Origin of the sequence: Enterococcus pallens ATCC BAA-351 (assembly GCF_000407485.1) — a bacterium.
Lineage (GTDB): Bacteria > Bacillota > Bacilli > Lactobacillales > Enterococcaceae > Enterococcus_A > Enterococcus_A pallens.
The window spans coordinates 230687-288357 of the sequence record NZ_ASWD01000007.1 but is presented as its reverse complement, the minus strand read 5'-3'; the positions used below and the strand labels follow the sequence as shown (position 1 = coordinate 288357).

Here is a 57671-nt window from a genome sequence, read left to right as displayed (position 1 = left end):
CCAATTAAGGAAGAATCAGGCGAGCCATTTTCGTCAGTGAATGACAATATGCACGCCTGCGGCCATGATTTTCACACGACGATGCTCTATGGTGCAGCAAAGCTGTTAAAGCAGCACGAAGCTGAGTTGAAGGGAACAGTTAAGCTGATGTTTCAACCTGGGGAGGAATTGCTAAAAGGGGCTAAGGCTATGGTAAAGGACGGTGTTCTCAAGAACCCTAAGGTTGATGCGGCAGCCATGCTGCATGTTTTTCCGGGATTGCCGGTTAAAAGTGGAACGGTATTAGTACCTGAAGCTGGGCCTTTCGCCTCTACTTCAGATTGGTTTGAGATAAATATTCAAGGCAAGGGCGGTCATGCCGCAACACCAGAACTGTCAATTAATCCGCTGACGGTAATGAGTCATATCCATCTTGCTTTGCATGCGTTAGAGGCTCGCGAAATTTCAATGTATGACAGCGCGGTTATCTCTACCACAATTATGAAAGGTGGAGTAGTAGATAATGCGATTCCTGACACTGCCTATATGCGTGGCTCTATTCGGACCTTTGATCAAACCGTCCGTCAGTTTATTTTCAAACGTATTCCAGAGATTGCTGAAGGTGTAGCTCAAACTTTTGGAGCATCTGTCGATGTACAGATGATCGAAGGCTGTCCGACTGTAGAGGTGGATCATAAGGTGACTGAGACGATTCGTGCCAGTTTATCTGCGGCCTTTCCTGATGAGGTTACTTCACCGAAAGATGCAGGAATGCACAAGCTAGGCGGTTCTGAGGATTTTTCTTATGTGACACAGGAAGTCCCATCAAGTATGCTGCTGTTAACTTCAGGGCATTCGGATGACTATCCTTATTTTGTGCATCACCCTAAAGTAATTTTTGATGAGGCTGTCTTAAGCAAAGGAGCCGCTGTCTATACCATTATGGCGATGGATTGGCTGGCTAAAAACAACTAGTAGGAGGAGTAAAATGGAATTCTTAAAAGTAGCAAACGGATTGCCAATGCTGATAATATGCGCATTAATTGTTATTATCGTTATTGCGCAGCCGATTATAATGAGTCTGATGGCTCGCAAGCGTGCACTGCAAATTGGGATGACCAACGGAGATGTAAAAAAAGTAATCAAGAGTACTGCACTGTTTTCTATCATTCCTTCAGTGCCAATTTTAGCTAGCTATTTAATTTTAGTTCCGGCCTTAGGCAAGTATTTTCCTTGGATGCGCCTGAGTGTAGTAGGCTCAGTGACCTACGAAACAATGGTTGCCAACATGGCAGCAGAATCTTTTGATTATGCGAATATCTATAACACAGACTTCCCAGTCGGGGTCTTTTTATCGATTTTACTGATTTTGACTTTAGGGATTTTAGGCGGCAATATTTTCAATCTAATCTTCTTGAAGAGCTATGAAAAAGGTGTTCGTAAATTGATGGAGCGCAATGCGGTTTTGATTCCAGTAATCACCAGCGCTGTTTTTGTGGCTTTGTATGGGACTTTATCGGCACCGACTTTAACCAATATCGGCAATCCGGTGGCGATTTTGACCTTTTTGGTAGCTGGAGGAGTAGCTGTTTTAGTCAATCATATTGCTAAAACACATCCAAAAATGAAGGAGCATGCGTTCACCATCAGTTTATTGGCGGGCATGATTTTTGCTTGTCTCATCAATCCATTATTCTAAAAAGGTAGGAGGGAATCATGTATGAATAAAGCTAGTTTTAATAATCGTATCCATTTAGTTGGCCGCTTAACAGTGTTTATCTGTTTATTATCATTTATCTCATTACCGATCATTCTATCTGGTATTTACAATGCTCATATTGATTATGCTTTAGTATTTCAAAATGCTTTACCGCTGCTGGCAACTTTTACGGTGGCAGGAGTTAGTGAAAATTTATCTTATGCACCTATTATTGGAGCAGGGGCTCTTTATACCTCTTGTGTCACAGGAGATTTATCTAATATGAAGGTACCAGCTTCCAAAAACGCGATGGATTTGCTTGGAGTAGAGGCTGGGACCGAAAAAGGTGACTTAGTTTCTATTTTTGCGGCTTCCACGTGTACCCTTGTGACAACGACGATTGCTTTGGCAGGTATGCTGTTTTTAGCACCGATCATTGAACCAATTTATAACAATCCGGTGATTAATCCAGCCTTTGCTAATTTACTGCCAGCCTTGTTTGGTGCGTTAATTGTGCCAACGATTATCAGCAATTTAAAAATCAATATTCCGATTTTCGTCATTCCGAGTATTGTTTTGTTAGTCTTTGGGGCAGATTTTTTCCAAAGCAATCAAGGATTCATTTTACTGTTTACAGCATTATTGGCAGTTGCGTATACTTATTTTATGTCTAAAAAACTTATTCAAGCAGCAAAGGAAGATGTTCTTCCAGAAGAATAAGCGAAAATGGGGGAATGACGTGTTTACGTCATTCCCCCTAAAAAATAAGTCGACTGTTACAAACTCGTTTTTCATTCTTTGTTAAATTCTTTAGGCAATTATCGTTTCATCAACTTCAATAAAACTGCACAAACCCCTGCTGTAGCGATTCCAGCTACAATTGCTTCGACTAATCCGCTGCCGAAAATAATGCCTAAAATTACTCCATAAACCGCGTTTGCTGCCACTTGTAAAACGTTGGCATAGCTGTCTCTGAAAAAGATGAAAATTAAGTTCATTACCAAAATTGTATTGGTCATTGAACCAGCTAAGCCAGCAATAAACAGACTTACTGGACGTGCTTTCGTTTTTAGTAGACGATTAATTCCAATGTAGACAAAATAAGGAACGACGCCAATCAAGATTCGCGGAATAATTGCTACAATAAGTGCTCGCCAGTCGCCTTGCCCGGTCAACGGATTGGCAATAAAGGGCGAGAAAACAAAGGACATTGGCGTAATAATTATCGTTGAACGCACGAGGCTGAGAATACCGAAAATTCCACCAAGTCCTGCTCCAATTTTGGGTCCTAAAATAATTGACGCAATAATAACTGGAATGTGCATAGTCGTGGCATTGATCGGCCCGATAGGTATGAAACCTAACGGGGTAATCGCCAAAATAATCATAATCGCTAAAAACATAGCGGTTAACGTAAAGCTTTTGATATTTGTGTTTTTCACAGTGTTACTCCTTCAATAAGTTCATCGTTCGTTCAACGATTTCTGAAACATTCGCTAAAGCACCACGACCGTAGTCACCACAGGCTAGTAATGCTTCCCGCGGTTGAATTTCTTCATAGCCGACTTCTTGCAAGGTAGCTAAATTTCTTTGAACGATTGGATTTTGATACATATAGGTATTCATTGCCGGAGCAATCAGTTTCTTTGTTTCTGGCAGCAAAGCTAAAGCTACGGTAGATAAAAGATCATCAGCAATACCGTTGGCCATTTTGCCAATGATATTCGCAGAAGCTGGAGCGACTAAGAATAAATCAGCCCGTTTTGCTAATTCAATGTGGTTGATTTTGGCAGGCTCAGGTTCGTCCATTACATCTGTATGCACCAAACGATGAGACAACGATTGGATCGCTAATGGTGTAATGAATTCCTGACTGCTTTTCGTCATAACAACATCGACTTGATACCCCAGCTTTGTCAGTTGGTTGGTTAGGTCAGCTGCTTTGTAGGCGGAGATACTGCCGCTGACTCCTAATAAGATAGTTTTCATTAGGCATTTTTCCTTTCTAAAACAGCTTCTTTAATTAGTTGAGCAATTTCCGATTTGGTATGAGCCTCTTTTACTTTATGTTGTCGATTAATTAAATAACCATGATGCGTCTCGCCACTAATTTCAGTCAAATCATTGGCTAAAATAAAATCAGCCTGATTTTTCTCTAAGCTCTTTTTTGCTACGTCCAACAGCTGAATCATAGGGACATCCACTAACAGTTTAAAGCCAACTAAAGTCGTTTCCGGTTGGAGCTCTTTAATTTGTTGAATGACCTTAGGATTCTTTTTCAAAATAATTACTAAATGGTCAGTATCAGAAGAAATCTTTTTCTCTGTACGTTCTTGATCTTTCGCTTTTAATGCGGCAGCTAAATCAACAGGATTTGTGGAAACGGTTTGCTGCAGATCTTCCAAAGTGATAGAGCTCTCGGGCGTGAAATCACTAACAGCCATACTGTGAATGACGGCAGTATACTTATTAGCTGTCATCAATTCTTTCAATTTAGCGGCTAAACCAGCAGTAGATTCTATCAAGTGCAAAGAAATCCGCGAATCATCAGGCTTTACGGCCGGTTTGATTGTAATGTAGTCAATTGTAGCATCCTCTGATAAAAAAGCTTCAGCGATGGCTTTGCCTAAGCGACCACTAGAATGGTTTGTAATGGCCCGGACGTCATCAATTTTCTCGGTAGTTCCACCAGCAGTGATTAAAATTCTCATGATTTTAATCCCCCAGGACGAACCAAGGTACGACCAACATGTTTCCCAGCTAGAATTGCTTCAGCAGTTTCTGGAACTTGTTCCAAGGAGATTTCTTGTACTTGAATTCCGTCAGTCACTAACCATTCGTTGGCCATTTTGTGCCAGATCGCGGCTCGTTTTTCCATCGGTGTTTCTACTGAATCGATCCCTAGCAGGTTAACACCTCGTAAAATAAATGGCAGGACGGTCATGTTCAGCTTAATCCCACCAGCATTTCCGCACAGCGCCATGCTGCCGCCATAGCTGATAAAAGGGATTAATTTGCCTAATTGCTCGCCGCCAACTGTATCCACTACAAAATCAATCACTTGCTTATTCAATGGTTTATTTTTTTCAGGGAAGAATTCATCAGGTGTGACCACCTTAGTAGCACCTAACTGAGCCAAGTATTCTTGCTGCTCGGCTTTTCTAGACAACGCGATAATTTCTTTACAGCCAATTTTTTGCAAAAATTGCAATGCGAAGCCCCCTACACCACCGGTTGCACCAGTCACTAAAACGCGGCTATCGGCAGTTAAGCCATGCTTAACCAAGGCATCAACTGCTAAAGCTGCAGTAAACCCAGCAGTTCCATAGGTCATAGCTTGTTTTTCATTCATTCCTTTTGGCAGCTTAACCACCCAATCACCAGGAACGGCTTGTACTTCACTCAATCCACCATTTTGACTGACACCAATTCCATAACTGGTTGCTAAAACAGTCTCACCAACGGCGAAACGTGCATCGTTAGTTGCTGCAATAGTTCCCGCCATGTCGATTCCAGGAGTTAAGGGATAACTTCTTAATACTCCAGTGTTTGGCTGTGTAGCAAGAGCATCTTTGTAATTCATACCTGAATAACTGACAGCAATTAGTACCTCGCCAGCTTGTAATTCAGGAGTGTCGAACTGCTCAATTTCAGTCGTAACAGTTTCTTCATTTATTACTCGTAAACGTCGATAAGTGGTCATATGCTTACTCCTTTACATAAGAAAAGTTTGTTACTTCCATCTTAGCGGAAACCACGGAAAAAGCAACTTTCTGTGATCTATTTTCGACAAATTTTTCAGGTTAAAGAATGCTAAGAAAACCGTGCGCTTATCTTGCAATTTATCAAAAAGTTCGTATACTATAATGGTGCTATTAAACAGGAAGTTTACTTTTACCAAACAAGGGGGCGAGGCTTAATGGAAATTGGCGAGAAGCTGAAAAATTTACGCATTCAAAAAAATCTAACGCAAGAAGAGCTGGGGGAACGGACAGATTTGTCCAAGGGGTATATTTCCCAGCTGGAGCGAGACTTAAGCTCGCCCTCAATGGAAACCTTTTTCGATATTTTAGAAGTTTTAGGCGTAACACCGGAGCAATTTTTTAGTCAAAAAACCGGTGAGCAAAAAATCCTTTATAAAGAAGAGGATACCACTTCATACAGTGACGAAACCAACGGGTATCACATCAAATGGCTGATCCCGGAGTCCAATGAAAAAGAAATGGAACCTATCCTGCTAACATTAGAGAAAAAGGGACAATACAAACAATTTTCTCCTTCCTTGTCAGAAACCTTCATTTACGTTCTAGAAGGAACCCTCGGACTGCAGTTTGGAGATGACTATTTTGTCGCGCGCGCTGGGGAAAGTATTTACTATGAGGCCAGTAAACCTCATCGGCTGCAGAACCACGGCAGTAAGCCAGCCAAGGTGTTAGTCGTGGCGACAGAGTCTTACTTATAAAATAAAGAACGAACAGTCTTCTGAAATAAGAATCGTTCGTCGATGTGAAGGAGCGAATCATGGCAAACACAATTATTTCTTTTAACAATGTCATAAAAGAGTACGATGATGAACCAGTATTAAAAAATGTTAGTTTTGATATAGAAGAAGGACGTTTCTACACTTTATTAGGGCCGTCTGGCTGTGGGAAAACCACCATTTTGCGGATTATTGCTGGGTTCACAGATGCAAGTGCAGGCGACATTTATTTAGAAGGCAAACGAATGAATGATGTCCCAGCTAATAAACGTCAAGTAAATACTGTGTTTCAAGATTACGCATTGTTTCCTCATATGAATGTTTTTGATAATGTCGCTTTTGGCTTGAAAATCAAAAAGCTGCCAAAGAGCGAAATCGAAAAAAAGGTGAAGGATGCATTGCGTGTTGTACAGCTGCCAGGCTATGAAAATCGAGAGATCACAGAAATGTCTGGTGGTCAGCGTCAACGAGTGGCGATTGCCCGAGCAATTGTCAACGAACCGAAAATTCTTTTACTAGATGAGCCTTTGTCTGCCCTAGATTTAAAGCTGCGTACGGATATGCAATATGAATTGCGGGAGCTGCAAAAACGACTAGGCATTACCTTTATTTTCGTTACCCATGATCAGGAAGAAGCTTTGGCTATGAGTGATGAAATCTTTGTTATGAACAAGGGTGAAATTGTTCAAAGTGGGACGCCGGTGGATATCTATGATGAGCCTATCAATCACTTTGTTGCTGATTTCGTAGGTGAAAGCAATATTGTCTCAGGTGAAATGATCGAAGACAACTTGGTAAAATTTGTTGGTAAGGAATTTGAGTGTGTCGATAGTGGGATGCGTCCAAATGAACCTGTGGAGGTGGTGTTGCGTCCAGAAGATTTGACGATCACTTCACCAGAAAAAGGTAAACTGGTAGTTACAGTTAATACCCAGTTGTTCCGCGGTGTTCACTACGAAATTGTCGGTATTGACCAGGATGGCAACGAATGGATGGTGCATTCAACTCGTAAGGCCAAAGAAGGTACTAAGGTTGGTTTAGCCTTTGAACCTGAGGATATTCATGTCATGCGTTTCAACGAGACTGAAGAAGAATTTGATGCTCGTTTAGAAAGCTACGAAGAGTAGGGGGGATTTGTGATGAGAAGTATGCGACGAATTTATTCGATCCCGTACTATTTTTGGCTGCTGTTCTTTGTAATTGCGCCGGTGATTTTAATCATCTATCAATCCTTTTTTGATATGAACGGCAACTTTACCTTGAACAACTATCATACGTATTTAACTTCAAAGACCTATCTAGGTATGACTTTGAATTCTGTTTTATTTGCCTTTTTAATTACTTTAATGACCTTGCTTATCAGCTACCCAACTGCTTATTTTCTTTCGAAGCTGAAGCATCGGCAGTTATTATTGTTGCTGGTGGTTTTGCCGACATGGATTAATTTGCTGCTGAAGGCCTATGCATTTATTGGTATTTTCAGCACTAATGGATCAATCAATGAGTTTCTCTCCTTTATTGGTATTGGACCAAAGCAGCTGCTGTTTACGGATTTCAGCTTTATGTTTGTGGCTGCTTATATTGAGCTGCCTTTTATGATTATGCCGATTTTTAATGCGCTAGAGGAAATCAACCCTTCATTAATTAGTGCTAGTCGTGACCTAGGAGCCAACAGCTTCGATACGTTTCGTCGGGTTATTTTACCGTTGTCGATGAATGGAGTAAAAAGTGGTGTACAAGCGGTTTTTATTCCGTCACTTTCTCTATTCATGCTAACTCGTTTAATAGGTGGAAACCGGGTAATTACGTTAGGGACCGCTATCGAGGAGCATTTTCTGGTTACTCAAAACTGGGGCATGGGTTCGACAATTGGGGTTATCCTGATTTTCGCCATGTTTATTGTCATGATGCTAACTGGCGAGCGTAGAAAAGGAGGGCGGGTTTAATGAAAAAAAGACGCTTTTCATGGTCGAATCTTTATTTGATTCTCGTGTTTGTTCTGCTATACGTGCCGATTTTCTATTTGATTTTCTATTCTTTTAATGCGGGTGGAACGATGACCAGCTTTACGGGATTTACTTGGGAGCATTACGAAACCTTGTTTTCTGATACCCGTTTGATTAGTATTGTGCTGCAAACTTTTGTTTTAGCCTTTCTCTCAGCGCTGATTGCCACGGCGATTGGAACCTTTGGCGCAATGTCGATTTACTATACGCGTAAGCGGGGTTCCCGCAATGCATTATTAGGTTTAAATAATATTCTGATGGTTTCGCCAGATGTTATTATTGGTGCCAGCTTTTTGATTTTATTTACAATGCTAGGCGGTTATCTGCGCAGTTTCCAATTAGGATTTGTTAGTGTGCTGCTGTCTCACGTAGCTTTTAGTATTCCGATTGTTGTGTTGATGGTCCTGCCTAAGCTGCAGGAGATGAACGATTCGATGATTGATGCGGCTCGTGACTTAGGTGCAAATAATCTTCAGGTATTGAGTAATATCGTGCTGCCTTTTTTGACACCAGGGATTATTGCTGGTTACTTTATGGCCTTTACTTATTCACTGGATGACTTTGCGGTTACCTTTTTCGTTACTGGGAATGGATTTTCTACTTTATCTGTTGAAATTTATTCAAGAGCACGACAAGGCATTAGTCTAGAAATTAATGCGCTATCGACCTTAGTCTTTATCTTCTCGTTAATTTTGGTGATCGGTTACTACTTTATCAGCCGTGACAATACTAAAAAGGCCAAAAAACGTAAACGAGAATTTGAGGAGGTGGCAGTCTTAAAATGAGAAAGCTGCAATCACTTTTCATTGGCGTTATTGCCATCATTTTGCTGCTGACCTTTTTCGATTTTCGTTTAAATCAAGCCAGCAATGCCAGTTCCAATGTGCTGAATATTTACAATTGGGGCGATTATATTGATCCCGATTTGATCAAACAGTTTGAGAAGGAATATGGCTACAAAGTAAATTATGAAACCTTTGACTCCAATGAAGCAATGGAAGCCAAGATTAAGCAGGGCGGAACCTCTTATGACATCACGATTCCTAGTGAATACATGATTCAAAAGATGAAAAAAGAAAATCTTTTACTACCATTAGACCATAGCAAAATCAAAGGATTAGAAAATATTGATCCGCGCTTTTTGGATTTGGATTTTGACAAGAACAATCAATATTCGATTCCTTATTTCTGGGGAACCTTGGGGATTGTTTATAATGATAAGTTTATTGATGGGGACAAAATCAAGCATTGGGAAGATTTGTGGCGACCTGAGCTGCAAAACAATATCATGTTAATTGATGGAGCGCGGGAAGTAATGGGGTTGTCTTTGACTACCTTTGGTCATTCAATTAACAGTAAAAATATGGAGCAATTACGGCAGGCAACTAATAAGCTAAACGAATTGACTCCCAATGTGAAGGCAATTGTTGCCGATGAAATCAAAATGTATATGGCTAACGAAGAAAGTGCTGTTGCGGTAACCTTTTCTGGTGAAGCAGCAGATATGATGGGGCAAAATGAGCACCTGCACTATGTAATTCCCCCTGAAGGCTCGAATTTATGGTTTGATAATATTGTCATTCCTAAGACATCGAAGAATCAACAGGGAGCTTATGATTTCATTAACTTCATGCTGCGTCCTGAAAATGCTAAAATCAATGCGGAATATATTGGTTACTCCACACCCAATAAAGTAGCAATGGCTATGCTGCCTAAAGAAATTTCTGAAGACAAGCAATTCTATCCTGATGATGAAACCATCAGCCACCTAGAGGTCTATAAAGACTTAGGACCAGAATACTTGCAGATTTATAATGATTTGTATTTGGAATTTAAGATGTACCGAAAGTAGTGGCAATAGTAGTTATTGAAGTAAGCCACAACCAATTAAACTATAGAATGCCAACTAGTGAGCGGTAATGCTTTATCCATACTGTTTATGCATGTTTAAGGGCCTGTGATTTTTTGTCACAGGCCCTTCTAAGTGGTTATTGAATTTTATCTAAAATCAATTTTGCACAGTCAATTTGGTTAGGAATGTTGCCATTCTCATCTTTAACACGCCAAATATCAGGGGTAATTTCATCAACGACATACATTTTCCCTTGATCATCGTAACCAATTTCAATTTTGAAATCAATCAATGTCAAGTTCATGTCGGCTAAAGTATTTCGAAGAACTGCACCAACTTTTGTCAAAATATCGAGACCTTCATCGAATTGGCCAGGTTTTAAAATGCCTTTCATTTGGCACAAACGATCTGTAATCAGGGGATCTCCTTGATCGTCATCTTTTAATGTAACCTCTAAATAAGGAGGATCGAAAGGTAAGCCTTCTGGCAAGGTGAAACGGCGACACATACTTCCAGCTGTGAAATAGCGTAAAACAAATTCTAAATTCGGTACAGTTAACTGACGAACCTTCATTAAACCTTTTTCAATATCTGCACCAAGGTAATGAGTCGGAATCCCATTTTTTTCCATTAATTCAAAAAAGTATTGGGAAATAGCTAAGCCAATTTTCCCTTTACCAGCAACACTGCCGCCAACCGTGTTAGAGCCTGGATCAAAGACGCCATCCTCGCCAGTTGCACTATCCTTAAACAGTAAGTGAACTTCTTTGTTTTCCTCATCAAGTAAAACTGTCTTTGTTTTGCCATCGTACAATTCCTTCATATTTTTCCCGCCTTCTCTAAAATATCACGTATCTTCACAAATAATAACACCCAATATTTTTACTGTCGATGATTTTTCGGTTTTTAGCTAAAATAATCTAGGTAAAGTTCGGATTTAACACATGGTGAGTGCAAAAACCGTTTTAAATATATTTCAATTATGTATTTCGTTCGTATTTTGTTTTGACGTAACGAACTTTTATTTCAGGAGGATTTCAATTAACTAGGCAACCTGAAAGTCAGATAATGAAATATCAGAGACTAACAGTTGAGATAGATTGTGAGCATCAATAATGGATCAGCACCTGATTATTTTGCCATATCGATAAACTCTATTTTAATAAGCGAAGCTCCAAACCAATTTCTTTAGACGCTAAAACAAATATAGAATCTGTGAAAAAAAGCTGCTAAGTCTTTAATAAGACAAAACAGCTCTCTTTCTATTTTTCATTAGTTATTGAATCAGACTTTCGACTAGTTCCTTGCGTGGATTTGGCAAGACCACTTTATTAATCATTAGTGCCTTTTCTTTAGCACCATTAGCGCCAGCTTTAGCATATCTCCATTTTTAAAATTTTCAATTTGCTGAGTATTCAAGGTTTTACGGGCCTCATAACGAGCGGCTTCATCCCATTGCATCAAGGTATCCCTGAGCATTCACACGAGTCATATCGTACATAGTTGAAGTGATAGTTGCTTTAGTTCACGGATCAACAGCTGCGGCATTTAGAGCCATTTCTCCCCAGCCACAGAATTCTCAGAATAGCTCCTAAACCTAGCTTTAGGGCAAGGGCTAAAATAGGAAAAATTAGCAAAAAAGATTTCGCCCCCATCTTTTCTACTAAAAGCAGTCTAAGCAGGCAGCTTTTTCATGCTATAATGGCGGGGATACGATACTGGTAACTAATTGGCGCAGAGGGAGGAATTTTTTTGGCTAAGAAATACTTTTTTTTCGATATTGATGGAACATTAACTGACCGCAAGACTCATCAGGCAGTTCCTAGTGCTGTGGAAGCATTGATGCAGCTGCAAGAAAACGGGCATTTTGTCGCAATAGCAACGGGCCGTGCTCATTACAAAGCCATTTCATTTATGGAAGAAATTGGCTTAAAGAACATGGTGTGTGCTGGAGGAGGGGCGTTAGTTTACAATAACGAGCTGCTGCACAATCGACCATTGGATACAGAAAAAGCTCGGGCAATTATTAATCAGGCAGATGAGTTAGGCTATGGCGTATTGGTTATGCTGGATGATTCAATTAAGGTATGGGCAAAGGACAATCGGTTTGTAGAGCAGGTTGGCGAGCGCCAGGAGCCGACTGAATATGTGATAGACCCGGAACTGGATTTCAGCAGCTTAGATACGATTTATAAAATTTATCTTTCGATTTCCAAAGAAGAGGAAGAGAAGCTGACCTTGAAGGATACGTTAGGTAATTTGCGCTTTGTTCCAGAATACCTGATGTTTCAGTATGACGATAAATATGCGGGTATTGTCGATATGATGGAGAAGTTAAACGGTGATTTAGCGGATGTGGTCGTGTTTGGCGATGATACGAATGACTTAGTAATGTTTCATCCGCAGTGGACCAATATTGCGATGGGTAACGCCACGGAGGAGTTAAAAGCAAAGGCTGATTATGTAACCGAGGCGAATGTAGACGATGGGATTTTTAATGCCTGCAAGAAGTTTGGTTGGATATAATCGCCAAAGTGTGACTTTAGAATAAAACAGGAAACCAGATGAGGGTAAAAACTTATCTGGTTTTTTAATGGTTACAAGCATTAAATACACATAATTACTTATAAATACATATAAAATAGCGTAAATGCTTAAGGTGTGGTAAGCTATAAGAGAGGTGAAGGCTATGTATCAGGAAGAGCGATTACGTGAACTCCAACAGCTGTTAAAAGCAAAGGAAGCTTTATCTGCTAAGGAAATGATGGATTATTTTGACGTATCAAGAGATACCATTCGCAGAGATTTTAGTATTTTGGCAAGTGAAGGGAAGGCATTGCGGACCCATGGCGGTATTATTGCGATCGCTGAAGAGAATGAGGTGCTTTCGTTAAGTACCAGACTGAAGGAATCAGAACTTGAGAAGAGGGAAATTGCTCAAAAAGCTGCAGCACTGATCCAAACAGGGGGGACGTATTTTTTAGACGTATCCAGTATTACTTTGATGCTGGCCCAACTCATTGAGAAAGAAACAACGATTTATACCCATTCGTTAGATGTTGCAAACAGTTTAAGCAGTAAATCTAAGGTAACCTATTATCTTTTAGGTGGAAAATTTTTCCCAAAGAATCGCTTCTTCTATTCTTTAGCTGAAACGGAAGCCTTAGCTGATGTCCATTTTGATGCAGTATTTTTGGGAGCAGCAGGTTTGAAGGATGGCTACGTTCGTTTTGAAAATGAAGAGGATGCTTTGGTAAAACGACAAATAATGCATATTGCTGAAAAAAAAGTCCTTTTGGCTGAGCGGGCAAAGTTTAGAAAAATCTCTACTTATGCCATTGGTAAAATTACAGATTTTGACTATTTTGTTACTGACAAAATGCCCGACGAGAACCAGTTAGCAGCATTTAAAAATGAAGTGGAAATAATTATCTAGGGTAGGAGGAAAGTACGATGAGCTACAAGGAAATAAAGTTAGTAATCAGCGATATTGACGGAACCATTCTGGATGATACTCATCAACTAGATAGTGAATTAAGTAGTCAGATTAAGGGATTGAAAAACAGAGAAACTCCCTTTGTACTGGCGTCTGCGCGATCACCCAAAGGAATCATTCCTTTGGCAGAGCAAGTAGGAATAACCCGAGATCCAATTGCCAGCTATAATGGAGCTTTAGTGCTGAAAAATGATCCCGAAAAAGGCTATGTTCCCATCTTTAGTCATAGCTTAGACAAAAATGAAGTGGAAGTATTGCTAGAAGCAATCCAGCAGCATTTTCCACAAATATCAATTAACCTGTATTCTAATCAGAACTGGTATGTCGAGAAATTAGATAAATGGTCGGAAAGTGAAGCAGCAATCACTAATGAGGAGCCGATTTTAGAAAATTTTAGTTCGTTGGTTCGTGACAAGAAGACACCAGTACACAAGTTTTTATTAATGGGAGAAACAACTGAAGTTCAACAGTTGCAGCAATTTTGCCAAGGGCTAGGTTTAAAAAATAGTGCCTTTTACTTATCAAAAGAAAATTATCTAGAGGTCACTCATCAAGCAGTTTCAAAGGAACGAGCATTGATCGAGATAGCTGAATATTTCAACATTTCTTTAGACAATACCATGGCGATCGGCGACAACTATAACGACATGCCAATGCTGACATTAGCTGGTTTGGGTGTGGCAATGGGAAATGCGCCGCAGGAAGTTAAACGCAGTGCAACTATCGTAACGGCTGCGAATAATCAAAATGGTGCGTCAAAGGCTATCGCGCAATACATTTTTCAAGAAACAACGGAAAGTTTCAGCTAAAAGGACGTACTGTTTGTAGAATGCGAACAGGGTGCTTGTACTTGTGACTTTAGACGTGAGGAAGTACTCACCGAAACAATAATATTCAAAATATTTATCAAAAACAAATAGAGAATAAAATTAGACTTAGCAGCTGCTAGGTCTTTTACATATAGGAAAAAGAACCCAAGGATTTTCCTTAGGTCCGTGTACGATAATTAAATTGGATTTTATAGTCTCCGATTCTGAGTAAACAATTGCTCAGGATCATATCTTCTGTTCAGAGCTCTTAACCGATCAGCAGCTTCACTATTCCAAACGTGACTGGTTTCTATTGTGCTTGCATCACTAGAATAAGCACCGTATACGCCATCGCCATATTCAAGGAAAGGTTGGAATAGTCTATTGGCTTCTTCTACATAGTCCTTATTTACCCAGTAAGCAATCATAACCTCTTCTTGACGATAAGGCCAGGCGTTAAAAGAGGAGGTGGGTTGATTAACAGCACCACCAAGAGAACGAAGCTCTACGCCATAACCAAATGGTTTATCAAGTAAATACTGAATTTCCTTAGCAATAGTTTCCGAGATGTGCGCAACTAAAACATTTTTTCCATAGGCAGTATTTTTCCCTTCGAGTGGGGTATGCTGAGCCTTGACAAAATCTGAGTATTCCATAGATTGCTGATTTTCTTTCAGCACTTTACCTAGATTATTGGCTTTTTCGAAGACCTCTCTGGATTGTGCGGAGTCATCTCCATACCAAAAATTTCTTCCCTGCACAACAATGGTGTCATCATCACCAGCGTTTAGCAGTAAAATACTAGTTAGTTTTGTTGATGAAGAATCAAACCATTGATGCCAGGCTTCAATGAACGCTGGTAAATGCTTGATCGAGTAATCAACCGTTTGCACGACGATCGGAACTGAGAAACCTGATATTGTTGGAACCGCTTTATCTGCTTGGAACAAAAATTCGGTGACTACTCCGAATTGGCCGCCACCACCCCGAATACCCCAAAAAAGTTCAGGTTCGTTTTCGTGATCTACCCAATGTTTTTTTCCATCGGCCGTAATAATTGTGGCACCAACAACTTTATCAATCGTGAGTCCATAGGAACGCAAAAGGATGCCCATTCCGCCAGATACAGCTAATCCGCCCACACCAGTATCGCCGTGGTCACCACTAGAAATGGCTAAATGGTGAGGATTAAGCTGTTGAGCTACCTCTCCCCAGAGAGCCCCTGCCTGTATTTTAACTAATCCCTTTTCTTCATCGACAATAGTAATCTGATTCAGGCGCGAGAGATCTAAAATCATTCCATCGTCGTTCACTGAGGTTGCGGACAATCCATGACCACCACTTTTTATCGAAAGGGGAAACTTTATTTGCTGTTCTTGATTCATTCTAGCGGCAAAGTTTATTGCTTCAGATACGTGTTCTTCCGTTTCTGCCAAGATCACCATTTTTGGATGACCAACCTTATAATCATTTGCCCGTACTTTGTCATAACGATTGTCTTCAGGGAACACTGCAACATTTTTCAGAGAAGCTGGTAGTTCTGGAATTGCTTTTTCCATGTTAAACCCTCCATCTCGATGTATTTGTTGCTTAATTAGAGAATTATCTCATGGATGGTTGAAATTGTAAAAAATAATCGCTTTCCTTGTAAGCAGAGTGGAATGGGTCGTTTTGCGATGAAGAGTAAGTCAGAATATTTCTCTTTCTTTCTATAGGTCATCGTTAAAATCCTAACTTTTTCATCATATCATCGTAAGAAATAGCTTCAGCTTTTTCATTGTGCTGAGCTAACAAAGTTTGGTAAGTAGTGAAATCTAGCAGTGCTTCAGTTCTGAAAAATATATGCCAGATAGCTTAAAATTAGTATCTCTACTGAGGTCTAAATAATCGAATCCACAGGAGTAAGCAGCTCCTTTGATCAATTAAAAAGAAGAAATAAAACCAGTTGACACATGAATAATCATTCATGTATAATGTAATCAACATATGAGTAACCGTTCATGTAAACGCATGTCAGAAGGGGTGTTAAAAAATGGAGAAACTAACAATGAATCACCGCAAACACGAAACAGATCATGACCATAACCACGAACATGACCACAGTCATGGTGGGAAATTTACTATCATTATGTTTTTTGTTGGGGTAGCAGCATTTATCGGAGGATTTCTTTTAGAAGGCAGCAATGAGCAATTTGCTAACATTGCTTTCCTGGTGGCCGTAATTACTGCAGGCTACCATATTATTTTAGAGGGTGTTGGGGACACGTTTCGAAATTCAGCGGCAGCTAAGAAATTCCAGCCGAATGTCCATTTCTTAATGGCATTGGCAACAGCAGGCGCAATTGCGATTGGTAATTTTGAAGAAGCAGCAATGTTGATTGTGATTTTTGCTGGTGCTCATTTTCTCGAAGAATATGTGGACGGTAAGAGCAAACGGGAAATTACTAATCTGCTTAATTTGAATCCAACTGAAGCACGTGTTCTTTATTCCGATGGTTCTACCAAAGTCGTTCCAGTAGATCAAGTAAAAGTAGGGGACACGCTGCAGGTTTTAAACGGCGCACAGGTTCCGACTGACGGGATTATTCTTAGCGGAACAACTGCCATCGATGAAGCTTCGATTAATGGTGAAAGTATGCCAAAAGAAAAAAACGTTGGTGACGAAGTATATGGCAGTACCATCAATGGTTCAGGAACCTTTACGATGAAGGTAACCAAGGACAGCTCGGAGACAGTTTTCGCCAAGATATTACAAATGGTTAACCAATCACAAAAAAGTTTGACTAAAACAGCAACCTTGATCCAACGACTGGAGCCTAAATATGTAACGATCGTTTTGCTCCTGTTTCCATTAGTATTGTTAGCAGGTCCCTATGTATTTGGCTGGACCTGGCAAATGAGTCTTTACCGCAGCATGGTGTACCTGATCTCTGTGTCACCCTGTGCATTAGCTGCTAGTGCCGTACCAACGACCTTAGCAACAATTTCCAATCTTTCAAAAAAAGGTGTGCTGGTTAAGGGTGGAGCGTACCTTTCTAAATTACAAGAGCTTAAAGCCATTTCCTTTGATAAAACAGGGACCTTAACCGATGGCAAACCAGTAGTGACTGATTATGTGATCGCAAATACGTTGAAGGAAGACGAAATAATCAATCTAGTTGTTGCGATGGAAAAGCAGTCCAATCATCCATTGGCTGCAGCGATTATCAATAAATTTCCAAGTCGTCAGGAGTTAGAAGTAACCGTCGAAAACGAAGTAGGCCGCGGATTGTCAACCAATTACCAAAATAGCAATTACCGTATTGGTAAACCCTCATCCTTTATCAATGCTTCGTTAGATTACAGAAAGCAGCAGCAAGAATTATCCTCTCAAGGAAAAACAGTCGTCTTTATCGGCAAGGATGAACAGGTAATCGGCTTAATTGCTTTAATGGATGTTCCCAATCAATATGCGAAAGATGCCGTTAGCTATTTCAAGGAAGCTGGGCTGCACACTACCATGATCACTGGCGATGCCAAATTGACCGGTGAAGCCGTTGGAAAGCAAATCGGGGTGGATGAAGTGATTGCCAACGTAATGCCTGAAGACAAAGCCAGCATTGTACAGGAGCAGCAGCAAAAATATGGCTCAACCGGAATGCTAGGGGACGGTATTAATGATGCGCCAGCATTGGTTACAGCGGATGTCGGTGTAGCGATGGGGGATGGAACCGATGTAGCGATGGATGTTGCAGACTTGGTATTAATGAAAAATGATTTGTCGAAGTTAGTCTATGCGCATCAATTGAGTAAAAAAATGAACCGCATCACTTGGCAAAATATTTTGTTCTCCATGTTTGTCGTTCTGTTTCTCGTAACCTTGAACTTTCTAGGTAAAATGGATATTACAATTGGTGTCATCCTGCACGAAGGAAGTACCATTGCCGTTATCCTGAATGCTTTGAGAATGTTGAGAACACCGAAGAACTATTTGTAAAAGGGAATCTTTCTACCATAAAAAAGGGAAGACCACATCTTCAAATTTTCTTTAAAAACATCTCACAAAAACTCTGAAAATGATCAATAAATTTTCATGACTGTGGACTATAGTAAAGACATCCCTAGATCAAATCTTTTTCCCCCTTTAAAAAATCCTTCTCGCAAAAAAAGCGAGAGGGATTTTTTTGTGTGCCACGCAGGGTACTTGGCTAGCTGTCTACGTAACGTATCTAAAACTGAAAGAATCGATACAATTTGAAACCAGCAGGAGGAAGTTTTTAGGTATAATAGAGTAAACGTTATCAAAAGGAGCGACAGATGAATATAGCTATATGCGATGATGATCGATTGATGAGCGGTCAAATTGAAGAATTAGTCGATCAGGTCTTTCATGGAGAGACAAATAAATATAGTACAGAGGTATTTTTTTCTGGTGATGCTTTGTTAGCTTATTTAAAGCAGCAGCCAAACTTTTTTCATATGTACTTATTGGATATTGAGATGGAAGGAACAGATGGTTTAGCGACGGCGGCTCAGATTCGGAAAGCCGATCCCGATGCTGTAATCATTTTTATGACTAGCCATGCTGAGTTGATGTCTGAAGCCTTTGAGGTTTTGGCGTTTCAATTTATCGTTAAGTCCGTTAATAAAGAAAAGGTTTTGGGAATCATAACCTCTGCAGTGAATTATTTGCAAAAGCGCAAAGGCATTTTCCAATTTGTATCACAGAAGAAAATCTATACATTTTTCTTATCCCAGATCAGCTATATTGAAAGTTCAGGTAGAAAGATCTTTCTTCATACGACTGATGGAGAGACGTATGAATATTACGGAACGCTGAAGGATGCCCGGGAACAGGTTAAAGGTGTCTTATTCGCTCAAATTCACAATTCCATTATCATCAATCTAGAAAGCCTGAATACGGTGGAAAGTAATGCCGTCTATCTAAAGGATGGAGAGAAATTACCCATCAGCAAGAAGTTTCACGGATCTTTCCATGAGCAGTTCCAGCAGTTTGTTCTATCACGTTAGGGAGGTGAAGAAGTGGAGATTTTAGGGGATTTTTTTCCAGTTACGATATTGCTTACCTTATGTACAGGTTTATTATTTCTTAGTTTTTTCCCTGTGAAGTCAAAAGTACCTAAAAGGAGTCTTTTTTTGTGGTTGTATCTTTTGGCGATTCCTTATTACTATTTGAGTATAGTTGTAAATGACCCAGATTTTGGACAATTGCGCTTTTTTTTGAACTTTTTATGCATTTTGTGCTTTTTGTTCTGTACGCAGTTTTTCTTTATTGGAAAGATCTATCAGAAGGGGCTTGTTGCTATACTTTATCTCGTTTTCACTATTATTAGTGAAACGGTTGTAGCTATGTTCTCAAGAATGATTCTGCCAGAGAAGGAGCTTTATATTTTCTTTACCAATGGTTTAGGGAATAAAGTAGCGATGATCATCAATCTTTTATTGGTTTTTTCTTTATGGTCTTCACGAAAGAAAAGAGACATATCGATTCAAAGAAATTTTTCGATCATTCAATTATTGATCGCACTGACTTGTACCGCATCATTAGGTATCTTGATCATCAGCGTAATGGGTACAAACACTTTTTTAATCAGAGACTATTTTTTGATGGGAGCAATTGGTTTACTGTTGCTTTTGTTTTATATCGCCTTTGAAATGTCTGACAGTCTGACCAAGAAAAATCAAGAGTATCAATTACAAGAACAACGCCACGAGCTTTTGGAAGAATATTATCAGCAAGTTGAAAAGCATCAGCAGGAAGTTCGTAAAATTAAGCACGATTTGAAGAATCAATTGTATTCAGTTGCCGGTTACTTAGAAACAAATAAAGAAGCTAAAGCGAATCAGCAAATCAACGAACTGATCCAACAACTGGATTCAAATGAACTGCCCTCATTTACGCAGCATACGGGATTAAATGCTCTATTAAGATTGCATTATCAAAAAATCAAGCAGGCTGGAATCACTTGTGATTTTGACATTAAATGTCCAGAAGCCATTGGTTTTTCTGATACAGACTTGTCTTCGTTGATTGGGAATATTTTGGATAATGCTCGTGAAGCCTGTGAGCTTTGCGATAGTCGGAAATATATTCAATTAAAAATGATGTATTTCAATCATTCATTGACAGTTTCCTGTGAGAACAGTACCGATGGAAAGGTTACATCATTACTCACACGGAAAATAGACAAAAACAATCATGGCTTAGGACTAAAATCAATTCGCCAAATTGTTGAAAAATATCACGGAAACTTGAATCCAGTGATTGATGACTATTCCTTCAAGCTTTCTTTTAGTTTATTTTCAACAAAGGATGAATAAATATTTCTAAACATTATTGTCAATGTTAAGCTTCATGGATTAGCTTGTTGTATAAAAGCTAATCCATGAAGCATTTTATGTGTAAGCATGACGAGAAACCTAGCCAAACATGACAACTAGTCTAAAAAGTCTTCTTGGGATGATAAATTATAGGTGTAGCAAAGATAAAACACACATAAATGGAGGAAATGACAATGGAATACAGAATCGTAGAATTAGGAAATTTCAAATTAGCAGGTGTGAAAATGAGTTCAACCAATGACAAGCAGCAGGGCATGAAGGATTGCGAAGCTTTCTGGAATCAGTTTATCTCAGCAAATAAACAGGAAGTAGTTGCACCTTTAATTGATCGTGAACCATTCGGCGTGATCGGAGCAAGCTTTTACAACGTTGACCCAGAGGATAGTAAGAAATTCGATTATTACATTGCCGCGGCAACGACTGCTGAAACACCTGAAGGACTAGAAGAAGTCGAAGTTCCAGCTAATACGTGGGCTGTTTTCCCTTGTACTGGCAAAACAGCAGGGACAACTCAGCTTGAGATTGTTACAAAATGGGGACCTGAATCAGAAGAATATGAGTTGCTGAACACTGGTTACATGACAGGGGAAATGTCTTCTAATGGACCAGATATGGAGGTCTATTCACAAGGTGAAGATATGGAAATTTGGGTGCCAGTGAGAAGAAAATAAGCATACTTATAGAAGGAATATATTAAAACTATTAGCTGAAAAGCATAAGTAGAAGAGGAGAACAACATGAAAACTGGAACATGTTTATGTGGCAAAGTATCGATCGAAGTGAAAGACTTTCATTCTGAAGTAGGTGCGTGTCATTGTTCGATGTGTCGGAAATGGAGCTCAGGACCTTTAATGACTGTTGAAGGTGGAACATCAGAGAACATTACAATCAAGAATGAACATTTAGTGACAAAGTACAAATCATCTGAATGGGCGGAAAGAGGGTTTTGTTCTTGCTGCGGCTCGAATCTTTTTTATCACCTGCTGGCAATGGATACCTATAATATTCCGATTGGTCTATTTGAAGATAAAGAAGGTACCGAATTGTCTCTTGAAGTATATTATGATCAAAAGCCTAATTATTACAGCTTTAAAAATGACACTAAAAAACTGACGGAAGCAGATATCATGAGAATGATACAAGAAAATTTCCATGAATAGAACTTCAATTTGGAATGTTTAAGAATAGTTGGTGCTGTCTCTTTCTCGGAGCAATAGTACCAGCTTTTTTGTTGAAAAAATGCTCTTGATTGTTTCAATAAAAAAAGGACAGACCAGGAGAGGTCAATCCTTCAAAATACTATCTAAGACAGTCGTAATCAATGCGGGCTGCCGTACATGTAATCTGTATGTCTGGTGCAAATTGAGAGCCGTGTTCAAAACTTCCTTATAGAGGTGCAAAAGCCCAGGCATTCGCACTTTGACTCAAAATATAATCAAGCCCATAGCTGTTTTGATAGTGATGCTTTTCCGGTGAGTCGTTAGGATCAAATACCACAATTTGATCACTGGCGACATCCTTTTTTATGACCATAATATGACCGACGCCAGTAAATTCGCCGGGTTTAACCGAAAGGACAACGGGTTGATTTTGCTGTAAACGTTCTTGAATTCGTCCAGCATCCAAACCTAGCTCTTCATACGACAGGTGATAATTTGTGGCAAAGTCTGGAAAAATCGACCAAGCAGTTCCCTGTCCACTCACATAGTACCGATCCTGTGACCAGCTTAGAATTTCAGTAGGGGCCACGAATCGTTTTTGGTAATAGGATAAGACCATTGCCAACGAGGTAATGGCACAACCATTGGTAGCCAGGTCATTTCGATCCGATCCGCTGCCATAAGGAGTTGCGGCCCACTGCGGATCAGTTTGCAGCATCAAAGTCATATCTTGTCCCTGTTCGCTTAAATGACGATTCGCGTCATCCGCAAAAGCAGGGGGAACTGTGATCGCTGGTTCGCTTAATACCCGAATGGCAAAAATACAGGCACTGGCAATAATTAAAAAGCTCCCCAATAATACAGGGAGCACACTCTTCTTTTTCTTCACGAGGTACACCTCCGTTAACCCTATTAAACCCTAACAGGCTACCGGTGTCATCCGACTTAAGATGTAGCTTCGTCCATTTCCTCTAACTCCAAACTCAATTCTTCCCAGGCGGCCATTTGCTCCTCTTGGTCAGCCTTATGCTGCTCCAATTCCTGGGTCAATTCCATCAAGCGAACATGATCGTTCAAGACATCTGGCTGAACCATTGCCTGTTCCAGCTGTGCGATGGTAGTATCCAAAGCAGCTAAGGCTTCTTCAGTTGCTTCAACCTTTCGCCGTAGACTGCGAATCATTTTTTGAGTTTCTTTATCCTGATAGAATTTATTCTTAGGCGGCGGTGCAGCTTCAGCAGTTTCCTCTGCTAACAGCTCAGCGATTTCCTCTTCTTCCCGTTTCTTCTCCAAATAATAATCGTAATCCCCTAAGTAAAGCTTGCTGCCTTCTGGCGACAGCTCAATGACTTTGGTGGCAATCCGATTAATGAAGTAACGGTCATGAGAAACAAAGAGCAAGGTACCCTCATAATCAATCAAGGCATTTTCCAAAACTTCTTTGTTATCAATATCCAGGTGGTTAGTCGGCTCATCTAGAATCAAAAAGTTTTCTCGATCCATCGACAGCTTCGCTAGAGCAACCCGGGCTTTTTCGCCACCACTTAATAAAGGAATCGTCTTCTCAACATCCTCACCGCTAAACAAGAAACCGCCTAATACCGTACGAATATCCTTCTCAGGTGTCGTTGGATGCTCATCCCACAGCTCAGCCAAAATCGTTTTATTTCCACTCAGCTCAGCTTGCGTTTGATCATAGTACCCAATTGAGACATTGGTTCCAAAATGAGCTTCACCCTTAATAAAAGGAATCTGGCCGATTAAGGATTTCAACAGGGTAGACTTGCCGATCCCGTTTGGTCCAACCAAGGCAATCGCATCTTGACGACGAACGTCTAAATTGACTGGCTCAGAAAGAATGTCTTCATAGCCGATTGCTGCATCCTCCAGTTGTAAAACCACATTGCCGGAAGCTTTTTCAATCGCAAACATAAAACGGGCCGATTTTTCCTTGCCGTCAGGTCGGTCCAACCGATCCATTTTCTCTAAGGTTTTCCGACGACTTTGCGCTCGTTTAGTAGTAGAGGCGCGCACTAAGTTGCGTGCCACAAAATCCTCCAGCTTATCAATCTCAGCCTGTTGTTTTTCATAGGCCTTCCAATCACTAGCCAGCTGAGCGGCTTTTTGATCAAGATATTTAGAATAATTTCCATTGTAATGAGTCATCTTGCGTCGAGAAATCTCATAAATCTCGTTTACCACTCGATCCAAGAAGTACCGGTCATGGGAAACAATTAGTAACGCACCAGTATAGCCCTGCAGGTAATCCTCTAGCCAGGCTAAGGTCTCAATATCCAAGTGGTTGGTGGGCTCATCCAGAATCAAAATATCTGGCCGAACCAGCAGCATTCTAGCCAAAGCTAGACGCGTCTTTTGACCACCGGATAAGGTATCAATCGGCTTTTCATAGAAGCTCTCATCGAATTTGAAACCGTGCAGCACGCTGCGAATTTCATTTTCGTAGCCATAGCCGTTGGACTCATTAAAGTCATGCTGCAGCTGATCGTATTCCTTCATTAAGGAGTCGTAGTTATTGTCTGATTCGCTTGCTTGGCTGATAGCCAATTCTACTTCACGCATTCGCTTTTCCATTGCAATGACTGGAGCGAAGGCTTTTAACATTTCATTCCAAACAGTTTCACAAGAGGCTAGACCAGTATCCTGTGCTAAATAGCCCAAAGTGGCCTGCTTATTTTTGGTAATTTGGCCGGCATCTGGTGGGTCGATTCCAGCGATGATTTTCAATAATGTTGATTTTCCAGCACCGTTGCGTCCGACTAAACCAATGCGGGCGCGACTGTCAATTTCTAGGTGAATGTTTTCAAATAATGTCTCGGCACCAAAGTAACGAGCAATTTGATTGGCTTGTAATAATAGCATAAAATCTTCCTTATTAGTTATTCTTCGAGTGCTTTTAGTCTACCATATTTTTGCCATTCTGGTGAGGTCTGTACCCCCTTTCTTAAAGATTCGTGATTATTTCACAATTATTTGAGCAGAGGCGTTGCATTTACTAGCTAATTATTGATATGATAGGGTCTGGAAAGAGTAATAATTTCAATGTAAAGGGGAGATATTGTGAAAGAACAAGCAATACCAAAAGCGACGGTTAAACGATTGCCCTTATACTATCGTTATCTGCGTATTCTAAATACTGCTGGAAAAACGAAAGTTTCCTCAACAGAATTAAGTGAAGCAATTCAAGTCGATAGCGCAACTATTCGCCGCGACTTTTCATATTTTGGAGAATTAGGGAAACGTGGGTATGGCTACGATGTTGAAGATCTGATGAATTTCTTCGGAAAGATCCTAAATGACGATCAATTGACAAATGTTGCTTTAGTCGGAGTCGGTAATTTAGGAAGTGCTTTGTTGAAATTCAAGTTCCATCAAAGCAACAGTATCCGTGTCAGCTGCGCCTTTGATATCAAAGAAGATATTGTGGGACGCATTGTAGACGGTATCCCAGTTTATCCAATGGACAGCATGGTAGAACAAATCAAATTGCAGCATATCGAAATTGCTATTTTAACTATTCCGGCACAAGAAGCACAACCGGTAGTGGATAAATTAGTTGATGCTGGAATCAAAGGCATTCTGAACTTTACCGCTGCTCGCTTGTCTGCACCGGATAATGTCATTATTCAAAGTGTTGATTTAACCAACGAGCTGCAAACCTTGATCTATTTCTTACATCACAATTACGAGGACAATAAGTAAGTCTTTTGACTTGCTTATTTTCTTTGTCCTTGTGCATCAATGAGCGCCAAGATAAGCTGATTTTCACAAACTATCAGAATCAATTAGCAGCAAAATTTCCGCTAATTGAGAATCCCATAGAAAAAACACGCCGCAGCGTGTTAGTTAAAAAGCTTATCATAATCAGTCGGACCATCGTCCTGCGGCAGCATTTCCAATAATTCCTTGATCTGACGGTGTCCAATAAAGCGCGCCTGCCGCAACGCTTCCTGTCCATGGTGATAAACAATAACCGCTGGTACAGTCAAAACCTCAAAGTAACTAGCCAATTCAGGTTCATCCATAAGATCCAAATGATAAAACGGAATCTGTTGTTTCTCTGCAATCCCTCGCACGCGAGGTTCGTCTACCCGACAGATCCCTCAATCCTTAGTGGAAATGAATACCACAGCAATAGGCTCCGTTTGAATCGCCTTCAGAACTGTTTTAAGCGTATCCATGTCAATCACCCCTTTATTCAAAGGTAAGGGGAAAGTGCTGATAAGTCAACGGTTCTGTTTGCAACAGCATTTTTACTTGCGAGATTAAATAATCAGCGTTATAATTCTTAGTGTTATGCGGGTGTAGTTTAGTGGTAAAACAGAAGCTTCCCAAGCTTCCGTCGCGAGTTCGATTCTCGTCACCCGCTTAGTTAGATTAAATTTTGGACCAGACTACTATCTACATTATAGTGGTACTGGTCTTTTTTTCTGGTACTAAATTAAGTTTACTTCACCATTTTTCCCACCCTAAAACCCAAAAAATTGAACATTCCCCAAATCGCTATTTCTACCTCTGAAATCTTTCCTGAAAAAATGTAATTAAGTTTCAATATTTAGTTCAATAAACTAGATTTTTTTAGTATACTTAAATTTGGTATAAATAACGAAATATAAAATCTCTTATTAAGGAAACTATATCAAATCTAAAAGTAAATTTTATAAGCATTATAAGAAGAACCAAATTTATACCAACCCAACTGTTACATAATTACACAACAAGATTACCCAAGTAATAAAGCAAAAATATTGAAGAAACAGGTGAACATATGAGAAGTGCAATTGTAGCTGATGGAAATTTTGAAATATTTGAAGATGGAACGATTTTCAGAATTCAGAAGGATGGATCTAAGAAGGTTCCTCATATCTATTATAACAAAGCAATGAAGAAAGAAATCCCTATAGTTAGGTATCGGACAGAAGAGGGCAAGTATGTTGATTTATCCGTTTACCGTCTAATGGCGGAGGCCTTTCTGCCGAACCCTGATCAGAAACGATTTCTACTATTTAAAAATGACAATCCTCGAGATTTTGGAGTGGACAATCTGATCTGGGATGACGGCACCCTTGTCTGGGAAAGAAAAAAAGCAGAAAAGGAGCGAAACACGATCAAATGCCCTAACTGTGGTGAAGATATGGATAGGAGAGTCGGCTGTATTATTTGCAAAAAGAAGCAGCAAGAAGAACAAAGAATCTTAGCGAACAAACAGAAAAGGTTGAATAGAATCATCAACGAGTTAGCTACTATTAACATAGATACCTTAAATAATGAGCACAAAAAGATCATTCTAATGCGTAGAGCAGGGAAGACCTATGAACAAATTGGAAAAGAGATAAATAAAAGCGTTACTCAAGTAAGTCGAATAATTGAACGCGCCAAAAGGAACGCGCAAAAGATGAATAGTAATCCAAAATCTATTATTAGCCAAATAGATCCTATAGCTGATCAGGAAAACTCTTCAAAGGAAAAAAGCAAAGAAACCGATAAACTCAGACGAATGTTTCTCTTTGGCGAAGGTGGCAGTTCTCGCTACTTTTACAAAGGGTAATGTGTTGCAGTAGGGCTCATAGCTTAAAGGACTCAGTGAATCACTAACGAGAATCACCCCGTAATTAGTTGTAGGAAGTGCCATCAGATAGTTAGATTTCACATTCACCATCTGATGAAAAAACAAGCACAAGGATAAGAATTAAGAGCCGATAAAAAAGTAAATCCTAACTGTGGTCAGTTAGATTATAAGAATTTTGAATGCACTATTGACGAAAAATAGCTGGATGAAGAGAAATTACAAGAAATAGTAAATGAGGCAGAACAGAAGCAAGAAAGACAAATAATTTCCGAAGCGGGCGAGAGCGCCTAGATATTCTCGGTAAAGTAAATCTTGCGTAATGATCTGCCTCGTCAGTTATCTAAATGACGATTAATTAGGTATAAAAATATTAGCTAACAGTTACCTTGATCGCCGTACATTTGCCGTTATTACAGGAACTTTCTGAAACACTACAAGCAGCTACACCCAGTATCACGTCTTCCAATGCTTCAAGAACGATTTTATCGTTTGCTTTAGATAAGGGAGCACAAACCTCGATACTGCTGTCAGCGTTGACTTTCGTATACATGAAAAGATTGATAGGTCGAATAATCGGATAATCAGTTCCCAAAGCCTGGTTAATGTTATCAAAGCAACTCGGATGATTCTCACCGTTTTGATAAAAGAATTCGTACATTTCAGGACGGCAACAGGGATGTAATAAATCATGCTCACGAACATCATCAAATAAAACTTTGAACATCGATTTGTATTTATTGGAATAAATCAAGCTGCCAATTGATAGTTTTAGAGATTCGTTACAATCAATCGTAACCCCTGGAGATACAAATTCGCTGGAATCTCCCTTCATGTGGGCGAAGAAATCAACAACCTGTCCTCCATCAATATCGATAACTTCAATTTGCTGTCCCTTAGATACTGCAATTTGTTCGCCACTACAGGGCTCAATGATATATTCTTTCATAGAAACGTCCACCTCAATCCTTAATTTACTAAAGTATATCATGAGAGATAAGGGAAGTGGATAGTTGCTTTAGTAGACAATTTTGTCTGTAACTAACCGACCATTCTACAATTTAAAAAGGCTACAAGACTTCATCCCTGAAAAAAACAGCAGGATTAATAGCAAAAATGACTCCAGTCTTTTCCATCAATAGAACTCAATTTTCAAAATCTCAAGCTACCAAAACAATAAATTCTCTAGGCAACGAACCACGGTCTTCTGATATACTTCTACTTGGAGGTATATCATGAAAGAAGAATACGTAGTTTATCAAAGCAAAGTCAAACAAATCGGACTATCTTTATTGGGCTTGTTAATGGTGGCAGTTTGCTTATTCGTTTTACTGGCTGGAGTGATGGAACCACGGTATCTAATGATCGGTATTGGTATCATTGGCAGTTTGTTCTTTGGAGCCTGTGAGATATTTATTCTAAAGCAAGTTTTCGTAGGGAAAAAGCTGGTTGTTTTAACCAAGCAAGGCTTCTACGATTATAGTAGTGCTCTTGCAACAAAGGATCGTTTGATTCCTTGGGATAACATCAAACAGATCGAAAATAAAAGCATGACAGGTCAGACGTTTGTCTCTGTTTATCTGAAGAAACCAGATTCTGTATTATCTCAATTATCCACCCTTCAGAAAAAAGCAATCAATGCGAATGCCGCCATGGGCTTTGGCGAAATCAACATTAACTTGCAAAGTGCAAAGAATTGTACCTGTGACGATCTGCTAAGCAGAATGAATCAGTATTTAGACCCTTCAACAACAGGGGAACTTTCAGCAAATAATCAAGCATCTTCAAATCAGCTTTTATAAATAGTTAAACAAGATCAAATGAAGCAGCCAAGCTCTTACCATAAAAGAAGCTTGGCTGTTTCTATATATAAAATTCCAGATTTCCTGATAAAGAAATCGGAATGAAGTAAGTAAATTCTCGAATGTTTCCTTCATAAATAGGCTTCTAACTAAAAATATGTAATTGTCAAAGGACAAAGCATCGTAGTGAAAGACGAGACAACCTGCGAACGGGCCCGCTTCGCAAGTGTCAGTTTTCTTTCAATCGTCATGGATCATGATCATCTAGCCAATGGTTAACCAAAGCGATAACCAATCCGACAAAAAGCGGGGCAAGAATGTACTGCACGAGAGATTGCAAGTTCATCACCTCCTCTCAGGTGCATCCCCATGATCCAGACAAAGGTCTTGTCTTACCTACGCTGGTAAATGATCAAACGATCAAGAGGGAGCTTCAGGAGGAACCTTTCGTTTCTGTCGTTCCTGTTCTTTGGCTTTCCTCCGTTTTCTGCGTCTTACTAACTCCTTGACTACATCATAAGGGCTGCCAGCAGCAGGGGAGTCCTCTTTCTTATCTTCTTTATTAGAAGGAGAGCTGGTTGCGATGACTTCAGTAGCTGTTGGTTGCTCAGTTACTGAACGTAACGTATCATGCACCTCACTTCTGATTGGTGAACTCAAGGTTGCAGCAGGAAGCTGAGGCATTTCCTGTCAAGTGCAGCGAAGCGTCGTTAGTTGTTCCGTATCCGTATTCTCTTCAATCACTTCTGATTCAGGATCACCGAACAGCTCATCACCTTCAAATATTGGCCGCTCAATTGTTTCAACATATTTGGCTTTAACAACTTTCTGGAATAGAGTAACACCATCTTTTTCAAACAGTTCTAAGCTGCTTAATAGCTTCAATAATTCTTTGGTTTCTTCTGGACTCTTTGTCGTATCCGGATTTTTAACCGTAAAATTATGCGGCTTGCCTTCACTGTTCAAGAAGGTAGACACTAGCTTGATCATTTACTTGACTCCTTTCTTTCATTTATTTGCGTAGGTGAGACAGACAATAACATCATTATCAGGTGGCTTCAGGGTCAGATTCTAAATGGAATAACTTGGCAATTTGTGACTTGATAAGAGACTTGGTGGCTTCGATAAAATTACGAATAGGATCTAGCTTTAAAGCTAAGATACGCAATTCACTGGTTTCAAAATAATCCGCAAAGTACCAGAAAAAGCGCTTCATGGTTTTAGTTGCTTTCGTATTCTTAAATAGGTAATGAACCAAATCCTGCAATACCAGAGCGAACTCCTTCGCACCAAGCTGGTAGCGTACACGTAAAGCAAGTAACAGTTTAATGGTCATGGTGCCATTCTGCGTTTCCTGATAGTATTCCATGAGTCTTTGTTCGATAGTTTCAAGTTTAAGATTAAACAATTGTTGGTGGGTGAAGGGCTGCTCTGACATCATACATTCCTACTTTCTTTTTTAGTGGATAAACAGCTAAGTATTACTCGAGCCAGCTCCTAGGAAGTCTAGCTCGAACAAATAAGATAAGAGAAGCAGGGCACGTCTGCCGCTTCTCAATAAAAATTAGCGTGTAACAGGGACTTCCTCAAAAATTGGTGTTTCAATTGTTTCGACATACTTCGCACTTACGACGGATTCATATTGGCGAATCCCATCTTTTTGAAATAAATTCAATTTAGTCATTTCTTCTAATAGCCCCTTGATCTGTGAAGGCGTCTTGGTAGTATCAGGATTGCTCAAGCTCCAGGTCTGATTTTTCCCCATACCATTTCTAAAAATAGAGACTAGCTTAACCACTCGATTCATCTTTATTCAACCTCCTTCGTGATGCGCGATTGCACCGTCATAATGACACTATCCAACGAACTTCCTGGCTGAGATAACTCTGCCATGATTTCTCCTAATTTAACGACATCCGCTTCGGGTGGATTATCAATCACATTTTGGAAATTCACTTTCTTCTGCTTGTCTTCGCCTGCTTGCTCGATTTGTACTTGTAGTTTTGTACCTAATTTCTGTATCACTTTTTCTTCCTCCGTTTTCTGTTGTGTTTTATTTTTCGTTATTTTGTTTTTGTCCCGGCCGGTGACTAAAAGATATAGAATTTTTCAAAAAAAAGCTAGAGCAATTATAGACAAAAAAAGTGAGTTATACGCCGATTTAAAAAATAGAAACCTTGATATAAAAGGATTCTATTTTTTCGAGAAGTAAAAAAAGCTCAAAAATCTACGTATAACTCACAAAAAAATTTTTTAACTCACTTTAGCTTTTTTTGATCGGAAATGGCGATAAAGATTGATATGGCGGCGTTTTTCTCAAAGGAGGAATACAAAAATATGTTTCGACTCACTAAAAAAGAACAAAAAGATGAACAAAATGACATCAAAAAGAAGTCCGCTTCACCTGAAATTAGGTGGAACGGACTCCTGAAACTTGTTATTTATATAGACTCATCAATCGGAAAAAGCTAAAACGAAAGATCATCAAAATCAATAAACGGATTCTGTTCTAAAAGTCGAGCCAAAGCAAATTGAAGTGAATAGTGCTGGAAAAATTCACCATATGAGATGGGAAAGTCCTGCAGCATTTTTTGATGGCGATGACTTAGGTGATTAATAAAGGGTGTATCTGGCAACTCAAGATAATCTAAAGGGTGCATGTTTGAGGAAACATTAGTCACCCATGACATATCCCGTTTAGAGCAGGACAAGCCTAATAGTGCATTAGCAGCATATTTGTCAATCGATTGTTTGCTGGCAGAAACTGCTAGTCCCGGACCAGTGGCCATCTTGATAAAGGTACGTTCAGGTTCTTCCCAAACTTTATGAATGGATAGAGGGTTGAGCCAAACAGATTTTTTGGGTGAAGACAATGGAAATAAAACAAAATTGGCATGAATCATTGGTATTAGTCGTTTTTGAAACACTTTAATTTGTTTTAAAACATTAGAAGTTAAATAGTAGTTATAGAAGGATGCAGATTCCTGTTTTCGAAGTAAGGTAGTCAAAGTGTGAAACGTTGAATGATAGCATTGATCATTGTCATAGAAGACAAGGGTACCTTTTTGCCCGGGAATCGGCAAGACCATGTGAATGGTTTGAATCCCTAAGCGAGGATAGTTAGGATAGGCTTCTTCAAGCAGCTCTGCCCACTCAGATGACCATTTCATACAATCTAAGTATTTAACGCTTTCATTTTTCTCTGGATCTTTTCCGTTTTTCATTTTCATTTGTACACTCCTGTTCACTTAAAAAATTTAGTAATGACTACTCTTTGCTAATTCTTAACAACAAACTGTAGTCACATAATAAGCATACTATAAATTTTAATTTTTGGAATAGGTGTCAAAATGAAGTTATTAGGACATATTCAATCAATATGCATAAAATAATTGATGTAATTTTAACTTTTTGTTTGCTTCTTATAATATAATGATTTCAGATGAATAATTAAGAATGTTTAATCATTTAATCATTGGGGGTATCGAAATGATCATAAGTGTTTATTTAGAGGGGATGCTTTGTAAAATTTATGTCCTAGTCTTCTCAAGACTACGATCTTGTAAAATTTTGAAAGAGGTTCTTTTCAAAAGATTATTGTTAACTGAATTAATTATAGAATAAGCAGTTTAAATACGCAATATCTTTTAAAAAAATAATTATTATGATTTGTTTTATTTATTCCTAATAATGAGAGTGTAAAAAACTGCGGTATAAAAGACTTTTTCTATTTACCGTCAAAAATACCGTCGTTTAATGAAAGGAAAATTGACTATGCGCAGAGGCGAAAATATATATAAACGAAAAGATAAACGTTGGGAGGGCAGATATGCGGTTGGCAAAAACGCTGACGGGAAAACTAAATACCGATCCGTGTATTCTAAAACCCTTCAAGGAGTTCGTAAGAAGTTATATCCATTAAAAATGAAGTATCAACTGCTTCAAGAAAGACAAGGGCGGGCTTGTTTCTCCTTTCAAGAGTGGGGAATGCAATGGTTACAGCAGGTTAAGCAAGAGGTAAAGGAATCGACTTATGCGAATTATGAACACAAATTATGTCATTATGTTCTCTCCGTCATTGGAGAGTATAGCCTTAATGAACTAGACAAGGAGACAGGATTAGAGCTATTACGATCTTTGCAACAACGCAATCTCAAGCCTTCAACTATCCAAGTAGTTTTCCGTATTGTAAAGCAGTGTATGAACCAGGCTGTTGATCAGGATCTGCTAAAAGCGAATCCTTTTGCAGCAGTAAAACTACCTAAAGTAGAAAAACGGCAGCAACAAGCACTTACCAAATTTGAACAAAAAAACTTGGAAGAGGTTGCTATTGAAGAGGAAACAAGTAATGGTTTGCCAACTTTATTAGCCTTACATGCTGGTTTACGAATTGGTGAGATAGCCGCTTTATCCTGGGAAGACATTAACTTTAAGACAAACTCCATTCATGTTCGGGCAACCTACCAACGAATATTTTCTTTGTTGGAAGAGCAAAAAACCAAGCTGATTTATACAAGTTCGAAAACAGTTTCCTCTGTTCGGTCTATCCCGATGAGCAAGTTGCTGAAAAAAGTACTTCTAAAACACAAAGAACAATCTAAGGGGAAATTCGTCTTTTCAACTGCAGAAAATCCGTCAGAACCACGGTTACTGACCTATCATTTTCATAAAATTCGTAAGAAGGCGAACCTTGAGCATGTTCATTTCCATCAGCTACGGCACACTTTTGCAACTCGCTGTATCGAAAGCAAAGGCGATATCAAGAGTGTTAGTCAGATGATGGGGCACAGCTCTACTCAATTAACGCTAGATACTTACACGTCTTCCTTTATGGAACAAAAAGTTCAAGTAGTTAGACAAATGGAAAAAGCCATTAGTTAAAATCACCACTAATTAATAATTATTATTGAAAAGTGCTGATTTGATAGCTAGGGTGGCTTTTTTTGCATTTTTCTGTAAAAGCGCTTACATTTATTAGTCCATAAATATCTTCGAAAATTCAATTTACTGCTTCCAAAAATCCTCAAAATCTATCCATATGAGCTTTAGAAAAATTTAATAAATAGATGTGTAAAATTTTTTTTAACTCTCTTAAACCGTCAAAAACCGTCATATGATGGTCTTTTTTGTTGAATTTGTGGGGGTTTCAGCAGGTGTCTTAGTCTTGAGAAGACCAAGATACAAATTATCCCATTTTATTGAAGGTAAAACGGGAATATATCGCATTTTTTAATAATAAATAGATGAACAAATACTAAGTTTATCGCATAGAAATTAGCCATCAGGAGGGAATGCCATGGATATCCACAGACGAAACCCACTAGTGGAATCATTTCATTACGATCGAATACAAGATACTACAGAGCAACAACTACTCAATTTAAGTATCCTTCCATTGGATACAGAACAGCCAGAATCTTTAGAACACCAAACATGTACGATTGGGACTCGACTAGATTTTTCATTAACGGTTAAGAAATTTAAGGTTTCTGGAGGTATCAGCCAAATTAACCATATCAAAAATAAATTAGTCGAAACAAAAGATGATCTCACAGAGTCTGAAATTGCAGAATTAGTCACCCCCCTATTAGAGATTGTACAACGATTGACCTATGAGACAAGTGAAATTGCTCTTAATGAGCCAGGAACCTTTTTAGATTTTAATCAAGTGAACGGTTCCAATACCTTGTGAGTAATTAAAGTATATGCAACTACATGTGTTGTTCAAAGAACGACCTGATTTGATTATAGCAAAAAGCAAAGGGATAGGAGAGAAATAATTTGAAGAAAAAGTACCAGCGAGTGTGGAACCAAGAAGTATTTCGTTCCCGAAGTAAACATCCAAAATTAAAGAAGGGAATCATCGGGACTACGACACTGTTAGGTTCTGCCTCGATTGCGCTAAATAGTACCTCTGTTTTAGCCCATGCAGCAGAAGAAGTTATCGCCTCTGAAAATAAAATCAGTAGTGAAGCACCACCAACAAGTGGGTCAATTTCATTTGGAGCTGCAACAGCTGACAAAACGGCAACGACTTCTATGGTTGATCAGACCAAGGCAACTGCCTCAGCTGAGACGAAAGAAGAAGCGAAGACTGTTGTTCAGGAAACTGCAAAAGCAGAGACGGTAGAACAACCAGCTGCATCTGATGAGAAGAGTGAACAGTCCGTTTTACCTAATCAAAACAGTACAGCAGCTGAAAATCAATCTGGAGAAGAAACCACAAATTTGGAATCGGATAAGGAAGAACTTCCAACGCCTAATCCAAATGGGGAAGAGGAAGCACCTACACCAGATCCTGGCGATACGGAGGGAGAGACACCCGATCCTACTCCTACGCCAGAGGAACCGAAACCAATTCCTGAACCAGAGAAACCAGAGCCAGAGAAACCAAAACCAGAACCTGAGCCTGAAAAGGAAACGCCGGCACCCGAACAGCCGAAACCAGCTGAACCGGAAAAAGAGACTCCGGCAACTGAATCAGAATATGAAGTCATTTACGTGCAACAGCCGGTGGAACAACCCGTTCAAGAACCAGTGTCTGAACCGATTGTTGTTCACTCACCGGAAAATGTGGTACCGGTTGGGCCCCAACAAACAACAGTGAGTCATGGTTCTATCAAGTTTGATCGGAATCTAACCACGACGGAGTTCATTGAAGAAATCGGAGAAGCGGCAAGAGAAGTTGGGCAAGAACATGATTTATATGCCTCAGTCATGATTGCCCAAGCCATTCTAGAATCAGGGTCTGGCGGCAGTCAATTGGCGCAAGCTCCAAACTACAATTTGTTTGGGATTAAGGGTGAGCATGAAGGTAAAAGTGTCAGCTTTGCCACTCAAGAAGATACTGGTGGCGGTAATATGACAACTATTCAAGCCAGCTTCAGAGCCTACGACGATTACGAAGATTGCTTTGAAGACTATGCAAAACTGTTGAAAGAAGGGATTTCCGGTAACTCTGATTTCTATAAAGGAGCCTGGAAAACCACTACGGAGAATTATGAAGAAGCGACGGCTTTCTTAACAGGCAAGTATGCCACCGACACTTCTTACAACAAGAAGCTGAATGGCTTGATCGAAACCTACAACTTAACACAATACGATCATCCGAAAGAAGAGGGGACAGCAACTAATCAAGTCGCTTCATCGGGGTATTTACTACCATTAAATGATTTTGTCGTGTCTAGTTCCTTTGGGATGCGCGGCAGTGAATTCCATCGCGGGATTGACTTAGCTGCAGGAGAAGGCATGCCTATTTTCGCTAGTAAAGCGGGCACGGTCTTAATTGCAGAATATCACTACTCATGGGGCAATTATGTCGTGATCCAGCATGAGAATGGTGAAACGACCTTGTATGCTCACCAACGCAACTTCGCAGTTAATGCAGGTGAACGAGTGGAGCAAGGACAAACGATCGGCTTTGTTGGTTCAACCGGGAATAGCACCGGCAGCCATTTGCACTTTGAATTGTGCTTAGATTCAACCTTAGCAGTGGAGCGACTGGTTGATCCAGCAACAGTATTGTTTTAGGAGGGGGAATTGAATGAAATTTGATGCAGAAAAGATTAAGAAAACCACGTTTCCCGTGGCATCTTTTTCGGGCTATCGGAAATACGACGTGGATGACTTCTTGTATTACGTCGCCAAAGATTATCGGCGATTTGAACAAGACAAGGAAGATCTAAAGGAAGAGATCGAGATGTTGACCACGCATCAGAAGAAACAAGCCGAAGAGATGAGCAAGGAACGTTCGGAATATGTGGTCACCATTCATGAACAGAAGAAGCAAATTGAAGACCTGGAACGCCAGCTGCGAGACCTGCAATTCAAGCAAAAGCAAGAGCCGGTTAAGCCAACCGGCAGCACCTTCCAGGAAGCCATCCTGATTTCTCAGGAAGCTGCCTTGGAAATCGAGCGCAGTGCCGAAATAGAAGGCGCCAAGATTATTGAAGAAGCCCATGTGGAACGGGGACGCATCATTAAAGAAGCCAAAGAAGAACAAGCACAGCTGATGCGAGAAGCCCAAGCGAAACGGGAAGGGCTGCAGCAGGAAATGGCGCGCCTGATTGAACAAATGGAAGCCAAGAAGCAAGAAATGGAAAGCACCCGCCAACAAGAGCTGATGAAGCTGGAACAGGAAAAAGCTGTCATGTTGGAGGAGGCCAAAAATGAATTGGCACAATTGGCCGAACAAATGGCCCACACCAAGCAGGAGCTGGAACTGGCTAAGCGAGAAGAAATCAACTTCCGCGACACGCTGATTTATGACTATAAAGCCGCCCTGGCTCGGGTCAATGATGAGAAGTGGGAACACTGGGCCACGGCCTATCAGGAAGAATTGCAAAAAATCCAAGCGTAAGAAAGGAACTATGCCAATGAATTTTGAAGCCATTGAGATCAGGAAGCTGACCTTTAAGAAAAATGTTTTAGGCGGCTTTCGTCAGCTGGACGTCAATGATTTTCTGCGAAATGTGGCGGATGACTATGAGACCTACGACGAACGTATTCGCCGCTTAGTCGAAGAAAAGGATCGCTTGGACGCCGAGCTTGCCAAACATCAATCAGGACAACACACAGCGGTGACGCGATTGGAGCAGGAAAAAAATGAGTTACTGAAGAAAATCCAGCAGCTGGAACAGGAAAAGAAACAGCTGGAGCTTCAAAAAGAACCGCTGGAACGCTTCCAGGAGCTGCAGATTGAGTACGAGGATCTCAATAAGATGAAGCGCATCGCGCAAAAGACCCTGCAGGCCGCGGAAAAAGCAGCCAACCGACTGTTAGAGGAAGCCGAGAAAAAGAAAGCTACTTTGCTTTCTGAGGCGGAGCAACAAAAGACCAGTTTGCTAAATGCGGCAGAAGAAGAGCGCCTGCAATACCTCTTCGATGCCAAGTTAGAAATCAGCTCCCTGCAGAAGGAACAGGATCAACAGGCCCATGAACTCTTAGCCGAAAAAGCCAATCTGGAACAAAAACGGCAAGAGCTGCTGCAGCTGAGAACGCAAATTTGTGAGGAAGTCCAAACCTTCGCCGGCATGATGGCAGCAACTCGACAAGAAATCAGTCAAGAATACGTGAACAGCATCGAGACCTTAACGAAGCAGAACGAAGCCGTTCGTCAAAAGACACAAACCAGCAGCACACCACAAGAACCACCAACCCTGGTACTGACACAGGAGAAAGAGGTCATGTAAGTGGGGAAGAAAGCAGAGACGGCGTCGATCTATGATCCCTTTGTCCTGCGGTATTTAACGTTGGAAAAGAAGTTCAGTCAAAAGGTGATCTTTCTCTATGACTTCAAGGAATACAAGACGTTGAAGGAGATCTTAGTGTTGGCGGAAAAGGTGAAGGAGCTGAGGAAATGAACTTATTTCTGTTGCAGAATAATCTGGTTGGATTCATTAAGTCTGGTAGATCTCTGTAAACATTAGTTTTTACCGTAGTTTGATTGATTTCATCTTGATAGGTCACCGCGTAGGAAGAGAATATACGATCGAAGCGCAGTATGAAAAGGACGAGAACGGACTTTACCCTTGGGAGGCAGATACCGATGACAGTCCGAATCGCGTCACACCAGAAAGTAAACCCATGATTAACTCATGGGGCCCAAAACGCGGCAGGTGGCGATAACTACCTGAAAAGGAAATGAGCAGATTGTTGGAGAAGGAGCACGACAGGTAGTGGAAGTAGAAAAGTTGGAACGATTGCTTAAAAAGGTTCCGATTGATACGGCAGAGAAGCATTTATTTCTATCCGTATCTAATGGAAGTGATCGAGCAAAGGTCAAAAATATTCGAACGGCAACCTTAGAGGAGGGCTTGGATTGGCTGAAAAAGGAACTAGCCAAGGCTAAAGGCCCCATGATTCGCGTGGACATTGTTCGCACGGTGGAGGAATGTACCTACCTCGAACTCATGCGAAAGCTGGCAAATGTTCCGAGAAATAATTATTTTCGACGAGGAATTGCCTTTGATAAGAAATTCAATGTCGCTTTTTTAGCTGAAGAGCTGATGGGCAATGCGTTATTGAAGCCTTCAGAGAAGCATAAGGTCGGCTTCAATTCACCAGAATTGTCCTTTGATCAAAAAAACGTAGACGGGTATATGATGCGCAAGTACGGTGAATCATTGAAAAACAAGATTCCCCAGCGGAAATTTTACGTTTTTGATACCCAAGGCTTCTATTTTGAGAAGGAGTGGTTGCCTTTATCCATCCAGCCCCAACAAGAAGGCATGCGAGCAACTGATTTGCATCGGTTACCCCAGCAGGTGGATGAAGCCATTACCAATGGCGAAGCCTTTTTACAGCGACAGATTCAGGCATCGGGTCAGTTCATTTATGGCTATTACCCGACCTATGATTATCAGATCAAAGGCTACAATTCGGTGCGGCATTTTTCCAGTGTCTATGCCTTACTGGAAGCCCAAGAATATTTAGGTTTAACGGAAGAACTCAAGGATTCAGAACGTGCCTTGGATTGGGGATTAGATCACCTAACCTTAGAAAAAGATGGGGCTCTATTCATCCAGGAGCAGACAGCTTCGGGGACGTCATTAAAGCTGGGTGCACAGGGCTTGGCGATTTTAGCTCTGGCTAAATTCCAGACGATTACTGGCAATGACAAATACGAAGCAGCGATTAATCGAATCATTAAAGGAATCGAAACCAAGTTTGTTTCTTCAACAGGTGAGACCACACACATATTGGATGAACAGCTGGAGACGAAGAAGAAATTCGAGATTATCTATTACGATGGGGAAGCAGTTTTCAGTGTGCTGCGAGGGTATGCGATTACGAAGAACCCCGCACATTTAGCCTTAGCGCAAAAATTATTTGACCGATTTGTGGCGAAAAACTACGAACGGTACCACGATCATTGGTTGAGCTATGCCACCAATGAATTATTGCTTTATTTAGACGAGAAGAAATACTACGAATTCGGCTTAAAAAATGCGTTTGAAAATTTGCGCTTTATCGAACAGCGGGACACCGCTTACCCAACCTTGTTGGAGCTGCTTATGGCAGCGATCAAGATGACAGACAAGGTGAAGGCGACAGAGTATTACAAAACCAAGGCCTTCGATCGTTTTGTGTCTAAGGAAGACTTTTGGCGACTAAGGGAAGTGGCTAGAAAACGAGCGGAAGTCGAAATCGAAAAAGGTGTCATGTATCCAGAAATGGCCATGTTTTTAAAACGGCCTGAGAAAGTGGTTCGCGGCTTCTATACGCGCCACGACAAATTCCGGATGCGGATTGATGACCAGGAACATTTCTTAAGTGGGTTGATTCATTTTTACGAGTATTTTTATCGCGATTAGGTTGAAGAGAACAAAAGGATTATTAGGAGAAAAGGGGTTATAACAGCATGAGAAACAACCGAAAGATTGTTTATCGACAGGAAGCCATCAAGAAATACAAGATGCACAAGGTGAAGAAGAACTGGGTAGTCAAGGGCGGTATTGCTGGGGCAATGCTGGTCAGCACGGTTGGTACACCACTAGCAAATCAAGTCAGCTATGCAGCTGAGAATGAAGTGGTGGATGGGAGTGAAGCCGAGAAGCAGAAAATCAATCAGAATACCTCTTCTTTGGCAGCAAATAATCTAAAGCCGAGAGCTGGTGAAGTTAGGGACAGTGGTGTAACTTGGATAGCAAATGAGACTGAAGAGTCAATTGTGCAAGTATCTGAGGTCAGACGTACAGCTTCAGAAGGTGCTACGGCCCCATCTGTTTATGACGGTGGAACCATTCATAATGGTATAGGCTTTAAAATAAGAATTAGTAATGACGAAAAACAGAAGGTTAATATTGGGGATAAAATAATTATTCCAATTACTAGTAATATAAATAGCATAACGCCTTACCGTACAGGACTTTTCGAAGGAATAAGCGGAACAATTCCTGATATAGGAACAATAAAATTCATTTCTGATGATGTTGGATTTGAACTGGAAGTAACTGAAAATATGGATGCGGCAGTGGAAGCACAAGTAAATCTTTCAGGATCCAATCCACCCAATGTGCGTTTTTCTGCCCAGTATAATACAGAATTAAATCAAATAGAATATACTCCAGTCTACATGTATTTTAATGGAGAAACGGTTGAAACAATTACAAGTACGGTAGTGTATACTCAAACGCCAGGTGCGACACATTACTCTGGCTGGGGAGTGTATGCACATGCGGGATCTTTCGATCTTGATTCAATTTATACCAACACAAGTATTTTTGATAGCATTGCTACTGGCGTATCACCCGAGTTATTAGATGACGATCTCATTCAGTTTACAAATATAGAAGTGGAGTCCGAAGCAGATGTCGCAAACATCGGATTTGGACCTAATCCATCGTGGTCGCATGTTTTTTTCCCAAGCCCTGATGGTTCTGGAGAGGTTATTTTTGGGGAATATGTTTTAACCAATACTACAAACAGACTTGTTGATGTTCCAGATGATACTTCTGAAGAGGACCTCATTGCAATTTTGAGGAATGAAGGACCAAATACCTGTGCAGTAGTGAAAAATTCTGATGGCACCTATACAGTTGCTCGAAATGTCGGTAACGGACAAAATGGTTTAAAATTGAAGGATTTTGAGGAATATAAACAGAGTGGAGCAAGTACACCAGCGGAGTTTTTAGAAATAGCATTAGGTATTCAATATGATAGTGAAGAACTCATTAATCAAGTAAATGATTTATATGAAAACTATGTTTTTGATACTAGACATAAGATTGCTTTTGATATGACAGACTCTTCAGTCACACATACAGTGAAATATACATCACATGATACTAACGGTGTAGAAGTTCCTGAAAGAATTGCTATCAGCGATCCTAATCAGATTGTTATTCAGGGGCAAAGTTATGTGCAATTAAACTTATACGACGAAAATGGGCCAATCGGAACAAAAACAATTAATGGCTGGCCAGATGAAACAGGGCGAATTACCGCACAGGACTTGGAATTTACTGGATATGAATTGAATTTAAGTAGACTACCTATTGGTGCTGATGCTTTAACAGGTGAAATGGATGTTACTTTCCCAACACAAGGGGAAACAACTTCTCTTGATTACTATTACACAGCAAAAGATTCATCTGTAACGGTTAAGTACATGCTAGATACAGATGGTGATGGTATCGGTGATATTTCAATCAATGGTGGGGATGATGATCAGACATTACCTGGAAAATACAATGAAGACTATTTTGCTCCAATAAGAAACTATAGAAGTATAAACTATGTGCTCCATGAAATACCGGCTAATAGATCCGGGAAATATGGAGACCCTACGCCAGATGTGGTTTTCGTTTATCAAAAAGTAGGTAACCTAATTATTGACACTACTGCTTATGATAACAATGCAACTGGTTCTTCTACGCCATACGCAATCCTTTCTGACAATTTGAGTCTCAGAGATTTGGAAGTTCCAGAACCAGTACCAGGATACTATTTTATAAATGAAGCTGGAGAAAGATTAGAACCTGGGACTATGATGCAGCCAGCAACTAAAATGGGAGATACGACTTGGCGTTTAGTACCTGAGGAAGCAACCGTGACTTACCATTATGTGAATCAAGCTGGAGAAACAATTGCAACAGATATTACGGAAAATACTACCGTAGGTGCATCCATCCAAGACAAGATAAATGTTATTGAAGGATATCTATATGTAGAAGCTGATGCAGGCAATCCTACCTCAGTTGGTCCAAATGGAGCCAGTGTAACCTATGTCTATAAACCAATGGGTGGGTTTATATGGACGAATCCAGATACTGGAGAAACCATTACCGTTAAATATCCAAATGACTCAACCGATCCAAGTAAAGCAATGGATCCAGATGATCCAGAATATCCAATAGTGATTCCTCATGTTCCAGGATATACCCCAACTGATGAAGGTGGGAATAAATTGGAGCTAGTTGATCCAGATGATCCAGAAAAAGGTTATAAACCACCGGCAGTTGCTGACCCAGGCGAAGATACAACTGTAATATACGGTGAAGATGACGAAAGTGATTCAGATTCTGATAGCGATTCGGACTCAGACAGTGACTCAGATTCTGATAGTGATTCGGACTCAGACAGTGACTCAGATTCGGATAGTGATTCAGATTCCGATAGCGACTCAGACAGCGATTCAGATTCTGATAGTGATTCAGACTCCGATAGCGATTCAGATTCTGATAGTGATTCAGACTCCGATAGCGATTCAGATTCAGACAGTGATTCGGACTCGGATAGTGACTCAGATTCCGATAGCGATTCGGATTCAGACAGTGATTCAGATTCAGACAGTGATTCGGACTCCGATAGCGATTCAGATTCAGACAGTGATTCGGACTCAGACAGTGACTCAGATTCGGATAGTGATTCGGATTCAGACAGTGACTCGGACTCCGATAGCGATTCAGACTCAGACAGTGATTCAGATTCCGATAGCGACTCAGATTCGGACAGTGATTCAGATTCCGATAGCGACTCAGATTCGGACAGCGACTCAGATTCGGATAGTGATTCGGATTCCGATAATGACTCAGATTCGGACAGCGACTCAGATTCGGATAGCGATTCAGACTCAGACAGTGATTCGGACTCGGACAGCGACTCGGACTCAGACAGCGATTCAGATTCTGATAGTGATTCAGACTCCGATAGCGATTCAGATTCCGATAGTGATTCAGACTCAGACAGTGATTCAGACTCAGACAGTGATTCGGACTCGGACAGCGACTCGGACTCAGACAGCGATTCAGATTCTGATAGTGATTCAGACTCCGATAGCGATTCAGATTCCGATAGCGATTCAGACTCCGATAGCGATTCAGATTCCGACAGTGACTCAGACTCCGATAGCGATTCAGATTCAGACAGTGACTCAGACTCAGACAGCGACTCAGACTCAGACAGCGATTCAGATTCGGATAGTGATTCGGACTCCGATAGCGACTCAGATTCAGACAGTGATTCAGATTCGGATAGCGATTCAGATTCGGATAGTGACTCAGACTCGGATAGCGATTCAGACTCGGATAGTGATTCAGACTCGGATAGTGATTCGGACTCAGACAGCGATTCAGATTCGGATAGTGATTCGGACTCCGATAGTGACTCAGATTCGGACAGCGATTCAGATTCGGATAGTGACTCAGATTCAGACAGCGATTCAGATTCCGATAGTGATTCGGATTCCGATAGCGACTCAGACTCGGACAGTGACTCAGATTCGGATAGTGATTCGGACTCAGATAGCGATTCAGATTCCGATAGCGATTCAGACTCGGACAGCGACTCAGACTCCGATAGCGACTCAGATTCAGACAGTGATTCGGATTCCGATAGTGATTCAGACTCAGACAGCGATTCAGATTCCGATAGCGACTCAGACTCGGACAGCGACTCAGACTCAGACAGTGACTCAGATTCCGATAGTGATTCAGACTCAGACAGCGACTCAGACTCAGACAGTGACTCAGATTCCGATAGTGATTCAGACTCAGACAGCGATTCAGATTCCGATAGTGATTCAGACTCCGATAGCGATTCAGATTCAGACAGTGACTCAGATTCGGACAGTGATTCGGACTCAGACAGCGATTCAGATTCCGATAGTGATTCGGACTCGGACAGCGACTCAGATTCCGATAGCGATTCGGACTCAGATAGTGACTCAGATTCGGACAGCGATTCAGATTCTGATAGTGACTCAGATTCCGATAGTGATTCAGACTCAGACAGTGACTCAGATTCCGATAGCGATTCAGACTCGGACAGCGACTCAGACTCGGATAGCGACTCAGATTCCGATAGTGACTCAGATTCGGACAGTGACTCAGACTCGGATAGCGACTCGGATTCTGATAGCGACTCAGATTCCGATAGCGATTCAGACTCGGACAGCGACTCAGACTCGGATAGCGACTCAGATTCCGATAGTGACTCAGATTCTGATAGTGATTCAGACTCCGATAGCGATTCAGACTCAGACAGTGATTCGGACTCGGACAGCGACTCGGACTCAGACAGCGATTCAGATTCTGATAGTGATTCAGACTCCGATAGCGATTCAGATTCTGATAGTGATTCAGACTCCGATAGCGATTCAGACTCAGACAGTGATTCGGACTCGGACTCAGACAGCGATTCAGATTCTGATAGTGATTCAGACTCGGATAGCGATTCAGATTCCGACAGTGACTCAGACTCGGATAGCGATTCAGATTCCGACAGTGACTCAGACAGCGACTCAGACTCAGACAGCGATTCAGATTCCGATAGTGATTCGGACTCCGATAGCGACTCAGATTCTGATAGTGATTCAGATTCCGATAGCGATTCAGATTCTGATAGTGACTCAGACTCGGATAGCGATTCAGACTCCGATAGTGATTCGGACTCAGACAGCGATTCAGATTCCGATAGTGATTCGGACTCCGATAGTGACTCAGATTCGGACAGCGATTCAGATTCTGATAGTGACTCAGATTCAGACAGCGATTCAGATTCCGATAGTGATTCGGATTCCGATAGCGACTCAGACTCGGACAGTGACTCAGATTCCGATAGTGATTCGGACTCCGATAGCGATTCAGACTCGGACAGCGACTCAGACTCAGATAGCGACTCAGACTCAGATAGCGACTCAGATTCGGACAGTGATTCGGATTCCGATAGTGATTCAGACTCAGACAGTGACTCAGATTCCGATAGTGATTCGGATTCAGACAGTGATTCAGACTCAGACAGTGACTCGGATTCCGATAGTGATTCGGATTCAGACAGTGACTCAGATTCGGACAGCGATTCAGATTCCGATAGTGATTCGGATTCAGACTCGGATAGCGATTCAGACTCCGATAGTGATTCGGACTCAGACAGCGATTCAGATTCCGATAGCGATTCGGACTCGGATAGTGACTCAGATTCGGACAGTGATTCGGACTCAGACAGCGATTCAGATTCGGATAGTGACTCAGATTCAGACAGCGATTCAGATTCGGATAGTGACTCAGATTCGGACAGTGATTCGGACTCAGACAGCGATTCAGATTCGGATAGTGACTCAGATTCAGACAGCGATTCAGATTCGGATAGTGATTCGGATTCCGATAGCGACTCAGACTCAGACAGTGACTCAGATTCCGATAGTGATTCGGACTCCGATAGCGATTCAGATTCAGACAGTGATTCGGACTCAGACAGCGACTCAGATTCCGATAGTGATTCAGACTCAGACAGCGATTCAGATTCCGATAGTGATTCAGACTCGGACAGTGACTCAGATTCCGATAGTGACTCGGACTCGGATAGTGATTCAGATTCAGACAGCGACTCAGATTCAGACAGTGATTCAGATTCCGATAGTGACTCGGACTCGGATAGTGATTCAGATTCCGATAGTGATTCGGACTCCGATAGCGATTCAGATTCAGACAGTGACTCAGACTCAGACAGTGACTCAGACTCCGATAGTGATTCGGATTCAGACAGTGACTCAGACTCCGATAGTGACTCGGATTCCGATAGTGATTCAGACTCGGATAGCGATTCAGATTCCGATAGCGACTCAGACTCAGACAGCGATTCAGATTCCGATAGTGATTCGGATTCAGACAGTGACTCAGATTCCGATAGTGATTCGGATTCGGATAGTGACTCAGATTCGGACAGCGATTCAGATTCTGATAGCGACTCAGACTCGGATAGCGATTCAGATTCAGACAGTGACTCAGATTCCGATAGCGATTCGGATTCCGATAGCGATTCAGACTCCGACAGTGATTCGGACTCGGATAGCGATTCAGATTCCGATAGTGACTCAGATTCGGATAGTGACTCAGATTCGGACAGTGATTCGGACTCCGACAGCGATTCAGACTCCGATAGTGACTCGGATTCAGACAGCGATTCAGATTCCGATAGCGACTCGGATTCAGACAGTGACTCAGACTCGGACAGTGATTCGGACTCCGACAGCGACTCAGATTCCGATAGCGATTCAGACTCGGATAGCGATTCAGATTCAGACAGCGATTCCGATAGCGATTCAGATTCCGATAGTGACTCGGACTCTGATAGTGATTCAGATTCAGACAGCGACTCAGATTCCGATAGTGATTCAGATTCCGATAGCGATTCAGACTCAGACAGCGATTCAGATTCCGATAGTGACTCAGATTCGGACAGTGATTCGGACTCCGATAGTGACTCAGATTCGGACAGTGATTCAGATTCTGATAGCGATGCAGATGCTGATTATGACAATTGGTTTGTTAATCCGCCGACCTTAAATCCTAACACGGCTGGTGATACAGTTATTTCTGGAAGAGTTCCTAGTCAAAATATGGATCATGATAGAACCTATACAGTGGATCTTTATGTGAATGGTCAACTGATTGTTAGCGGAATAGAAGTTGAACCAGGTGGCACTTTCCAATATGACTTAGCCGAAATTGCCAATGAATATGCAAGACTTACCGGAAGAGTGCTTGAAGAAGGCGATGTTATTACTGCCTTAGTCAAAGGACATCAAGAGGGTAAAGAGGACAAAGTAAGTCAAAGTGTAAGTACTGTTGTTCAAGGTGACAATGATTCAGACTCAGATTCCGATAGTGATTCAGATTCGGACAGTGACTCAGATTCCGATAGCGACTCGGATTCAGACAGCGACTCAGATTCTGATAGTGATTCAGATTCGGACAGTGATTCGGACTCGGACAGCGACTCAGATTCTGATAGTGATTCAGATTCGGACAGTGATTCGGACTCGGACAGCGACTCAGATTCTGATAGTGATTCAGATTCGGACAGTGATTCGGACTCGGATAGCGACTCAGATTCAGACAGTGACTCAGATTCGGACAGCGATTCAGACTCGGATAGTGATTCAGATTCTGATAGTGATTCGGACTCAGACAGTGATTCAGATTCTGATAGTGACTCAGATTCGGACAGCGATTCAGATTCTGATAGTGACTCGGATTCGGACAGCGATTCAGATTCAGACACTAATAAACGTACCGGACTTCCTAATACAACTAGCAATAACAGCTCTGGTACTTCTGCAACTAAAAAATCACTGCCTAGCACCGGAACAGAGGATGAGCAAATTCTCTATTCTGTAGCTGGTTTAGGACTTGTTTCGATGGGAATTGCTTTTTACGGCACCTCAAAGAAAAGAAAAAAAGGTGACAATAGAATCTAAGAAGTAGCTGAACTTGAAAAGGCTGTACGTATCATTATTAGTGCAGCCTTTTTCTAAAGAGGAGGTCTAGGGTTGAAGGGAAATGTGTATGTTGTAAAGAAAAATCAGAATGTTCACAAAAGATATCGATTACACAAAGTTAAAAAACATTGGGTAGTCAAAAGTGGGATTGTTGGTGCGATGTTCTTGGGACCTAGTGTCGCAGGAGCAGAAGATGTGGTAACCACAGTGGAGGTAGCGGAATCCAGTTTAGATACAATAAGGACCAATCCAATTGACGACGGAATAACGAATCCTACTTCTGACGGATTGACAAGAGAAACACCTCTAGAAGAACAAGTAAGGGTACAAATCGTTGAACCAGCTATACGAATGGCTCAACAGGTTCAAAATGAACCAGAGATTGCTCAATTAATTGAAGCATTATTGCAGGCGCAACGAGACGATACTACGAATTACTATGGAGGCGTTCAAGTAGCCGCAGATGCGTTAAAGGCAGCCACCACACCAGCAATTACAGCGAGAACAGGAGCAGTCAATCAAGCAATAACTATCCGGAATCAAAAGGATTATCGAAATGGTATTTCCGGCTTATTTGGCATAACTTACCATAACCGATTGGATGAGCCCTATAGTCGATTACAAGCAGGGATTAGTGGTGCCGCTTCATCACCAGGAACGGTTACGACAGCAGAAGTTACGGCACTGGCTGCAGAGTATGAACAATTAGCGGATGAAGTTCGTAATGAAGCCTATGCGCTGCAAGGAGTTCCAGGACCATTATCCGATCAATACATGCAATCCAGCTATACTGCCAGATACGTCAATGAAGCTGGACAGTCTATCATTCTGGAAGAAACAATAGCCGCTTCATTTAACGAGGATATACCCATCACTCCCGCGAGAAATGAACCAATAGAAGGGTATGACTTTTTAAAGATAAATTGGAGTCTGTCAGATGACGTGGTGGCAGAAGATAACACGTCTGTTGTTACGTATGTTTATCGAGCGAAAGATGCAACAGTTACTTACAATTATGTATTTATCGATGAGGACGGGAATCAACAATTAATAACATCTGATGTGGTATCAACAAAAGTTGATGCAACAATTGACGAAAAGGTTATTGAAATAGAAGGGTATGAATTTGTAGACAAGGATGAAAGTACCTCAGATTCAGATATGACCGTGGACCGTAGTGGTCAATCGGTTGTGACGTATATTTACCAAGCGAACAAAGCAACTGTCACGCATCGCTTCGTTAATCAAAATGGTGTGGAAATCGCGGATGAACAACAGGAGCAATTAGCCGTGGGTTCAACGATTGCTAGTAAGAACGTTGAGATAGAAGGCTATGAATTTGTCGAACTTGGTCAAGAATCCGATGAAGACATGAAGGTCAATGCGGACGGCAGTTCAGTCATTTATTATGTCTATGAGGCGAAGGATGCACAAGTTATTTACCACTATGTGTATATTGATCCAGAAACAGAGGCCGTGATGAACCATTCTGTGACGGTTGATACAAAAGTGGATGCTGAGATTCAAGATAAAATCGAAGTAATTCGAGGAAACTACTATGTAAGGAGAGATGAAAGCTCAGATTCTGACATGATTGTTAACAGAAATGGCTTATCTGAAGTGACTTATATTTATCACTCCATGGGGGCTTATGTTTGGGAGTTTTCGAATGATGATGAGATTGATATTGATCCCGATCGTTCTGCACAACTTTATTGGAATGATCCAGATGATCCTACAAAGGCGCTTGCCCCTGATGATCCAAGAAATGGGCAAGTAGTTCCTTATTTTGATGGTTATATAGCAACTGATGCAGAGGGGAATCCTTTAGAATTAGTTGATCCAGATAACCCTAAAGAAGGATATAAACCGCCTGGCTATAAGGATCAAGCAGAAAATACAGTTATAAAATATGTAAAAGACGATGATGAATCTGATAGCGACGCAGATTCAGACTCGGACAGCGATTCAGATTCCGATAGTGACGCAGATTCCGATAGCGACTCGGATTCGGACAGTGACTCAGACTCCGACAGTGACTCGGATTCAGATAGTGACGCAGATTCTGATAGCGATTCGGATTCGGACAGCGATTCAGATTCCGATAGTGATTCAGACTCGGACAGCGATTCAGATTCAGATAGTGATTCGGACTCCGATAGTGACTCAGATTCGGACAGCGATTCAGATTCTGATAGCGACTCAGATTCCGACAGTGATTCGGACTCAGATTCAGACAGTGACTCAGACTCGGATAGCGACTCAGATTCCGATAGTGACTCAGACTCGGATAGTGACTCAGACTCGGATAGCGACTCAGATTCAGATAGTGATTCGGACTCCGATAGTGACTCAGATTCTGATAGTGATTCAGATTCGGACAGCGATTCAGATTCAGACAGTGATTCGGACTCAGATAGCGATTCAGATTCCGATAGTGATTCAGACTCAGATAGCGATTCAGATTCAGACAGCGACGCAGATTCAGATAGTGATTCAGACTCAGATAGCGATTCAGATTCAGACAGTGATTCGGACTCGGATAGTGACTCAGATTCCGATAGTGACTCAGATTCCGATAGCGACGCAGATTCAGATAGTGATTCAGACTCAGATAGCGATTCAGATTCGGACAGTGACTCAGACTCCGATAGTGATTCAGATTCGGACAGCGATTCAGATTCAGACAGTGATTCGGACTCGGATAGTGACTCAGATTCCGATAGCGACGCAGATTCAGATAGTGATTCAGACTCAGATAGCGATTCAGATTCGGACAGTGACTCAGACTCCGATAGTGATTCAGATTCGGACAGCGATTCAGATTCAGACAGTGATTCGGACTCGGATAGTGACTCAGATTCCGATAGTGATTCAGATTCGGACAGCGATTCAGATTCAGACAGTGATTCGGACTCGGATAGTGACTCAGATTCCGATAGTGACTCAGATTCCGATAGCGACTCAGACTCAGATAGCGATTCAGATTCAGATAGTGATTCGGATTCAGACAGTGACTCAGACTCAGATAGCGATTCAGATTCGGACAGCGACTCAGATTCAGACAGCGATTCGGACTCGGACAGTGACTCAGACAGTGACTCAGATTCCGATAGTGATTCGGACTCAGACAGCGATTCAGATTCGGACAGTGATTCAGATTCCGATAGCGATTCGGACTCAGACAGTGACTCAGATTCCGATAGTGACTCGGATTCCGATAGTGATTCAGACTCGGATAGTGATTCAGATTCCGATAGTGACTCGGATTCCGATAGCGATTCAGATTCCGATAGTGATTCGGATTCGGACAGCGATTCAGATTCCGATAGTGACTCGGATAGCGATTCAGATTCCGATAGCGATTCAGATTCCGATAGTGACTCGGATTCCGATAGTGATTCGGACTCAGATAGCGATTCAGATTCCGATAGTGATTCAGACTCGGACAGCGACTCAGATTCCGATAGTGATTCAGACTCAGACAGCGATTCAGATTCGGACAGCGATTCAGATTCCGATAGTGACTCGGATTCGGACAGTGACTCAGATTCCGATAGTGATTCGGACTCAGATAGCGATTCAGATTCCGATAGTGATTCAGACTCGGACAGCGACTCAGATTCCGATAGCGATTCGGACTCGGACAGTGACTCAGACTCGGATAGCGACTCAGATTCAGACAGCGATTCGGATTCAGACAGTGATTCGGACTCAGATAGCGATTCAGACTCAGACAGTGACTCAGATTCCGATAGTGATTCAGATTCAGACAGTGATTCAGATTCTGATAGTGATTCGGACTCAGACAGCGACTCCGATTCGGATAGTGACTCCGATTCCGATAGCGATTCGGACTCGGACAGTGATTCAGACTCAGACAGCGATTCAGATTCCGATAGTGACTCGGACTCAGATAGTGATTCAGATTCCGATAGTGATTCAGATTCAGACAGTGACTCAGACTCGGATAGCGACTCGGATTCTGATAGCGACTCAGATTCCGATAGCGATTCAGATTCAGACAGTGACTCAGATTCCGATAGTGATTCGGATTCGGACAGCGACTCCGATTCCGATAGTGACTCGGATTCGGACAGCGACTCAGACTCAGATAGCGATTCAGATTCAGATAGTGATTCGGATTCAGACAGTGACTCAGACTCAGATAGCGATTCAGATTCGGACAGCGACTCAGATTCAGACAGCGATTCGGACTCGGACAGTGACTCAGACAGTGACTCAGATTCCGATAGTGATTCGGACTCAGACAGCGATTCAGATTCGGACAGTGATTCAGATTCCGATAGTGACTCAGACTCAGACAGTGATTCAGACTCGGACAGTGACTCGGATTCGGACAGTGATTCAGACTCGGATAGCGACTCAGATTCAGACAGTGATTCGGACTCAGACAGCGATTCAGATTCCGATAGTGATTCGGACTCGGACAGTGACTCAGATTCCGATAGTGACTCGGATTCGGACAGTGATTCAGACTCCGATAGCGATTCGGACTCAGACAGTGACTCGGATTCAGACAGCGATTCGGACTCGGACAGTGACTCAGATTCCGATAGTGATTCGGATTCAGACAGTGATTCGGACTCAGACTCGGATAGCGATTCAGATTCAGACAGTGATTCGGACTCGGATAGTGACTCAGATTCCGATAGCGATTCAGACTCCGACAGTGATTCGGACTCGGATAGTGATTCAGATTCCGATAGTGATTCAGACAGCGACAGTGACTCAGATTCCGATAGTGATTCAGACTCGGATAGTGACTCAGATTCTGATAGCGATTCAGATTCGGACAGTGATTCGGACTCAGACAGCGACTCAGATTCAGATAGTGATTCGGACTCGGATAGCGATTCAGATACCGATAGCGATTCAGACTCGGACAGTGATTCGGACTCGGATAGTGATTCAGATACCGATAGCGATTCGGACTCGGACAGTGATTCGGACTCGGACAGCGATTCAGACTCGGACAGCGATTCGGATTCAGATAGTGATTCGGATTCGGACAGCGACGCAGACTCGGATAGCGATTCAGATTCAGACAGTGATTCAGACTCGGACAGCGACGCAGACTCGGATAGCGATTCAGATTCAGACAGTGATTCAGACTCGGACAGCGATTCAGATTCAGACAGTGATTCAGACTCGGATAGTGATTCGGACTCGGATAGCGATTCAGATTCAGACAGTGATTCAGACTCGGATAGTGACTCAGATTCTGATAGTGATTCGGACTCGGATAGTGACTCAGATTCAGACAGTGATTCAGACTCGGATAGTGATTCAGACTCGGACAGCGATTCAGATTCCGATAGCGACTCAGATTCTGATAGTGACTCGGATTCGGACAGTGATTCAGACTCAGACAGCGATTCAGACTCGGATAGCGACTCAGATTCGGACAGTGATTCGGACTCGGATAGTGACTCGGATTCGGACAGTGATTCAGACTCAGACAGCGATTCAGACTCGGATAGCGACTCAGATTCGGACAGCGATTCAGATTCCGATAGCGACTCAGATTCGGACAGCGATTCAGATTCCGATAGCGACTCAGATTCGGACAGTGATTCAGACTCAGATAGCGACTCAGATTCCGATAGTGATTCAGACAGCGACAGTGACTCAGATTCCGATAGCGATTCAGACTCGGACAGCGATTCAGACTCGGATAGTGACTCAGATTCGGACAGCGACTCAGATTCTGATAGTGATTCAGACTCGGATAGCGATTCAGATTCTGATAGTGACTCAGATTCAGACAGTGATTCTGATGGGGATGTTGACTATGAAGACTGGGTGGTTACTCCACCAACACTTGATCCAAACTATGTGGGTGGCTCAGTCATTACTGGCTTTGTGCCAGAGCAAGATACTGATTTTGACCGGTACTACACGATGGATCTGTATATTAACGGCCAATTGTTTATTGCAGATGTTCCAGTGACTCCTGGAAGCAGCTTCTCGATTGACTTAAATGACTATCTTGCTCGTATGGCAGGTATTACCTTGGAAGAAGGCGACGTAGTTGAAATTGTTCTGAAGGGGCATCAGCCTGGAGAAGAACAAAAAGAGAGCGAAAAGGTGAAGGACATCGTAAAAGCCGATAATGACTCGGATAGCGATTCGGACAGTGATTCAGACTCAGACAGTGACTCAGATTCGGATAGCGATTCGGACTCGGACAGTGATTCGGACTCAGACAGTGACTCAGATTCGGATAGCGATTCGGATTCAGATAGCGATTCGGATTCAGACAGTGATTCGGACTCAGACAGCGATTCAGATTCGGATAGTGATTCAGATTCGGACAGCGATTCAGACTCAGACAGTGATTCGGACTCGGATAGCGACTCAGATTCGGATAGTGATTCAGACTCAGATAGTGATTCAGACTCAGATAGTGATTCAGATTCGGATAGTGACTCAGACTCAGACAGTGATTCGGACTCGGATAGTGACTCAGATTCGGACAGTGATTCGGATTCAGATAGCGATTCGGATTCGGATTCCGATGGAAAACCTACAGTAAGTTCAAACCTGAAAAAGACAACCGGTCGAACCACGAAGACCGGGGCATTGCCTAAGACCGGAGCCGATGTGAAGGAATCTGCTTATCCAGCAGCTGGGCTCGGTTTGCTAGGTCTTGGATTATTGGGACTAAAAGATAAGCTTAAACGGAAAAAACACAGAACCAAAGAAACGATTGATGAGTTTTTCGATAAAGAGGAGTAGAAAGCAATAAGGAAACGAACGATCTCTCTAGAACAAAGAATTAATCTTTTTAGACGGATCGTTCGTTTTTTTAGCCTTATACGCTTTTTTTTAACAGAAAGGGAAGATATGAAGAAAAAAGTTTTGCGATTTTGTTCTTTTTTGCTGATCATTGTTGGTCTTTTTCTTCTATTTAATAAACCGCTAATCAATTTCTTCATAACTAACACAGGTGCTGTTTATGAGATCAGTCGGCTATCGAAGCAGGACTTAGAAAAGAATAAGCAAAAAGACGCCCCCTTTGATTTTGACCAAGTGAAGTCGCTCACTTCAGAAGCGGTGGTGAAATCGCAGTTAGCTGGACAGAAAAAAGAACTGCCAGTAATTGCCAGTATTGCGATTCCTAGTGTGAAAATTCGGTTGCCGATTTTCAAAGGATTATCGAATGAGGCGTTGCTTTATGGAGCAGGGACACTTTCACCGGATCAGGAAATGGGCGAAGGAAATTATGGTTTAGCCAGTCATCGGTCGGATCAACCAGATTTATTATTCACCCCATTAGAGAATATCGTGTTGGGAGACATTGTTTATTTAACTGACCTTTCCCATGTGTATACATATGAAGTGATAAATAAGGAAAAGGTCGTGCCAACTAAAACAGAGGTATTGGATGTTGTACCAGAGAAAAAGCTGTTAACACTGATTACTTGCGGTGACTTGTATGCAACGAATCGCTTAGTGGTTCAAGCAGAATTAATTGAAGTGAAACCGATGAAGCAATTGTCAGAAGAAGCTGCTCAAGCCTTTCAGCTTCCAATTCAATCGTATTGAGAGACCAGCAGATTATTTATGTGGACGAGAGGAAGTGCATGGGATGCGGCTAATCTTACTATTAACCAAGAATATTTTAGTAGAACAACGTTTACAGGAACAATTGCAGCAGCTGGATTATGAAGTGCTGTGTTCGGTTCAAGCCTTTCATCAATTGAGAAATAAAGGGCATGTGAGGGTTGATCACCAAGTGGTTATCTTTAGTGAAACCATCACTAATCGAGAAATTGCGGAGATCTTACCAAAGATGATGTTAGGCAACCTTGTGATCCTTCGCAAATTCAGTGTGGCGCCCTCTTTAGAGGAACAGGAACAACTGAGGAAGCTAGGAATAACAGAATGGATTTCAGATGATATACCAAGTGACCAGCTGAGAGAGCGCTTGGCTGAGAAAATGGAGCTCCTGCAGCAAACAGCCGAGGAAGAACAGGTCTCTATAACCCAGTATTCTGTTATGGCGGAAAAGCTGATGGAACAGTTTCTGAAGACGTTAACGAAGAAGGAAAAGAAAGTATTCCTTTACCTGCAGGAAGCCAATGGGGAAATCGTTTCTCGTGAGGAGCTGTGTGACTATCTATGGGGGGAAGAGTTAAATCATTCTCGCATGTCACAGCTGTCTGTATTAGTGAAAAGAATTAAGCAGAAACTGAAGGAAACAAGATTTAGTGAAGACTTGTTGCGGACGATTTGGGGCAGCGGGTATTGTTTGACACCGGAGTTTTCACTGGAGCTTGTGGAGTAAGCAGCACGTTTATGTGTGAGTGATTATAGAAAAGAAGTAAGGTGATGATGTGAGAAAAGAGTTAGCAGCAGCTAAAAAAGAATTGTTTGTTCCAGCAAAAGATGGGAAGGTTCATTTCTTTGTAACCACCTGTTCAGGAAATAATCGTGGGAAGGTTTGGCAGACTAGCGGTGATAATTTTGAACAGGGCTGGCTGAAGGTAGAACAGTATTTAGAAACTTTTCCGCTTTTTCCAAAATGGGTGAAGATTGAACGAATAGATACAGCGAATAAAATGAGCGCGGAAGACGGACAACAGGCGTTCTATCAGACGCAGCGGGACAATTATTTTCCTTATGGCGTAGCCTTCAATGAGGACAATGATTTGACGTTTTTACCGGAAGAAATTACTGGAAATGCGCTGCTGGTTCCTCATCCAGAGCATCGGATCGCTAGAAGAGATGCGCGCCTAATGATTAGTGAAGCGCATGTCCAAGCCTACAGCCAATACCGGGATCAATGTGACTTGAGTTCTCCGCTTCATTTTGGTAAAGAGTGGACGTTCTTTACAAAGAAAGGGGTCTTCATTGAAGAAGGAAAAATGTATTCAATGGAAACGGAAGGGTATGGACAGGGCGTACGGGAAATTAATGACGACAATCAATGGACTATGCTGGAACAGGGCATTCGACGAGGGGCTCACTACCTGATTGATCAGATTACCGAAACGGGCAAGTTTATCTATGGCTATTTTCCGATAGGTGGTAGAAAGATTAACAGCTACAACAGTGTCCGACACTATTCCAGTTTGTATGCGTTGCTGGAAGCCTACGATTATTTGCGAGAACAAGAATTGGTGGAAGCTGATTTTTTAGAAAAGATTGAACAAGGTCTGCAATGGGGACTCATGCATCTGACTAAAGTGACAGAAGATGCCTATTATGTGG

The 57671-nt window shown here is 41.4% G+C and carries 48 protein-coding genes, 1 tRNA gene and 1 pseudogene (2 of these 50 running past the window's edge); 32 read left to right on the top strand and 18 right to left on the bottom strand.

The genetic code is table 11. The features are described 5' to 3' along the window. The 3 genes in view from I588_RS24850 to I588_RS24840 are tightly spaced (at most 21 nt apart) and all read left to right on the top strand, a layout consistent with a single transcriptional unit that may run on beyond the window. Nucleotides 1–954: the 3' portion of a M20 metallopeptidase family protein gene (locus I588_RS24850; RefSeq protein WP_010755837.1), read on the top strand. Its footprint begins 234 nt before the window's first position; the window shows 954 of its 1188 coding nt (coding positions 235–1188); its start codon lies beyond the left edge, outside the window; its stop codon occupies nucleotides 952–954. Between the two features lie 13 nt (nucleotides 955–967). After that, a complete protein-coding gene (locus tag I588_RS24845; protein WP_010755838.1) occupies nucleotides 968–1678 on the top strand; it encodes a DUF5058 family protein in 711 nt (236 codons plus the stop codon). Between the two features lie 21 nt (nucleotides 1679–1699). Further along, entirely contained in the window at nucleotides 1700–2398 is a 699-nt protein-coding gene (locus tag I588_RS24840) for a hypothetical protein (RefSeq protein WP_010755839.1), read from the top strand. Nucleotides 2399–2496: 98 nt separating this feature from the next. Here I588_RS24840 and I588_RS24835 read toward each other — a convergent pair whose 3' ends face one another. Genes I588_RS24835 through I588_RS24820 form a run of 4 tightly spaced genes read right to left on the bottom strand, consistent with a single transcriptional unit; the run spans nucleotide 2497 to nucleotide 5381 of the window. After that, on the bottom strand, nucleotides 2497–3120 hold the full coding sequence (locus tag I588_RS24835; protein WP_010755840.1) for an ECF transporter S component: 624 nt from the start codon (nucleotides 3118–3120) through the stop codon (nucleotides 2497–2499). Between the two features lie 4 nt (nucleotides 3121–3124). Next, nucleotides 3125–3667: a phosphopantothenoylcysteine decarboxylase gene (gene coaC, locus I588_RS24830; protein ID WP_010755841.1), complete on the bottom strand. Its 543-nt coding sequence runs from the start codon at nucleotides 3665–3667 to the stop codon at nucleotides 3125–3127. Continuing rightward, on the bottom strand, nucleotides 3667–4389 hold the full coding sequence (locus tag I588_RS24825) for a phosphopantothenate--cysteine ligase (RefSeq protein ID WP_010755842.1): 723 nt from the start codon (nucleotides 4387–4389) through the stop codon (nucleotides 3667–3669). The genes coaC and I588_RS24825 overlap by 1 nt, the downstream gene beginning before the upstream one ends. Beyond that, on the bottom strand, nucleotides 4386–5381 hold the full coding sequence (locus tag I588_RS24820) for a YhdH/YhfP family quinone oxidoreductase (RefSeq protein WP_010755843.1): 996 nt from the start codon (nucleotides 5379–5381) through the stop codon (nucleotides 4386–4388). The genes I588_RS24825 and I588_RS24820 overlap by 4 nt, the downstream gene beginning before the upstream one ends. Nucleotides 5382–5597: 216 nt before the next feature. On the opposite strand from I588_RS24820, the gene I588_RS24815 reads away from it, so the two are divergent. From I588_RS24815 to I588_RS24795, 5 genes are read left to right on the top strand one after another with little or no spacing between them, the layout of a single operon-like run. Next, nucleotides 5598–6140, top strand: a complete 543-nt coding sequence (locus I588_RS24815) for a helix-turn-helix domain-containing protein (protein WP_010755844.1) — start codon at nucleotides 5598–5600, stop codon at nucleotides 6138–6140. Nucleotides 6141–6199: 59 nt separating this feature from the next. Beyond that, nucleotides 6200–7285 carry an ABC transporter ATP-binding protein gene (locus I588_RS24810; protein ID WP_010755845.1) on the top strand — a complete coding sequence of 362 codons (1086 nt, stop codon included), beginning with the start codon at nucleotides 6200–6202 and terminating at the stop codon, nucleotides 7283–7285. Nucleotides 7286–7297: 12 nt separating this feature from the next. Next, entirely contained in the window at nucleotides 7298–8104 is an 807-nt protein-coding gene (locus I588_RS24805) for an ABC transporter permease (RefSeq protein ID WP_010755846.1), read from the top strand. Then, nucleotides 8104–8949, top strand: a complete 846-nt coding sequence (locus I588_RS24800; RefSeq protein WP_010755847.1) for an ABC transporter permease — start codon at nucleotides 8104–8106, stop codon at nucleotides 8947–8949. Before I588_RS24805 ends, I588_RS24800 begins: the two co-directional genes overlap by 1 nt. After that, nucleotides 8946–10016, top strand: a complete 1071-nt coding sequence (locus I588_RS24795) for an ABC transporter substrate-binding protein (protein ID WP_010755848.1) — start codon at nucleotides 8946–8948, stop codon at nucleotides 10014–10016. Before I588_RS24800 ends, I588_RS24795 begins: the two co-directional genes overlap by 4 nt. A gap of 136 nt (nucleotides 10017–10152) precedes the next feature. Here I588_RS24795 and I588_RS24790 read toward each other — a convergent pair whose 3' ends face one another. Further along, nucleotides 10153–10839: a phosphoribosylaminoimidazolesuccinocarboxamide synthase gene (locus I588_RS24790; protein WP_010755849.1), complete on the bottom strand. Its 687-nt coding sequence runs from the start codon at nucleotides 10837–10839 to the stop codon at nucleotides 10153–10155. A gap of 557 nt (nucleotides 10840–11396) precedes the next feature. Further along, a pseudogene (locus I588_RS27970) lies at nucleotides 11397–11589 on the bottom strand (alpha/beta hydrolase); the annotation flags it as partial. Nucleotides 11590–11768: 179 nt separating this feature from the next. Here I588_RS27970 and I588_RS24785 point away from each other — a divergent pair. The 3 genes from I588_RS24785 (at nucleotide 11769) to I588_RS24775 (ending at nucleotide 14321) form a co-directional block, all read left to right on the top strand. Then, on the top strand, nucleotides 11769–12542 hold the full coding sequence (locus tag I588_RS24785) for an HAD family hydrolase (RefSeq protein WP_010755850.1): 774 nt from the start codon (nucleotides 11769–11771) through the stop codon (nucleotides 12540–12542). Nucleotides 12543–12705: 163 nt separating this feature from the next. After that, complete coding sequence (locus tag I588_RS24780) at nucleotides 12706–13452, top strand: DeoR/GlpR family DNA-binding transcription regulator (protein WP_010755851.1); 747 nt, start codon at nucleotides 12706–12708, stop codon at nucleotides 13450–13452. A gap of 17 nt (nucleotides 13453–13469) precedes the next feature. Then, a complete protein-coding gene (locus I588_RS24775) occupies nucleotides 13470–14321 on the top strand; it encodes a Cof-type HAD-IIB family hydrolase (protein ID WP_010755852.1) in 852 nt (283 codons plus the stop codon). A gap of 209 nt (nucleotides 14322–14530) precedes the next feature. Here the strand turns inward: I588_RS24775 and I588_RS24770 are convergent, their stop codons facing one another. Beyond that, entirely contained in the window at nucleotides 14531–15880 is a 1350-nt protein-coding gene (locus I588_RS24770; RefSeq protein WP_010755853.1) for an FAD-binding oxidoreductase, read from the bottom strand. 473 nt (nucleotides 15881–16353) lie between these two features. Between I588_RS24770 and I588_RS24765 the strand changes: the two genes are divergently transcribed. From I588_RS24765 to I588_RS24745, 5 genes are all read left to right on the top strand, one after another. Continuing rightward, nucleotides 16354–18297 carry a heavy metal translocating P-type ATPase gene (locus I588_RS24765; protein ID WP_034692404.1) on the top strand — a complete coding sequence of 648 codons (1944 nt, stop codon included), beginning with the start codon at nucleotides 16354–16356 and terminating at the stop codon, nucleotides 18295–18297. A 320-nt stretch (nucleotides 18298–18617) separates the two neighbouring features. After that, nucleotides 18618–19331 carry a LytR/AlgR family response regulator transcription factor gene (locus I588_RS24760; protein ID WP_010755855.1) on the top strand — a complete coding sequence of 238 codons (714 nt, stop codon included), beginning with the start codon at nucleotides 18618–18620 and terminating at the stop codon, nucleotides 19329–19331. Between the two features lie 126 nt (nucleotides 19332–19457). After that, nucleotides 19458–20642, top strand: a complete 1185-nt coding sequence (locus I588_RS24755; RefSeq protein ID WP_245569555.1) for a sensor histidine kinase — start codon at nucleotides 19458–19460, stop codon at nucleotides 20640–20642. 194 nt (nucleotides 20643–20836) lie between these two features. Beyond that, nucleotides 20837–21334 carry a GyrI-like domain-containing protein gene (locus I588_RS24750; RefSeq protein WP_010755857.1) on the top strand — a complete coding sequence of 166 codons (498 nt, stop codon included), beginning with the start codon at nucleotides 20837–20839 and terminating at the stop codon, nucleotides 21332–21334. A 66-nt stretch (nucleotides 21335–21400) separates the two neighbouring features. Then, on the top strand, nucleotides 21401–21823 hold the full coding sequence (locus I588_RS24745; RefSeq protein WP_010755858.1) for a GFA family protein: 423 nt from the start codon (nucleotides 21401–21403) through the stop codon (nucleotides 21821–21823). A 226-nt stretch (nucleotides 21824–22049) separates the two neighbouring features. Here the strand turns inward: I588_RS24745 and I588_RS24740 are convergent, their stop codons facing one another. Both I588_RS24740 and I588_RS24735 read right to left on the bottom strand, forming a co-directional pair. Continuing rightward, complete coding sequence (locus tag I588_RS24740; RefSeq protein ID WP_010755859.1) at nucleotides 22050–22712, bottom strand: C39 family peptidase; 663 nt, start codon at nucleotides 22710–22712, stop codon at nucleotides 22050–22052. 56 nt (nucleotides 22713–22768) lie between these two features. After that, nucleotides 22769–24703 carry an ABC-F family ATP-binding cassette domain-containing protein gene (locus I588_RS24735; protein ID WP_010755860.1) on the bottom strand — a complete coding sequence of 645 codons (1935 nt, stop codon included), beginning with the start codon at nucleotides 24701–24703 and terminating at the stop codon, nucleotides 22769–22771. A 198-nt stretch (nucleotides 24704–24901) separates the two neighbouring features. Here I588_RS24735 and I588_RS24730 point away from each other — a divergent pair, with 198 nt between their 5' ends. Further along, a complete protein-coding gene (locus I588_RS24730; protein ID WP_010755861.1) occupies nucleotides 24902–25543 on the top strand; it encodes a redox-sensing transcriptional repressor Rex in 642 nt (213 codons plus the stop codon). A gap of 140 nt (nucleotides 25544–25683) precedes the next feature. Here I588_RS24730 and I588_RS24725 read toward each other — a convergent pair whose 3' ends face one another. Further along, a complete protein-coding gene (locus I588_RS24725; RefSeq protein WP_281169968.1) occupies nucleotides 25684–25941 on the bottom strand; it encodes a thioredoxin family protein in 258 nt (85 codons plus the stop codon). A gap of 198 nt (nucleotides 25942–26139) precedes the next feature. Here I588_RS24725 and I588_RS24720 point away from each other — a divergent pair. Beyond that, a tRNA-Gly gene (locus I588_RS24720) sits at nucleotides 26140–26210 on the top strand. Between the two features lie 399 nt (nucleotides 26211–26609). After that, entirely contained in the window at nucleotides 26610–27389 is a 780-nt protein-coding gene (locus I588_RS24715) for a sigma factor-like helix-turn-helix DNA-binding protein (RefSeq protein WP_010755863.1), read from the top strand. 391 nt (nucleotides 27390–27780) lie between these two features. On the opposite strand, the gene I588_RS24710 is transcribed toward I588_RS24715, so the two are convergent. Next, nucleotides 27781–28356: a DUF1989 domain-containing protein gene (locus I588_RS24710; protein ID WP_010755864.1), complete on the bottom strand. Its 576-nt coding sequence runs from the start codon at nucleotides 28354–28356 to the stop codon at nucleotides 27781–27783. A gap of 286 nt (nucleotides 28357–28642) precedes the next feature. Here I588_RS24710 and I588_RS24705 point away from each other — a divergent pair, with 286 nt between their 5' ends. After that, nucleotides 28643–29209: an STM3941 family protein gene (locus tag I588_RS24705; protein WP_010755865.1), complete on the top strand. Its 567-nt coding sequence runs from the start codon at nucleotides 28643–28645 to the stop codon at nucleotides 29207–29209. Nucleotides 29210–29456: 247 nt separating this feature from the next. Here I588_RS24705 and I588_RS27455 read toward each other — a convergent pair whose 3' ends face one another. The 7 genes from I588_RS27455 to I588_RS24675 form a co-directional block, all read right to left on the bottom strand. Further along, complete coding sequence (locus tag I588_RS27455; protein ID WP_248628238.1) at nucleotides 29457–29549, bottom strand: type I toxin-antitoxin system Fst family toxin; 93 nt, start codon at nucleotides 29547–29549, stop codon at nucleotides 29457–29459. Nucleotides 29550–29629: 80 nt separating this feature from the next. Next, nucleotides 29630–29893, bottom strand: a complete 264-nt coding sequence (locus tag I588_RS27965; RefSeq protein ID WP_010755866.1) for a hypothetical protein — start codon at nucleotides 29891–29893, stop codon at nucleotides 29630–29632. A gap of 6 nt (nucleotides 29894–29899) precedes the next feature. Continuing rightward, nucleotides 29900–30199 (bottom strand): DUF2922 family protein, encoded by a 300-nt coding sequence (locus I588_RS27960; RefSeq protein ID WP_010755867.1) that lies wholly within the window; start codon nucleotides 30197–30199, stop codon nucleotides 29900–29902. Nucleotides 30200–30257: 58 nt separating this feature from the next. After that, on the bottom strand, nucleotides 30258–30647 hold the full coding sequence (locus tag I588_RS24690; protein WP_010755868.1) for a hypothetical protein: 390 nt from the start codon (nucleotides 30645–30647) through the stop codon (nucleotides 30258–30260). Nucleotides 30648–30773: 126 nt separating this feature from the next. After that, nucleotides 30774–31016, bottom strand: coding sequence for a DUF2922 domain-containing protein (locus I588_RS24685; RefSeq protein ID WP_010755869.1), 243 nt, complete (start codon nucleotides 31014–31016; stop codon nucleotides 30774–30776). A 2-nt stretch (nucleotides 31017–31018) separates the two neighbouring features. Further along, nucleotides 31019–31234, bottom strand: a complete 216-nt coding sequence (locus tag I588_RS24680) for a DUF1659 domain-containing protein (protein ID WP_010755870.1) — start codon at nucleotides 31232–31234, stop codon at nucleotides 31019–31021. A gap of 443 nt (nucleotides 31235–31677) precedes the next feature. Beyond that, the gene (locus tag I588_RS24675; RefSeq protein WP_010755871.1) at nucleotides 31678–32439 is read right to left on the bottom strand and encodes a hypothetical protein; all 762 of its coding nucleotides are present in this window, start codon (nucleotides 32437–32439) and stop codon (nucleotides 31678–31680) included. A 544-nt stretch (nucleotides 32440–32983) separates the two neighbouring features. Here I588_RS24675 and I588_RS24670 point away from each other — a divergent pair. From I588_RS24670 to I588_RS26635, 12 genes are all read left to right on the top strand, one after another. Next, on the top strand, nucleotides 32984–34090 hold the full coding sequence (locus I588_RS24670; RefSeq protein ID WP_010755872.1) for a tyrosine-type recombinase/integrase: 1107 nt from the start codon (nucleotides 32984–32986) through the stop codon (nucleotides 34088–34090). Between the two features lie 415 nt (nucleotides 34091–34505). Further along, nucleotides 34506–34901, top strand: coding sequence for a DUF1149 family protein (locus tag I588_RS24665; protein WP_010755873.1), 396 nt, complete (start codon nucleotides 34506–34508; stop codon nucleotides 34899–34901). A gap of 89 nt (nucleotides 34902–34990) precedes the next feature. Then, nucleotides 34991–36739, top strand: a complete 1749-nt coding sequence (locus I588_RS26640; RefSeq protein WP_010755874.1) for a glucosaminidase domain-containing protein — start codon at nucleotides 34991–34993, stop codon at nucleotides 36737–36739. A 13-nt stretch (nucleotides 36740–36752) separates the two neighbouring features. Continuing rightward, nucleotides 36753–37568, top strand: a complete 816-nt coding sequence (locus I588_RS24655; RefSeq protein ID WP_010755875.1) for a DivIVA domain-containing protein — start codon at nucleotides 36753–36755, stop codon at nucleotides 37566–37568. A 16-nt stretch (nucleotides 37569–37584) separates the two neighbouring features. Continuing rightward, a complete protein-coding gene (locus tag I588_RS24650; RefSeq protein WP_010755876.1) occupies nucleotides 37585–38400 on the top strand; it encodes a DivIVA domain-containing protein in 816 nt (271 codons plus the stop codon). Further along, nucleotides 38401–38571: a hypothetical protein gene (locus I588_RS27630; RefSeq protein WP_010755877.1), complete on the top strand. Its 171-nt coding sequence runs from the start codon at nucleotides 38401–38403 to the stop codon at nucleotides 38569–38571. Between the two features lie 315 nt (nucleotides 38572–38886). Beyond that, entirely contained in the window at nucleotides 38887–40524 is a 1638-nt protein-coding gene (locus I588_RS24645) for a hypothetical protein (protein WP_010755878.1), read from the top strand. Between the two features lie 47 nt (nucleotides 40525–40571). Further along, the gene (locus I588_RS27095; RefSeq protein WP_016250095.1) at nucleotides 40572–48410 is read left to right on the top strand and encodes an LPXTG cell wall anchor domain-containing protein; all 7839 of its coding nucleotides are present in this window, start codon (nucleotides 40572–40574) and stop codon (nucleotides 48408–48410) included. 72 nt (nucleotides 48411–48482) lie between these two features. Beyond that, nucleotides 48483–55193 carry a MucBP domain-containing protein gene (locus I588_RS24635; protein WP_016250094.1) on the top strand — a complete coding sequence of 2237 codons (6711 nt, stop codon included), beginning with the start codon at nucleotides 48483–48485 and terminating at the stop codon, nucleotides 55191–55193. A 108-nt stretch (nucleotides 55194–55301) separates the two neighbouring features. Continuing rightward, nucleotides 55302–56003, top strand: coding sequence for a class A sortase (locus tag I588_RS24630; protein WP_010755889.1), 702 nt, complete (start codon nucleotides 55302–55304; stop codon nucleotides 56001–56003). Nucleotides 56004–56046: 43 nt separating this feature from the next. Further along, the gene (locus I588_RS24625; RefSeq protein WP_010755890.1) at nucleotides 56047–56745 is read left to right on the top strand and encodes a winged helix-turn-helix domain-containing protein; all 699 of its coding nucleotides are present in this window, start codon (nucleotides 56047–56049) and stop codon (nucleotides 56743–56745) included. A gap of 49 nt (nucleotides 56746–56794) precedes the next feature. Then, nucleotides 56795–57671, top strand: the start of a protein-coding gene (locus I588_RS26635) for a glycosyltransferase family 2 protein (RefSeq protein ID WP_010755891.1). It continues 1751 nt past the right edge of the window; the window shows 877 of its 2628 coding nt (coding positions 1–877); it begins with the start codon at nucleotides 56795–56797; its stop codon lies beyond the right edge, outside the window.

Bases quoted from the DNA above. Each gene is read 5' to 3' on its own strand.
- I588_RS24845 (WP_010755838.1), top strand. From the start codon at position 968: ATGGAATTCTTAAAAGTAGCAAACGGATTGCCAATGCTGATAATATGC.
- I588_RS24840 (WP_010755839.1), top strand. From the start codon at position 1,700: ATGAATAAAGCTAGTTTTAATAATCGTATCCATTTAGTTGGCCGCTTA.
- coaC (WP_010755841.1), bottom strand. From the start codon at position 3,667: ATGAAAACTATCTTATTAGGAGTCAGCGGCAGTATCTCCGCCTACAAA.
- I588_RS24825 (WP_010755842.1), bottom strand. From the start codon at position 4,389: ATGAGAATTTTAATCACTGCTGGTGGAACTACCGAGAAAATTGATGAC.
- I588_RS24820 (WP_010755843.1), bottom strand. From the start codon at position 5,381: ATGACCACTTATCGACGTTTACGAGTAATAAATGAAGAAACTGTTACG.
- I588_RS24815 (WP_010755844.1), top strand. From the start codon at position 5,598: ATGGAAATTGGCGAGAAGCTGAAAAATTTACGCATTCAAAAAAATCTA.
- I588_RS24810 (WP_010755845.1), top strand. From the start codon at position 6,200: ATGGCAAACACAATTATTTCTTTTAACAATGTCATAAAAGAGTACGAT.
- I588_RS24805 (WP_010755846.1), top strand. From the start codon at position 7,298: ATGAGAAGTATGCGACGAATTTATTCGATCCCGTACTATTTTTGGCTG.
- I588_RS24800 (WP_010755847.1), top strand. From the start codon at position 8,104: ATGAAAAAAAGACGCTTTTCATGGTCGAATCTTTATTTGATTCTCGTG.
- I588_RS24795 (WP_010755848.1), top strand. From the start codon at position 8,946: ATGAGAAAGCTGCAATCACTTTTCATTGGCGTTATTGCCATCATTTTG.
- I588_RS24790 (WP_010755849.1), bottom strand. From the start codon at position 10,839: ATGAAGGAATTGTACGATGGCAAAACAAAGACAGTTTTACTTGATGAG.
- I588_RS24780 (WP_010755851.1), top strand. From the start codon at position 12,706: ATGTATCAGGAAGAGCGATTACGTGAACTCCAACAGCTGTTAAAAGCA.
- I588_RS24775 (WP_010755852.1), top strand. From the start codon at position 13,470: ATGAGCTACAAGGAAATAAAGTTAGTAATCAGCGATATTGACGGAACC.
- I588_RS24770 (WP_010755853.1), bottom strand. From the start codon at position 15,880: ATGGAAAAAGCAATTCCAGAACTACCAGCTTCTCTGAAAAATGTTGCA.
- I588_RS24765 (WP_034692404.1), top strand. From the start codon at position 16,354: ATGGAGAAACTAACAATGAATCACCGCAAACACGAAACAGATCATGAC.
- I588_RS24760 (WP_010755855.1), top strand. From the start codon at position 18,618: ATGAATATAGCTATATGCGATGATGATCGATTGATGAGCGGTCAAATT.
- I588_RS24750 (WP_010755857.1), top strand. From the start codon at position 20,837: ATGGAATACAGAATCGTAGAATTAGGAAATTTCAAATTAGCAGGTGTG.
- I588_RS24745 (WP_010755858.1), top strand. From the start codon at position 21,401: ATGAAAACTGGAACATGTTTATGTGGCAAAGTATCGATCGAAGTGAAA.
- I588_RS24735 (WP_010755860.1), bottom strand. From the start codon at position 24,703: ATGCTATTATTACAAGCCAATCAAATTGCTCGTTACTTTGGTGCCGAG.
- I588_RS24715 (WP_010755863.1), top strand. From the start codon at position 26,610: ATGAGAAGTGCAATTGTAGCTGATGGAAATTTTGAAATATTTGAAGAT.
- I588_RS24710 (WP_010755864.1), bottom strand. From the start codon at position 28,356: ATGAAAGAATATATCATTGAGCCCTGTAGTGGCGAACAAATTGCAGTA.
- I588_RS24705 (WP_010755865.1), top strand. From the start codon at position 28,643: ATGAAAGAAGAATACGTAGTTTATCAAAGCAAAGTCAAACAAATCGGA.
- I588_RS27965 (WP_010755866.1), bottom strand. From the start codon at position 29,893: ATGCCTCAGCTTCCTGCTGCAACCTTGAGTTCACCAATCAGAAGTGAG.
- I588_RS27960 (WP_010755867.1), bottom strand. From the start codon at position 30,199: ATGATCAAGCTAGTGTCTACCTTCTTGAACAGTGAAGGCAAGCCGCAT.
- I588_RS24690 (WP_010755868.1), bottom strand. From the start codon at position 30,647: ATGTCAGAGCAGCCCTTCACCCACCAACAATTGTTTAATCTTAAACTT.
- I588_RS24685 (WP_010755869.1), bottom strand. From the start codon at position 31,016: ATGAATCGAGTGGTTAAGCTAGTCTCTATTTTTAGAAATGGTATGGGG.
- I588_RS24675 (WP_010755871.1), bottom strand. From the start codon at position 32,439: ATGAAAATGAAAAACGGAAAAGATCCAGAGAAAAATGAAAGCGTTAAA.
- I588_RS24670 (WP_010755872.1), top strand. From the start codon at position 32,984: ATGCGCAGAGGCGAAAATATATATAAACGAAAAGATAAACGTTGGGAG.
- I588_RS24665 (WP_010755873.1), top strand. From the start codon at position 34,506: ATGGATATCCACAGACGAAACCCACTAGTGGAATCATTTCATTACGAT.
- I588_RS24655 (WP_010755875.1), top strand. From the start codon at position 36,753: ATGAAATTTGATGCAGAAAAGATTAAGAAAACCACGTTTCCCGTGGCA.
- I588_RS24650 (WP_010755876.1), top strand. From the start codon at position 37,585: ATGAATTTTGAAGCCATTGAGATCAGGAAGCTGACCTTTAAGAAAAAT.
- I588_RS27095 (WP_016250095.1), top strand. From the start codon at position 40,572: ATGAGAAACAACCGAAAGATTGTTTATCGACAGGAAGCCATCAAGAAA.
- I588_RS24630 (WP_010755889.1), top strand. From the start codon at position 55,302: ATGAAGAAAAAAGTTTTGCGATTTTGTTCTTTTTTGCTGATCATTGTT.
- I588_RS24625 (WP_010755890.1), top strand. From the start codon at position 56,047: ATGCGGCTAATCTTACTATTAACCAAGAATATTTTAGTAGAACAACGT.